This is a genomic window from Desulfogranum aggregans (genome assembly GCF_055398265.1).
The window spans coordinates 1,572,056-1,629,726 of the sequence record NZ_AP042447.1; the positions used below are offsets into that span (position 1 = coordinate 1,572,056).

At 52.3% G+C, this 57,671-nt stretch carries 51 protein-coding genes (1 of these 51 cut by a window edge); 17 read left to right on the top strand and 34 right to left on the bottom strand.

Annotation, left to right across the window (positions count from 1 at the left end):
- Nucleotides 1–341 precede the first annotated feature (341 nt).
- Nucleotides 342–1,364: a glycine betaine/L-proline ABC transporter substrate-binding protein ProX gene (proX, locus tag ACZ52Z_RS07150; RefSeq protein WP_464270065.1), complete on the top strand. Its 1,023-nt coding sequence runs from the start codon at nucleotides 342–344 to the stop codon at nucleotides 1,362–1,364.
- Between the two features lie 272 nt (nucleotides 1,365–1,636).
- On the opposite strand, the gene ACZ52Z_RS07155 is transcribed toward proX, so the two are convergent.
- Entirely contained in the window at nucleotides 1,637–1,867 is a 231-nt protein-coding gene (locus tag ACZ52Z_RS07155; protein ID WP_464270066.1) for an EF-hand domain-containing protein, read from the bottom strand.
- Nucleotides 1,868–2,493: 626 nt separating this feature from the next.
- Here ACZ52Z_RS07155 and ACZ52Z_RS07160 point away from each other — a divergent pair.
- A complete protein-coding gene (locus tag ACZ52Z_RS07160) occupies nucleotides 2,494–2,826 on the top strand; it encodes a hypothetical protein (protein WP_464270067.1) in 333 nt (110 codons plus the stop codon).
- Nucleotides 2,827–2,917: 91 nt separating this feature from the next.
- On the opposite strand, the gene ACZ52Z_RS07165 is transcribed toward ACZ52Z_RS07160, so the two are convergent.
- Nucleotides 2,918–4,141: a ribosomal protein L7/L12 gene (locus ACZ52Z_RS07165; protein WP_464270068.1), complete on the bottom strand. Its 1,224-nt coding sequence runs from the start codon at nucleotides 4,139–4,141 to the stop codon at nucleotides 2,918–2,920.
- Nucleotides 4,142–4,340: 199 nt separating this feature from the next.
- On the opposite strand from ACZ52Z_RS07165, the gene ACZ52Z_RS07170 reads away from it, so the two are divergent.
- Together ACZ52Z_RS07170 and ACZ52Z_RS07175 are read left to right on the top strand one after the other, a co-directional pair.
- A complete protein-coding gene (locus tag ACZ52Z_RS07170; RefSeq protein ID WP_464270069.1) occupies nucleotides 4,341–6,173 on the top strand; it encodes a RiPP maturation radical SAM C-methyltransferase in 1,833 nt (610 codons plus the stop codon).
- Nucleotides 6,174–6,435: 262 nt separating this feature from the next.
- Entirely contained in the window at nucleotides 6,436–8,646 is a 2,211-nt protein-coding gene (locus tag ACZ52Z_RS07175; protein ID WP_464270070.1) for a sensor domain-containing protein, read from the top strand.
- A 10-nt stretch (nucleotides 8,647–8,656) separates the two neighbouring features.
- Here the strand turns inward: ACZ52Z_RS07175 and ACZ52Z_RS07180 are convergent, their stop codons facing one another.
- From ACZ52Z_RS07180 to ACZ52Z_RS07200, 5 genes are all read right to left on the bottom strand, one after another.
- Nucleotides 8,657–9,283 carry a LysE family translocator gene (locus tag ACZ52Z_RS07180; protein ID WP_464270071.1) on the bottom strand — a complete coding sequence of 209 codons (627 nt, stop codon included), beginning with the start codon at nucleotides 9,281–9,283 and terminating at the stop codon, nucleotides 8,657–8,659.
- A gap of 137 nt (nucleotides 9,284–9,420) precedes the next feature.
- On the bottom strand, nucleotides 9,421–10,725 hold the full coding sequence (locus ACZ52Z_RS07185) for a glycosyltransferase family 2 protein (protein WP_464270072.1): 1,305 nt from the start codon (nucleotides 10,723–10,725) through the stop codon (nucleotides 9,421–9,423).
- Nucleotides 10,715–12,127: a TackOD1 domain-containing metal-binding protein gene (locus tag ACZ52Z_RS07190; protein ID WP_464270073.1), complete on the bottom strand. Its 1,413-nt coding sequence runs from the start codon at nucleotides 12,125–12,127 to the stop codon at nucleotides 10,715–10,717. The genes ACZ52Z_RS07185 and ACZ52Z_RS07190 overlap by 11 nt, the downstream gene beginning before the upstream one ends.
- Nucleotides 12,124–13,116 carry an HlyD family secretion protein gene (locus ACZ52Z_RS07195; RefSeq protein ID WP_464270074.1) on the bottom strand — a complete coding sequence of 331 codons (993 nt, stop codon included), beginning with the start codon at nucleotides 13,114–13,116 and terminating at the stop codon, nucleotides 12,124–12,126. Before ACZ52Z_RS07195 ends, ACZ52Z_RS07190 begins: the two co-directional genes overlap by 4 nt.
- Nucleotides 13,100–15,151, bottom strand: coding sequence for a hypothetical protein (locus tag ACZ52Z_RS07200; RefSeq protein ID WP_464270075.1), 2,052 nt, complete (start codon nucleotides 15,149–15,151; stop codon nucleotides 13,100–13,102). The genes ACZ52Z_RS07195 and ACZ52Z_RS07200 overlap by 17 nt, the downstream gene beginning before the upstream one ends.
- A gap of 808 nt (nucleotides 15,152–15,959) precedes the next feature.
- Here ACZ52Z_RS07200 and ACZ52Z_RS07205 point away from each other — a divergent pair.
- From ACZ52Z_RS07205 to ACZ52Z_RS07220, 4 genes are all read left to right on the top strand, one after another.
- Complete coding sequence (locus tag ACZ52Z_RS07205) at nucleotides 15,960–16,757, top strand: PEP-CTERM sorting domain-containing protein (RefSeq protein ID WP_464270076.1); 798 nt, start codon at nucleotides 15,960–15,962, stop codon at nucleotides 16,755–16,757.
- A 335-nt stretch (nucleotides 16,758–17,092) separates the two neighbouring features.
- The gene (locus ACZ52Z_RS07210; protein WP_464270077.1) at nucleotides 17,093–17,485 is read left to right on the top strand and encodes a hypothetical protein; all 393 of its coding nucleotides are present in this window, start codon (nucleotides 17,093–17,095) and stop codon (nucleotides 17,483–17,485) included.
- A 9-nt stretch (nucleotides 17,486–17,494) separates the two neighbouring features.
- A complete protein-coding gene (locus tag ACZ52Z_RS07215) occupies nucleotides 17,495–18,463 on the top strand; it encodes a Na+-dependent transporter (protein ID WP_464270078.1) in 969 nt (322 codons plus the stop codon).
- Between the two features lie 4 nt (nucleotides 18,464–18,467).
- Complete coding sequence (locus tag ACZ52Z_RS07220) at nucleotides 18,468–18,674, top strand: hypothetical protein (protein ID WP_464270079.1); 207 nt, start codon at nucleotides 18,468–18,470, stop codon at nucleotides 18,672–18,674.
- 18 nt (nucleotides 18,675–18,692) lie between these two features.
- Here the strand turns inward: ACZ52Z_RS07220 and ACZ52Z_RS07225 are convergent, their stop codons facing one another.
- The 3 genes from ACZ52Z_RS07225 to amaB form a co-directional block, all read right to left on the bottom strand.
- Nucleotides 18,693–20,045, bottom strand: coding sequence for a hypothetical protein (locus tag ACZ52Z_RS07225; protein ID WP_464270080.1), 1,353 nt, complete (start codon nucleotides 20,043–20,045; stop codon nucleotides 18,693–18,695).
- Nucleotides 20,046–20,118: 73 nt separating this feature from the next.
- Nucleotides 20,119–21,429: an L-lysine 6-transaminase gene (gene lat / locus ACZ52Z_RS07230; RefSeq protein WP_464270081.1), complete on the bottom strand. Its 1,311-nt coding sequence runs from the start codon at nucleotides 21,427–21,429 to the stop codon at nucleotides 20,119–20,121.
- 89 nt (nucleotides 21,430–21,518) lie between these two features.
- Entirely contained in the window at nucleotides 21,519–23,051 is a 1,533-nt protein-coding gene (amaB, locus tag ACZ52Z_RS07235) for an L-piperidine-6-carboxylate dehydrogenase (protein WP_464270082.1), read from the bottom strand.
- Between the two features lie 524 nt (nucleotides 23,052–23,575).
- Here amaB and ACZ52Z_RS07240 point away from each other — a divergent pair.
- From ACZ52Z_RS07240 to ACZ52Z_RS07260, 5 genes are all read left to right on the top strand, one after another.
- Complete coding sequence (locus tag ACZ52Z_RS07240; protein WP_464270083.1) at nucleotides 23,576–24,241, top strand: class I SAM-dependent methyltransferase; 666 nt, start codon at nucleotides 23,576–23,578, stop codon at nucleotides 24,239–24,241.
- A 173-nt stretch (nucleotides 24,242–24,414) separates the two neighbouring features.
- Complete coding sequence (locus ACZ52Z_RS07245) at nucleotides 24,415–24,696, top strand: putative signal transducing protein (RefSeq protein WP_464270084.1); 282 nt, start codon at nucleotides 24,415–24,417, stop codon at nucleotides 24,694–24,696.
- Nucleotides 24,697–25,432: 736 nt separating this feature from the next.
- On the top strand, nucleotides 25,433–26,638 hold the full coding sequence (locus ACZ52Z_RS07250; RefSeq protein ID WP_464270085.1) for an NRAMP family divalent metal transporter: 1,206 nt from the start codon (nucleotides 25,433–25,435) through the stop codon (nucleotides 26,636–26,638).
- Nucleotides 26,638–27,186, top strand: coding sequence for a hypothetical protein (locus ACZ52Z_RS07255; RefSeq protein ID WP_464270086.1), 549 nt, complete (start codon nucleotides 26,638–26,640; stop codon nucleotides 27,184–27,186). Before ACZ52Z_RS07250 ends, ACZ52Z_RS07255 begins: the two co-directional genes overlap by 1 nt.
- A gap of 274 nt (nucleotides 27,187–27,460) precedes the next feature.
- Nucleotides 27,461–29,755: an ATP-binding response regulator gene (locus ACZ52Z_RS07260; protein ID WP_464270087.1), complete on the top strand. Its 2,295-nt coding sequence runs from the start codon at nucleotides 27,461–27,463 to the stop codon at nucleotides 29,753–29,755.
- 176 nt (nucleotides 29,756–29,931) lie between these two features.
- Here the strand turns inward: ACZ52Z_RS07260 and ACZ52Z_RS07265 are convergent, their stop codons facing one another.
- Both ACZ52Z_RS07265 and ACZ52Z_RS07270 read right to left on the bottom strand, forming a co-directional pair.
- Nucleotides 29,932–30,636 (bottom strand): NAD(P)/FAD-dependent oxidoreductase, encoded by a 705-nt coding sequence (locus tag ACZ52Z_RS07265; RefSeq protein ID WP_464270088.1) that lies wholly within the window; start codon nucleotides 30,634–30,636, stop codon nucleotides 29,932–29,934.
- Between the two features lie 72 nt (nucleotides 30,637–30,708).
- Nucleotides 30,709–31,083, bottom strand: coding sequence for a desulfoferrodoxin (locus ACZ52Z_RS07270; RefSeq protein WP_464270089.1), 375 nt, complete (start codon nucleotides 31,081–31,083; stop codon nucleotides 30,709–30,711).
- Nucleotides 31,084–31,558: 475 nt separating this feature from the next.
- On the opposite strand from ACZ52Z_RS07270, the gene ACZ52Z_RS07275 reads away from it, so the two are divergent.
- The gene (locus ACZ52Z_RS07275) at nucleotides 31,559–31,918 is read left to right on the top strand and encodes a VOC family protein (RefSeq protein WP_464270090.1); all 360 of its coding nucleotides are present in this window, start codon (nucleotides 31,559–31,561) and stop codon (nucleotides 31,916–31,918) included.
- Nucleotides 31,919–32,083: 165 nt separating this feature from the next.
- Here ACZ52Z_RS07275 and ACZ52Z_RS07280 read toward each other — a convergent pair whose 3' ends face one another.
- From ACZ52Z_RS07280 to ACZ52Z_RS07295, 4 genes are all read right to left on the bottom strand, one after another.
- Entirely contained in the window at nucleotides 32,084–32,932 is an 849-nt protein-coding gene (locus ACZ52Z_RS07280) for an aldo/keto reductase family protein (protein WP_464270091.1), read from the bottom strand.
- A 32-nt stretch (nucleotides 32,933–32,964) separates the two neighbouring features.
- Complete coding sequence (locus ACZ52Z_RS07285; protein WP_464270092.1) at nucleotides 32,965–33,492, bottom strand: permease; 528 nt, start codon at nucleotides 33,490–33,492, stop codon at nucleotides 32,965–32,967.
- Nucleotides 33,489–33,950 carry a permease gene (locus tag ACZ52Z_RS07290; protein ID WP_464270093.1) on the bottom strand — a complete coding sequence of 154 codons (462 nt, stop codon included), beginning with the start codon at nucleotides 33,948–33,950 and terminating at the stop codon, nucleotides 33,489–33,491. Before ACZ52Z_RS07290 ends, ACZ52Z_RS07285 begins: the two co-directional genes overlap by 4 nt.
- 454 nt (nucleotides 33,951–34,404) lie before the next feature.
- Nucleotides 34,405–35,700: a glycerophosphodiester phosphodiesterase family protein gene (locus tag ACZ52Z_RS07295; RefSeq protein WP_464270094.1), complete on the bottom strand. Its 1,296-nt coding sequence runs from the start codon at nucleotides 35,698–35,700 to the stop codon at nucleotides 34,405–34,407.
- A gap of 455 nt (nucleotides 35,701–36,155) precedes the next feature.
- On the opposite strand from ACZ52Z_RS07295, the gene ACZ52Z_RS07300 reads away from it, so the two are divergent.
- The 3 genes from ACZ52Z_RS07300 (at nucleotide 36,156) to ACZ52Z_RS07310 (ending at nucleotide 40,544) form a co-directional block, all read left to right on the top strand.
- Nucleotides 36,156–37,433 (top strand): pyridoxal phosphate-dependent aminotransferase, encoded by a 1,278-nt coding sequence (locus ACZ52Z_RS07300; protein ID WP_464270095.1) that lies wholly within the window; start codon nucleotides 36,156–36,158, stop codon nucleotides 37,431–37,433.
- Between the two features lie 383 nt (nucleotides 37,434–37,816).
- Complete coding sequence (gene rlmKL / locus ACZ52Z_RS07305; RefSeq protein ID WP_464270096.1) at nucleotides 37,817–40,033, top strand: bifunctional 23S rRNA (guanine(2069)-N(7))-methyltransferase RlmK/23S rRNA (guanine(2445)-N(2))-methyltransferase RlmL; 2,217 nt, start codon at nucleotides 37,817–37,819, stop codon at nucleotides 40,031–40,033.
- Entirely contained in the window at nucleotides 40,014–40,544 is a 531-nt protein-coding gene (locus ACZ52Z_RS07310; RefSeq protein ID WP_464270097.1) for an NUDIX hydrolase, read from the top strand. The genes rlmKL and ACZ52Z_RS07310 overlap by 20 nt, the downstream gene beginning before the upstream one ends.
- A gap of 24 nt (nucleotides 40,545–40,568) precedes the next feature.
- On the opposite strand, the gene ACZ52Z_RS07315 is transcribed toward ACZ52Z_RS07310, so the two are convergent.
- From ACZ52Z_RS07315 to ACZ52Z_RS07400, 18 genes are all read right to left on the bottom strand, one after another.
- Entirely contained in the window at nucleotides 40,569–41,066 is a 498-nt protein-coding gene (locus ACZ52Z_RS07315; RefSeq protein WP_464270769.1) for a DUF2062 domain-containing protein, read from the bottom strand.
- A 118-nt stretch (nucleotides 41,067–41,184) separates the two neighbouring features.
- Nucleotides 41,185–41,895 carry a ribonuclease PH gene (gene rph / locus ACZ52Z_RS07320; RefSeq protein ID WP_464270098.1) on the bottom strand — a complete coding sequence of 237 codons (711 nt, stop codon included), beginning with the start codon at nucleotides 41,893–41,895 and terminating at the stop codon, nucleotides 41,185–41,187.
- Nucleotides 41,896–41,971: 76 nt separating this feature from the next.
- Nucleotides 41,972–42,415 carry a Smr/MutS family protein gene (locus ACZ52Z_RS07325; RefSeq protein WP_464270099.1) on the bottom strand — a complete coding sequence of 148 codons (444 nt, stop codon included), beginning with the start codon at nucleotides 42,413–42,415 and terminating at the stop codon, nucleotides 41,972–41,974.
- Nucleotides 42,416–42,446: 31 nt separating this feature from the next.
- A complete protein-coding gene (locus ACZ52Z_RS07330; protein WP_464270100.1) occupies nucleotides 42,447–44,609 on the bottom strand; it encodes a RelA/SpoT family protein in 2,163 nt (720 codons plus the stop codon).
- A 21-nt stretch (nucleotides 44,610–44,630) separates the two neighbouring features.
- Nucleotides 44,631–46,346: a proline--tRNA ligase gene (locus ACZ52Z_RS07335; protein WP_464270101.1), complete on the bottom strand. Its 1,716-nt coding sequence runs from the start codon at nucleotides 46,344–46,346 to the stop codon at nucleotides 44,631–44,633.
- Nucleotides 46,347–46,413: 67 nt separating this feature from the next.
- Nucleotides 46,414–47,502 (bottom strand): flavodoxin-dependent (E)-4-hydroxy-3-methylbut-2-enyl-diphosphate synthase, encoded by a 1,089-nt coding sequence (gene ispG / locus ACZ52Z_RS07340; protein ID WP_464270102.1) that lies wholly within the window; start codon nucleotides 47,500–47,502, stop codon nucleotides 46,414–46,416.
- 26 nt (nucleotides 47,503–47,528) lie between these two features.
- On the bottom strand, nucleotides 47,529–48,251 hold the full coding sequence (tsaB, locus tag ACZ52Z_RS07345) for a tRNA (adenosine(37)-N6)-threonylcarbamoyltransferase complex dimerization subunit type 1 TsaB (protein WP_464270103.1): 723 nt from the start codon (nucleotides 48,249–48,251) through the stop codon (nucleotides 47,529–47,531).
- A complete protein-coding gene (rseP, locus tag ACZ52Z_RS07350; protein ID WP_464270104.1) occupies nucleotides 48,236–49,321 on the bottom strand; it encodes an RIP metalloprotease RseP in 1,086 nt (361 codons plus the stop codon). Before rseP ends, tsaB begins: the two co-directional genes overlap by 16 nt.
- A gap of 30 nt (nucleotides 49,322–49,351) precedes the next feature.
- Nucleotides 49,352–50,518 carry a 1-deoxy-D-xylulose-5-phosphate reductoisomerase gene (locus ACZ52Z_RS07355; protein WP_464270105.1) on the bottom strand — a complete coding sequence of 389 codons (1,167 nt, stop codon included), beginning with the start codon at nucleotides 50,516–50,518 and terminating at the stop codon, nucleotides 49,352–49,354.
- A complete protein-coding gene (locus ACZ52Z_RS07360) occupies nucleotides 50,515–51,315 on the bottom strand; it encodes a phosphatidate cytidylyltransferase (protein WP_464270106.1) in 801 nt (266 codons plus the stop codon). The genes ACZ52Z_RS07355 and ACZ52Z_RS07360 overlap by 4 nt, the downstream gene beginning before the upstream one ends.
- Nucleotides 51,315–52,061, bottom strand: a complete 747-nt coding sequence (locus ACZ52Z_RS07365; RefSeq protein WP_464270107.1) for an isoprenyl transferase — start codon at nucleotides 52,059–52,061, stop codon at nucleotides 51,315–51,317. Before ACZ52Z_RS07365 ends, ACZ52Z_RS07360 begins: the two co-directional genes overlap by 1 nt.
- 18 nt (nucleotides 52,062–52,079) lie before the next feature.
- On the bottom strand, nucleotides 52,080–52,637 hold the full coding sequence (gene frr, locus ACZ52Z_RS07370) for a ribosome recycling factor (protein ID WP_464270108.1): 558 nt from the start codon (nucleotides 52,635–52,637) through the stop codon (nucleotides 52,080–52,082).
- A gap of 82 nt (nucleotides 52,638–52,719) precedes the next feature.
- On the bottom strand, nucleotides 52,720–53,430 hold the full coding sequence (pyrH, locus tag ACZ52Z_RS07375; protein ID WP_464270109.1) for a UMP kinase: 711 nt from the start codon (nucleotides 53,428–53,430) through the stop codon (nucleotides 52,720–52,722).
- Between the two features lie 178 nt (nucleotides 53,431–53,608).
- Nucleotides 53,609–54,202: a translation elongation factor Ts gene (gene tsf / locus ACZ52Z_RS07380; RefSeq protein WP_464270110.1), complete on the bottom strand. Its 594-nt coding sequence runs from the start codon at nucleotides 54,200–54,202 to the stop codon at nucleotides 53,609–53,611.
- A gap of 144 nt (nucleotides 54,203–54,346) precedes the next feature.
- Nucleotides 54,347–55,135, bottom strand: a complete 789-nt coding sequence (gene rpsB, locus ACZ52Z_RS07385) for a 30S ribosomal protein S2 (RefSeq protein WP_464270111.1) — start codon at nucleotides 55,133–55,135, stop codon at nucleotides 54,347–54,349.
- Nucleotides 55,136–55,354: 219 nt separating this feature from the next.
- Nucleotides 55,355–56,128, bottom strand: coding sequence for a YkgJ family cysteine cluster protein (locus ACZ52Z_RS07390; RefSeq protein WP_464270112.1), 774 nt, complete (start codon nucleotides 56,126–56,128; stop codon nucleotides 55,355–55,357).
- An 80-nt stretch (nucleotides 56,129–56,208) separates the two neighbouring features.
- Nucleotides 56,209–56,604 (bottom strand): 50S ribosomal protein L17, encoded by a 396-nt coding sequence (gene rplQ, locus ACZ52Z_RS07395; RefSeq protein WP_464270113.1) that lies wholly within the window; start codon nucleotides 56,602–56,604, stop codon nucleotides 56,209–56,211.
- A 54-nt stretch (nucleotides 56,605–56,658) separates the two neighbouring features.
- Nucleotides 56,659–57,671, bottom strand: the 3' portion of a protein-coding gene (locus tag ACZ52Z_RS07400) for a DNA-directed RNA polymerase subunit alpha (RefSeq protein WP_464270114.1). Its footprint extends 28 nt past the window's final position; the window shows 1,013 of its 1,041 coding nt (coding positions 29–1,041); its start codon lies off the right edge, out of view; its stop codon occupies nucleotides 56,659–56,661.

Sequence of the window (57,671 nt, forward strand, 5' to 3'; positions counted from 1 at the left end):
AGGCAACAGTCCGTTTGTACACACTCGACATAGGGCCACATGAGCCCCAAATCGGGCTATGTCGCCTTATATAGAGGTCATGATTACCCCACAAAACAACTAATTATACTGCAAAAAAAAGAAACGCTACGCAGAGGCACACCCACGAATTCATCACACAGCAGGACGACTCCCTGTCACAGAAAAGACAGGTAATGTCAGCGAGAATGAAAAGATCGGGTGGAAACAAATTGACTTCACCCACAATACTTTTTACCAAGTTTATTCAATTCAATTATTTTTCAGGAAAAGTACGACTGTTTCGCTGTACACACCTTTCATTAACCAACAAGGGGGGAAGAATGAAGCATCTATTGCGCACTGTTTTGGTAGTATTTTTGCTGGCTACACCTGCCATGGCAGCAGACATTCAGCCGGGTAAAGGGGTGAAGGTCTCTCCAGCGCGGGCTAACTGGACCACTGGGTATTTCCAGGAAGCAATCGTGCGAGCCGGTCTGACAGAGCTTGGCTACACCGTTGCCAAGCCTAAGGAGCTACAGAACGCCATGTTTTACCAGGCGGTTGCTTTAGGGGATGTGGACTATTGGGCCAATGGCTGGTTTCCGATGCACAATGGTCAGATGCCGAAGAATTTCTATGAAAAAGCCGACACCATCGGCTATGTGATGAAAAGCGGAGGACTGCAAGGATACCTTGTTTCGAAAAAAGCAGCTGACGAACTCAACATTACCTCGCTTGAGGACTTTAAACGCCCCGAGGTAAAAAAACAATTTGATGCAAATGGTGACGGTAAAGCCGATCTGATGGCCTGTGAACCTGGCTGGGCCTGCGCCAAAACCATTACGCATCACTTGAAGGTCTATAATCTGAAAAAACACATCAATCCGGTAACGGCAACTTACACCGCTAGTATGGCTGATGCCCTTGCTCGCTACAAATCGGGTAAACCGATTTTCTTTTATACCTGGGCACCAAACTGGACTATTTTCAAGCTCAAACCTGGTGAAGATGTGGTGTGGATCAATGTCCCGGAAATCATACCCCGCGACGTACAAAAAGATGCTACAGACCGCATGGTAGCCAGTGGGGTGACGGGTGCTGTCAGTGATCCGGTAAAACTCGGTTTTATTGCCGCCGATATCAGAATGGTTGCCAATAAGCAGTTCCTTGCCGCCAACCCGGCAGCAAAGCGTTTCTTCGAACTGTTTAGCATTCCGCTGGCCGATGTAAACGAGCAAAACACCAAGATGCACGAAGGGGAAAAATCCCAGAAGGATATCGAGCGACATGCCGAGGAGTGGATCAGCAAAAACCGTCAGCTGTGGGACGGATGGCTTGAGGAAGCACGCAAGGCAGCAATGTGATTGGCGCAGCGCGTGACACGCTGTTGATGACCTTGTGCAGGGGGGTCATTGTTCCGGAGCACGTCAAAGATGGTGGCTAAGGCTCGGATATGGTAGAGCCCGTGCTCCACTTACTCTTAGGGGGCAGCCCTCAATGAACTCCCAAGAGGCAATGAAGGGATTTTTTTCAGCCATGGCTTGAACGGGAGCTCCCAAATGATGGGCTCTACAGGAGAAGGTTGAGGGGAGGACAGCCCTGAAGCACGAGAGCTGTCCTCCTCTATGAGGAGTCCTTAACCTTTCAATGCGGCAAGTTCCTTGATGTCCAGCTTACCGTCCTTGTTGGTATCAAGAGTGGCAAAGGCCTCTGCCACCTCCGGCAGTGCTTCTGCCTCCTCAAGAGAAACAAAGCCGTCCTGGTTTGTATCAAGCCCCATCAACGGATGGGTATCAGCCGCCACAACATTTCCAGCTACCATACAGGCAAACACGGCACAGAGTGTACATACGGTTTTTTTGATCATGGTCGTTTTCTCCTTCATATGTTGAGTCATTCATGGGAAACAGTTCCCATTCCATGCCCCCAATAAGCAAGCCATGTGCCACAACATGAAAAAACTATTAATTCAACAGGTTATACAGACTCACCCTTTTTTGATCGCCAGCATAGGTTTGCAATCGTAGGCCGCAGACGACACTTCCACGAACCAACACCTGAACTCACCAATATACCGACCAAGACAATGTGCACAAACAACGACACCATTACCCTCCTCTGCCAGCGTCTCTATTGAATAACCGACCAGATCAACTGATCTTTTTCACGTTACAACAGTGCCTCTGTCCACTGGTGATCGAGCACCGGTTCTCAAAGGATAAAAAGGCGACATCAACCTTCCCTTTGCCAATTCTGTCACCTCGAGCACGAGTTGTCGGCAATCTCCATGGTTCCTGTGCTGCTGACGCACTACCACTACTTTATTTTTCCTTCTCTTTTAACTCAGCCCCTTCCCCAATCCCACTGGCGTGCTTATTGAAAAAAATAAAACCAGGATTTATTTTAGATTATTTTATTTCGCCAACTGTGTTGGAAAAAGATGCATCACCCTTTTCCAGCCACAATCCTCCACCCTCAACCAAAGGGTAAGCAATGTACAAAAAACTGATTTTCTCTCTAGCGATTATTGCTGCCGTGTTCACCATTTACGCAAATGCCCACAGTATGGATTACTCTGCCATGACCACTGAAGAGCTCAGTACTCTCCGCGGTACCCTCTCCAATGCCAGCGAAGCGGAGAGGAATGCCTTTCGCAGTGAATGGCAAAAGCGGGTAAATCAAATGACGCCAGAAGAGCTTGAACAGTACACCGGCCCCCCTGCCGGTAAGGGGAGCGGCAAAGGCTATGGGAAAGGAAAAGGCGGCTATGGCAAGGGAAAAGGGACCGGCATGGGCACCGGTTCTGGGCAGGCCGGCAACAACTGAACCCTGACCGGCCGTCTGCTCCCTTCCCTTGAGCGTATGGAACAAACGGCCGGCTGGTGTCTTTGCCAACTACTTGACAGGAGAAACGGTGCTACCTGAAGCTAAAGTGAACATTGTGCGGACCATTTCCCTGACAGACAACCGTTTGCTCACGAGGAAATGCTCCCACTGCCGTATCTGCTCGGGTATCGACCGTTAACCGGTATCGGCCCTCCGGCAGCCTATCGAAGCGATAGCGTCCGTCATGTCCAAACCTTTGGGTCTGCCGATACAGGTCGAGGCGATCGGGACCAAAAAGATTGACAAAAAAGACTGGTGCCGTATCTGCTCGCGGACCGATAGCCCTACCGGCAATGGTGCAGGCTCCGGAGTGGGGAACGGCAGCGATGGACAACCTGTTTTCTGATCCGTAAGTCTCTCCACCATCCTTGCTCCGGGCAGAAACCCGCCACACAAGGATGCCGGCGGGATAAGGTCCGCCGCTGTACTCGCACTTATCCCCTGGACAGGTGCGCACAGCGGCACCACCAACATGCAGGGTAATGTCATGCACACCGCTGGAGTGCCTGGCATGAGCTACAAACCGTACCCGGTCACGGGTGGTGGGGGTAAAAGGATCGGTACGGATGGTAAGCGAGGGGCCGGGTTTTGAGGTCGGATGGACCATAAATTCCAGTGAAGCGGAAACGCCCTGATTGCCGGCCCGATCACTGGCCACGGCATGATAACTGCGGGGCCCCGGCGCACGCACCTCCTCTCCATACCAGCATTCCCATGCTCTGCAGGTTTTTACCGCTCTCCCTTGGGCATAAACGGTGATGGAGGCTACCTTGTCGTTGTCCTCGGCAACTGCGCGAACAACGATTCGATCCCCCACGGTTTTGACCAAAATGGTATCCGTTTCAACCGCTACCTGCGGCGGTACCGAATCCCGGGGCGTTGGAGGATCAGGCAAAGGAGGTGGACTCGGGAGCACGCTATCGCCGGTACTGCATTCTAGCCGCACCCCCGCCCCGGCCTCATCCAGCCGTGTTTCCCACTGGAGTGCTTCGGCCTTTGACAGGTCCTTTCTCAACGCCACCGGCACAGACTCAACCAGGTTTTTTGAGTCACGCAGGCCCAGGCCGGTCAATTCCCGCACCGCCTTGATGGTTTGCACCTTAGAGCTGCCGATCCTGGTCAGGATAACGGTATATCCCTCGCATGGTGCGGCCAGGGTAGGATTGGGCAGGAAAGCAACCATGCAAAAAGCAATCACGCAACAGCATCCTCCACTGTACAGCAGATACAGATACTTCCGGATCATCATTTTCATATACGCCTCCTTTGCTTGGATGGTAATCACCAGTGCCGTAAAGTTCCTTCCTCCTGTTTTTTCAGCTGAAAACCGTTTTTTCTTTTTCCATACCGTATTATACCATACCCATGACCATCTCCTCTCTGTTGTACTGAAAAAAACGCCTGGTGCTGATGCATGCTGTACACCGGAATTATTCCTCTAACCGCTTCTACCCATGAATCTTCAACCTCCTCTCCCGCAACGAATCGCCCTCATCTCCATGCCGTGGGCGATCTTCAATCGTCCCTCCATCCAGCTTGGCGCCCTGAAGAGCTACCTGGAGCAAAAAACCGATTGCCGGGTAGACACCTTCCACCCGTATCTCCATGCCGCCAAAGCCCTGGGCACCGATCAATATTCCCAACTTGCCCTCTCCGGCTGGGGAGGGGAGGCGCTTTTCAGCCCGCTCCTTTTTGCTGAACAGCAAGGACCGGCCGCACAACTGTTTCAGGAAAGCATGGCCGGCAAAATCTCGCATAAACCCTCCTTTGTGCAGATGTCAGAGACCGTTGCTGACCTTTATGAACAATGGCTGACTACCCATGATATGTCCCAATACAGGCTGATAGGTTTCAGCGTCTGCTTCAGCCAGTTGCTTCCCTCCCTGTTCCTGGCCAGGCGGATCAAAGCCCGCTATGGAAAAATACCTGTTGTTTTCGGGGGTTCCTCCTGTTCCGGCCCACTGGCCGCATCGCTCATCGATCATTTTCCAGAAATCGACTACGTGATTGACGGCGAAGGGGAAGAAGCCCTTATCTGCCTGTATCGATCAATTGATGATGCTACCCTGCCCCTGCCGGGAGTCATCCATCACCGGCACAAAAGACCGAAGGAGACGCATGCCATTGCGCCGGTTCGCCTCGATGAACTGCCCTTTCCCGACTACACCCCCTATTTTAAGGAAATGCAGGAGCTGTTTCCGGGTCAGCCCTTTATTCCAATATTGCCCGTGGAGTTCTCCCGCGGCTGCTGGTGGAACCGTTGCACCTTCTGCAATCTCAACCTGCAATGGCACGACTACCGCTACAAGCACAGCAACAGAATGCTCAGGGAAATAGCGCACCTCTCCGCTGTTCACGAATCCCTGCACTTTACCTTTACCGACAATGCGCTTCCGCCCCGGGAAGCTGAACCCTTTTTTCGTGACATCGCCCAATCCGGAAGGGATTTTGACTTTTTTGCTGAGATCCGGGCCCGAACAGCTCCGCAACAACTCCAGGCCTTCAGCAGAGGCGGCCTGCGAACCGTCCAGGTGGGGATAGAATCCCTCTCCACCGCCCTGCTCCGTAAAATGGATAAGGGCACCACTGTTATCGACAACATTACGGTGATGAAACTTTGCACCCAGTACGGGATACGGATGACCGGTAACCTGATCACAGAGTTCCCAGGGACCACTACAGAGGAGATTGCTGAAACCCTGGAAAACCTCGATTTCGTCTTCCCCTTCGTTCCACTGGAAGCGGCGACCTTTTTTCTTGGTTTGGGATCCCCCATTTACGCCCACCCTGAAAACTACTCCATCCAGGCGATACTACCCCACGCGAAAATCCGTAGGCTTTTTCCTCAGCGTTGTGTTGCCACCCTGTCCATGTTGATCAACAGTTACCGCGGCGACCGCACCCATCAACATGCAGCCTGGAAACCTGTAAAGGCAAAAATAGCGGCCTGGCATACGTTTCATCAGAATCGACCTGACAGCCACCAGCCTCCGCTCCACTATCGTGACGGCGGGACGTTTCTCATCATTCGTCAGGAAAGCCCCGGCGGCAAACCGCTTCTTCACCGCCTGCGTGGCCTGTCCAGGAAAATTTACCTCCATTGCACTCTGCCGGTTACCGTAAACGACCTTCTTGCCGCCTTTCCCTCCATCAAGGAAACCGCACTCCGCCAATTCATCTCGGATATGTGTCGCAAGCGACTGATGTTCCAGGAAAAAGAAAGAATACTATCTTTGGCGGTTCGCTACGTCGGCAGGTCATCCGCACCGGCAGCGGCTTCAGAGTGATCCCACACAAATCAGCGCCTGGAGGTATCTCTCACTCTTCACCTCGGTCGAGACAAGGTGGAAGATCTGCCGGATTGTATTACATGTATAGTTGTGATTACTTGAACCTAATCGTGCAGACCACCAACAGGCGGAAACACAAGGGACAACACTCGGAGCAACCTTCTCTCTTTCCTGGTAAACCTGTCAACCACCCGAGTGATCACTCATCCTTTCCCGCCGCATCTTCACATGGTGTGCTTGCTGGAACGTGGGAGGAACTTTGAAAAATATAAGTAAAATGGATGAAATCGGCGCAATGGGCAAAACGCTTCTCTCCCAGATCGTGGAAAATTTTCCGGTAGCAACCTTCGTCATTGATCAGCAGCACCGCATTCTCCATTGGAATCGGGCCTGTGAAATCATCACCGGTATGTCGGCAGAGCAAATGATCGGCAGCACCAGCGCATGGGAGGCATTTTACCCTGAGGAACGCCCGGTGATGGCCGACCTGATTGTCGATGGCAAACTCGACCAGATAGAGCGTTACTATGCGGGCAAATATTCACCATCGCCCATTTTGGAGAATGCATGGGAAGCGGAAAGTTTCTTTCCCCACTTCCCTGATGGAGGAAAGTGGCTGGCCTTTACTGCGGCGGCCCTGACCGACGACAATGGTCGTCTTATAGGCGCCATTGAGACCCTTCGCGATATCACCGCCGAAAAAAGGTCCGAGCAGGCGCTGCGTGATCACCAGCACCTGCTCAAGGAAATCATCGATGGATCGCCGGTTCCCATGTTCGTGCTCGACGAACAGCACACGGTCACCCAGTGGAATAGAGCCTGCGCAGCACTCAACGGGGTTTCCGCAGAAGAAGTTATCGGCACCAGTGACCAGTGGAAGGCCTTTTACCCGGCCAAACGCCCGGTGATGGCCGACCTCATCGTTGACGGCAAGGGCGACGAGGTGCCTGAATATTATCAGGGCATCTGCAGACGTTCCCCCCTGGTGAAAGGTGCCTGGGAAGCCACTGCCTATTTCCCCCATTTTCAGTCCGGTCCCAAATGGCTGTACTTCACCGCTGTACCACTCCACGGGCTCGACGGTAAAATCATCGGCGCAGTGGAAACCCTCCAGGATGTCACCGAACGAAAACAGTATGAGCAGCAATTAGAGACCAAAGCCAACTACGATACCATGACCGGCCTGGCAAATCGCAACCTGCTCGACAACCGCCTTCAGCAAGCCATCATTATGGCCAAACGTGACAACCACGATTTGGCATTGTTGTTTCTTGACCTGGACAATTTCAAACAGATTAACGACACCCTTGGTCACTCTGTCGGCGATGAGGTCCTGGCTGCGCTCGGCAAACGGATCTTGTCTTGCGTACGCGAGGTGGATACGGTCGCCAGAATCGGGGGCGACGAATACGTGGTGCTTCTCTACGCACCGGAGAGTGAGCATCAGGTAACCAACGTGGTACGCAGGCTTCTGGAAAAGGTCAGTCAGAAGCTCCCCATGGGGGAGCGTCATCTTTACGTGGGCTGCAGCATCGGCATCGCCATGTATCCCAAAGACGGAGAAGACCCCGAAACCCTGATGATGCATGCGGACACCGCCATGTACCGGGCCAAGGCCAATGATAAGGGATGGTTTCGTTATTATTCTGAAGGGTTGACCGAAGAGGCGGCCAGGTGGATAGAACTCAAGCAGGACCTCCACAATGCCATGAAGGAAAACCAGCTTGAGCTCTATTACCAGCCACAGTACGATCTCAAGGCGCAAAAAATCGTCGGCGCCGAGGCACTGGTTCGCTGGAACCATCCCACCATGGGGGTGTTGCCGCCTGACAGCTTTATTCCTATTGCCGAGGAAACCGGCCTGATCCTTCCGCTGGGCGAATGGGTTGCGCAGACAGCGGTTCGGGAAGCCTGTATCTGGGAGGAAGCAACCGGCTGCAGGCTTCGTATTTCGGTCAATGTCTCAGCTCGGCAGTTTCGCTACCAGGAGTTGGTGGATATGCTCGACGCCATCCTTGAGGAAACTGGTTTTCGTCCGATCAACCTGGAGCTTGAGCTTACCGAAAGCCTGGTTATGAGCAATCCGCGTCGAGCTGCAGAACGCCTTGATTGCCTGAAGAAAAAAGGGTTTTCCCTGGCCATGGATGATTTTGGCACCGGGTATTCCAGCCTGGCCTATATCCATCGTTTTCCCTTTGATATGATCAAGATCGATAAGTCTTTCATCCATGACCTGGAGGAAAACAAAGAGGTTGAGGCCATTGTCAGCGCCATGCTCGAGCTTGGCAGGGCCCTTGGCCTGCGGATGGTCGCCGAGGGAGTGGAAACAGAGATGCAGAAAGCCTTCCTCGAACAACGGGGATGCGACGAGATCCAGGGGTTTCTCTTCAGCCGTCCACTTCGGTCCCAGGCCTTCCTTCGACTCCTGCAGACCCATGGAACAGCCAATCACCGTAAAGAGGCAAGCTAGGAACCACCTCTTACCTATGGGTGGTTGCCAGTTTCAGCGCAAGACCGAGGAACACCGCTCCTGCGACCTTATTAAGCACGGTCTGCACCCGAGCGGAACGTTTGAGCACCACGCCGAGTGAACCGGCAAGCAGAGCGATTGCACCGAATATCAAAATGGTGGCAACAATAAAAAGACCGCCAAGCAGGAGCATCTGCACCGCAAGCGGTCCCCGTTGTGGATCGGCGAACTGTGGCAGAAAGGCGAGAAAGAAGATTGAAACCTTGGGGTTGGTAATGTTCATGACGATGCCACGTCGGTAGAGCTTACCGTATGGAACCTTACCATTGCGACCGCTCACGATGGTGCTCGCCGGGGCGCGGAAGGCCTGCCAAGCCAAGTAGACCAGATAGGCCGCTCCGATATATTTGAGCACCGAGAAAGCTACCACCGAGGTTTGAAAAATGACCGCCACCCCAAAAGCCACTGCACAGCTGTGGCCGACGAGCCCGGTACAGAGGCCCAGCATGACGGCAATTCCCGCTGACCGGCCATGAACAGCTGACTGGGTAAGCACAAAAATGTTGTCTGGCCCCGGCGCCAGGGCAAGGACAATGGAAGCGGTAAAAAAGGTCAATTGAACATTCAGCGGCAGCATTTTCCCCTCCGGTCTTGGTCGTGGTACCGACCACAGTTTTGCCTTTTTCAGAGGCAGATCAGGCGGAACCGGCGCAGAACACAATCCAGACCCGAAAGGAAGAACATTTCGGATGGTTCAAGATGACCTTCTCCCACCTACTCGTTTTCCTTTGCCACCTTTGATACCTTCCACGGATTCCATTTATCAGCAAAAGACAACTTGAACAACCATTCCATCAGATAGGCAAGGGTGCGGACCGAGCGAAGATAAAGCCCCGTATACAGAGGGACAAGAGGGAGAAAAAGGAAAAGCATTCGCTCTCGTAGGCTCATTGACCGGCCAAGAAAAATGCAAACCACACTAAACTCTGCCACATTGGCTGCTCCGTACAGCAGAAGATTTATGATCAGCACCACCTCCAGATGTCCCCCTCCCATGAGCAGTATCTGTATGATATAGATCCACCATTTAAGGTCAAGCACCAGATTAAAAAAGATATTGTCAAAGGAGGCGATAAAACTGCTCAACCGAAAGTTTTTCGAGGGCAATAAAATATCGAGATGCTTCCTGACCCGAAAACGAATCAGCGATCTATCCCACCTGAAACGTTGCCTGGCTAGCTTGCCGAAGGTCTGCGGCACATTGGTGTAGCAGACGGCAAAAGGCTCATGTACGATTGTATACCCGAGTTTTCGGAATTTGAGCGTGATGTCTCCGTCCAAGCCAGGACCAACATCCCATCCATATATCCTGTCCAGGATATCTCTTCTAAAGGCACCGAACGCGCCGCCGATTATCCTTAGAATATCGAATTCTGACGCAATCGTTCTCCCAACGGATATCGTTTTGAAATATTCAATCGCCTGTAACCGGGTTGCCAGGCTGTCATGAGCGTTGGCTACACGTATATCCCCGCCGACGGCACCTACATTTTCCTGCATATAGAAAGGAAGGAGAATAGTTTCAATAGCATCTGCCGACAGATGACTGTCTGCATCGATATGCACCACGTATTTGCCAAGAGCATAGCGAAGCGCAGTATTGGCAGCCGAAGCCTTGCCTCCCCTGATCTCGTTTCTGATAAACTTGGTAATTTTTCCTTCCCGCTGCAGGCGACGACCGATAAGAGGAGTATCGTCATCGGAACCATCATCAACAATGATCGATTCTATATGGGGATATGTCTGCTGTGCAAGGGTTCGAGACAGTTCAGGGATATGCCTTCCTTCATTTTTCCCTGGAACAATCACCGAAACCAGGGGTCGCTCGCGAAATAAACGCCTCCTGGCAATGCGGTGGATTGCCTGTTGCTGATACCTTTTGCGGATATAGCGGGGGATGACGAAAAAATCGAGCACCAGGTACCTTGACATATCGACCAGAAAAAACGGCCAGAAATACGCCAGGGCCTTAAGCAGCGTGAGATTGGCAAAAAAATCTACAAAGGAATCAAGAATCATGCATCTGCAACAATTTTTCTACGCAAAGGTCTACGTCCAGTCCAGCTTCAACCGGATGAATGGTTCTTTTAGCGCTGCATTCCATGTCAAGGTTTGCCTGCAAGAGTGATGCAACACGTTCCTCAAGCCGCTCTACTGCCTTCAACGCTCTTTGATCTTCGGTTTCAGTAAATAGGATGAGAAAAATGTTCTCATCCTTTACGCAAAAGACGTCGGAACTGCGGAGTTGCTCCAGCAAAGCCGTTCGCAATTCTTTAAAGAGTTCGGAAGAACGCTGTCCCATTCGGGTATAAATTTCATCAATCCCCTCAAAACGCATAAGCACCAGCGTACTGGAGCTGATCTTGTAACGATCTATCCGCTCAGATTCGATGGTGCAATACTTCTTGAAAGCCCCAAAAGGGACTGCCTCGGAGGCCGACTCAAGAATAGTCTGCAGAAGAGAATCCATACCATATCGTGCAGCATTCCGGCCCACTGAAGTGATAGTGTAAGTTTTCAACTCACGAACCACCTGATTTTCAGGTTCCATTTCTCGCAGGCAATTGTAACAGGCGGTCATTACCTTTGGTTCCTGAAATACATTACGACAGCTGTTACAGGTATGGACGACAGAGGCTTTATCATAATCAACACCCAAATGTTTCAATCGGGTATCGCACTTGGGACACACCAGGCCTTCAGCCTGAGCATAGTCTGAAAATTCGCCAACATAGGCACACTTGAAGTGGTGAATCAACTCTTCCGTCCTGAGGTCATTGGAATTGCAGTCTGGACAAGTCTCAAAGAAGTTAAGGAAGGCGCACCCACAATGGGTGCAAAAATAGGCACGTTTGAAAAATGTTCCGTCTACCAGTCGCTGACTTTCCAAATAGGCCAGCGTTTCGAAGAGACCGTTATCTTCATTTCCAAAAAATACTTGTAATTTTGGATATATATAGCCAATTTTATGCTGTGCCGACGCCAACGGCGTACACCGTTGATTTCTCGTTTCAAGGAAACGAAGAACCCTGAAGGCAATATTTGCCCCCCTGGTCGCGGTTATACGTTTAAGCTTTTCAATTCGTGCATTGACCGGCTCAAGCTTTGCCGACCAGCTCTCAACGACTCCGTGGTTGCCGGCCTCCGCCTCTCCCAAAACACCGTCCACGGCTGCCTCAACTATCCGGCTGACGCCCTCGCTGCCGACTAAAAAGAGAACTGGCTTCAGGTACATTTCCTGGTCCAGGAGATTTCGGACAATACGTAGGGTATTCATTGCCTCCTGTTGGTCGAAACAGTCAATAAGCAGAAAAGAAATTTTCGCAGGGGGTACAGATTCTAGCTTATCGACAGCAATAGTTTCAAATCCGGCATCAACGATTGCGGTCCTCTTTCCGGCAACCAACAATGGCGTTCTCATTTTTTTTCCCCTTTAACCCGGACATCCAATCTGTCATAGGACAACCACAATTCCTTATCCTCTTCTGATGCTGGTTTGAGCACCACCCGAAGCCCGGCCTTTACCGGCACATATGCCTCGGTCTGACGGTCTACGGCAGTTCGGCCGGAGGACTCACGAGCCATGACAATACCAGTGCTAACGTGCTTGTCCGGGAACCTAATTTCAAGAGCCTCGCCTGGGTTGATGTACCTGAGCATGCCCCCATCAAGATAGGCCTCAACGATGACCTCCGGCTCCTCTTTTTTGACCACAAAAAGCGGTTCTCCTCTGTTGATGTATTCTGAAGTCTTGCGTGTTATGTGTTCAATTGTCCCGGAGAAGGTCGCTTCCATCACCTCATATTCACAGGTCGTTTCTTCAGCAGCTGCTAATTCCCGCTCAAGAAGTTCAAGCTCCTCCTTTTGCACGCGTATGTCAGCTGCCAGCAATTCGGCCTTTTCCCGCAATCGCCGGATATCATCCACAACCTGCTCATTTTTTCTCCTGGAGAGTGCATCACCTATCTCCAGAGCCCGGTGCAGGACATCCTCCTCATAGCCGGCGGCATCAAGTAGAGAGATTCGATCGATAAAGTACTCATATCTCCCCTCTTTTTGCTTTACCGCATACTCCAGCCTGGTAAGCCGAATATCCGGGTCAAGTTCCTCACAAGGGTGTTCCAATCGAATCTGGCCAAGGATATCTCCAGTATTAAAGTGGTCCCCGGGTTGCTTGTTGATGGTTTGCACCACCCCCCCGGAGAGAGGGCTTATCCGCACACGCTGCACTTCAACCTGCCCTCGACCGGTAAAAAAAAGGACTTTACTGACCAGGATATAGGCAATGGCCCCGACGATGGCAATGAGCAAGAGGTAATAGCAAAATCTGAACAGCCTAGGCAGTATTCTTTTTGGCGGCTTGCCTTCAGGAAGATTCTGAAAATGGGATTTCTTAGTTCTCAAATTCATCCTGGTCACCAAATTGTTGTATATAGCTGCCTAGATCATGGATGCAGAACCGCATAAGTGCTGTTTCGTCGACGATTCGTTCTATCATTTTTTCCATTGCCCATTCATCCTTGAAGTCGCTTGTCCGCAACGAGATCACTATTTTGTCCGGTGATACACCACTGATGATCGGCTGCAGCCGACGGAGCAGCACCTCCGGCTCGGAGGTGCCATAGGCCATGACATAGAGAGCATCCGCAACCCCGCCCAATTCACGGTACGTTTTCTCCGGCCAGTGAAACGGAATAGAGATGCTGAGTTTTCTATCAAACAGACGTTCTTTCACCTTGGTAATCAGCGTGGTATACAGCCCTATGTATTCCTCTCGCCGTGCCGTATATTCCGGCATGGCTTGCGGCTCTATGTCGTAGTGCAGGTGACCGGTCTGCTCAGCAGCGAAAATGCTCCGTTCACTCACCCTCGAAAATTTCTCCGGAAAAATCCAACTGTTGTCACCGATCATCAATCCAACATCAATGCCTGCTCCTTGCATCTCTGTAAGAAATGTTTCAAGCTTGTCCATATTCGTTTTTTTTCCCGCCGACAAGATGACCGTTGAAATCGACTTGGCATGGAACAAGGCGGACAACACCTTGTTGTCCAAGGTATTGAAGTCGTGCGACCACACATACAATGCACGATTTCCATAACGCGCTCTGTTTTGCTCCGGCACGAGCGAAACCCTGCGGATTAAATCCGGCCGAAAGGGCACGCGCGCAGCCAAAAACATCTCATTTACACGCCGGTAGAGTTCTTCCAAGGCGCGCACGAATTCCAACTGGGCCTCTATGGCGGTTCGCATTCTGGTTATGGCCGCGGTAATCAGTTCATCTTCACCGCTATTCACCATACGTAATGTTCGATCTGCCCGTTCCATGGCTCTGGCATGTCTATAATATTGACGCATTGTTCGGCGAAGTTGCTCCTGCAGCTCGGTATACCTGAGGCGCGTCTGATTGATACGATCATTAAAAAGGTTCCTTTTTCTTTGCTCAACCTGGCGCAGCTGCAAATCCAACACATCACTATCGCGAAAATGGAGTGGAACACGAAACCGCAGACCGGCGATAAAATCATCCTCGCTCTCCCCACCTCTGTCGACATCGAATTCCTGACGGAGATACACCCGGAGCGAATCATGAACCACGGCCCGCTCACGCGCCTCCAGCCACCCCTTTTCCGCTTCAAACAGTTTGGCAAAGCTATCATCGGCTCGTATGGAGGAAAGCAGTCCAGCAAGATGCACATCAATAATTGGCGGAAATTCACCATATTGGGGACTGGCATCAAAATAAGGATCGACAAGCAGGGAATTGAGTTCGTGGCGGGCAAGGACGAGATCCTCTTGTGAAACCATGTAGTCGTCAAGAAAACTCCACCGTTTAAAATAGGCGCGCCGCTCAACCTCGTGGACGGGCGTCATAAAATTAATTTTGATGTTAAGCAGTTGGATTAATCGTTCGAAAAAATTCTTTTTGATCTGGTAGCGCCTGCACAGGTATTCGTCGGTCAATGCATCTAACTCATGGACAATCTCAGCTTTTTGTGCTTCAAGCTCCAGTGCATCGGCCTTTCTTGACTGGTGCAGCAGCCCATGCTTCAACAATTCCCATGACAACTCCAGGTTGGCTCGACCCTGCTCGAAACTGTCCTCGCCCTCATCAGTATCGCTGAGATCGCCAGTTGAATAGGCTCCTCGCAGCTCCAGCCCGGAAACCCTCACCTCCTGACGGCTTTTTTCTCGCAGGATCTCTCCGTTGGATAGACCCGCGACACCGCTTTCGCAGGTGGACGTCAGTATTTCGACGGACAGTTGCTTGTCTTCGGCAACTTGCACGCTCTCAATCTGCTGATATGTTTCTTGCAGCAGCCTCTTGAACATTGCCTGTTCGGTTCCTATGGTGGAAGCAAATACTGAACCTGCCCAACACATCAGAAGCATACTGACCAAAAGTATGCGTTGATACGGAGCATACTCCACATGTTTCACCTTCATTAATCGCATTTTCCTCTACACACCCTGATACTTTGTCCCGAAGACCGTACTCTCTCAGATACCCAGCCAGACAGGCTACCAGAGAGAGTATATAACAAAAAAGAGTGAAAAGTATAGTTATGATTAGCATATAGACCTGAAACCAATAACTTTGCACCTCTCCTTCTGTCTCAAGCAAGGTTCCCAGATGAGTGTCGCCCCTCACTTTTGATCAGCCGATTGAACGCCACATAAACTACCACGTTGTTGTCACGTTGCCGACTGGAGACACTCAAGAAAACTACGGCATAAAAAAACGAAAAAAGGGCCGAGCCGCATATCCTCTCAGATAAACATGCTAAACAGCAATTCTACAAGATGGCATGGGTTACTTTTCCTTTACGATCTTGCACCAAAACAATGTGGAATAGAAGGAAAAAACCTCTCCATGCATTCTTTTTCATGTACTATTGACGGTCATCAAGATGGCAGATACGTCTCTCATTGTGAGTTGGGTGAGTTTGCCTGTCTCTGACAACACAAAGCGCCAACCATAGAACTGATAACTATTTAATATAGTATCAAAAAAAAGAAGACTTCGTAAAACCGATTAAAAAATTAGATTTTTCCGAAAAATTGAATACAATATAAGGACACTGGTTAGTCATAAGGGCATCCTACGCATAGAGCGCACCGTGCCGGCACGATCTTTCCGGTATACCAAAAAAACACCAATGGAGATGCATACCCTCAATTGGAGCGGGGTAAATGATCCCAGTAAAATATACCCATACACAACGACTCAAAAAGGAAAAGTATTATGAGGATTATGAAGAAGTCAGCGTTTTGTTCCCTGATGGTTATCGGCAGTCTCGCCTTGCCAGCCACGGGATACTCGCTTTCTCTCCAGTACGACAACACTGGCCCATTTTTCTTCACTCAAGGGATTTCGAGCGTCAGCACAAGTGGGGCGCATATGGCAGGCATGACTGCCACTGCAGTACTTGCAAACGGTACGACCGAACACCTGACGTGGGTGGAAGACCCCACAATCTCCGGACTTTTTGGGTTCTGGGGGACTGGCTGGAGCCTGTCTATTGATAACGGTAAAACCTATTACCAGGACGGAACAAGTAAGACCCCTAGAGAGAGCACGTTCAGACCCTGGGAATTGGACACAGCGGCTGATGCCACTCTCACGAGTGTGCTCATCGACGCCGGTAGCGGAAACGCTGTGTTTGACGGCATAAAAAGCATGCAAAGCACCCCCTCTCCCGCCAGCACCACAGGTTCGGAAAGCGGATACCCTCTGCAGGAAGTTCAGCTGGATACCAGCGACCCACAAGCAGTGGGGCCAATTTATGCACTGTTAAGCTCATCAGGTATCAATGCAGCTGTTACCTACAGCGGCCCTGTCGCGCTCAATGGTCAGCCACCGGTGTATGATCTGTACAGGTACATGACCATAGACTTCGGTTCAACCGGTTTTTCGAACGACACTTTCCTCTTCAGCGCTGATACCGATACGCTCACATCCCCTCTTGTTGTCCCCGAACCCTCGACGCTGCTCCTCTTTGGTGCAGGCCTCGCTTCCCTTGCCGCAGCGACAAGGAAAAAGCGCAACTAATTTCAACAGTTGCCGCAACACAGGGTGATCGCTTCAGGCCGATCACCCTCTTTCCTTTCTAATGCCAGATGCTCCCTGCTCAGAGGGGAAAAAACCAGATGCTCTGCTTCCAGATCGTCTATCGGGTAAGGGGTATGCCTTTGCAAAGGTTGCCCTCCGCTGTCCGTACAAAAGGAGAACATGGCCCATAGCCGGTTCCAGGGCTCCAATTCTGAATTCCGTATAGCAAGGTGCATCTTTTCCCCTTGGAAGCTGCTCTGAACCTTGCATCCTGTGTAAATTTCGCATACAACCAGACAGTCAAAAAAAGCATTCATTTATCTGAGGAGTATCCCATGCATATCAGCTATGACTTTGTTGTCCCGAGCGCCGAGGAGTATGTGAAGGCACTGAAGAAAATAAAAAAATCCATCAGTGACAGCCAGAAAACCATGCTGGAGCGTCATTTCAAGACCCTAAAACACACCATCTCCTTTGCCGCACTTGCCGAAGCAGTGGGCAGCGATGACCACCTGGCGGTTATCGACGACTATAATGCCCTGGGACGCCTGTTGGGCGACACCCTCAACATGGGCTACCTGGAAAGCGTTGCCAACCCGGGCGAACCGTTCTACTGCAGTTCCATCGGCGGCGGCAATCCCTACCGGGCGGAAAACGAAAGCTATCAGCTCGTCATGCACCGGGAACTGGTTGAAGCCTTGTTTAAGGTGAAGTGGTTTAAGGAGTAGGCAGCACTCATGGGACAGCTTTGGGCAGCGCTGTCCTGGCTGGGCAGTCAAGGAACCGGGGCCGTTGCCCTGGCGCTGCTGCTGGGCACAGCAGTACCCGATCCCATCGGCAGGGCCCTCAAACCATGGCTCACCGAAGCAGTAGTGCTCCTGCTGGCCATAGCCTTTGTGCGTATGGATACCACTGCCCTTAAGGACTACGGTCGTCGCCCGCTTCCCGTGCTTGCCGCGCTCTGCTGGACCTCTCTGGCAGTGCCCTGCACCATCGGCATTATCGGGCTGGTCTTCGGCCTTGCCGATAGGTGGCCCTCGCTATTTCTTGGCTTACTGCTCCAGGCTGTTGCCTCACCGCTGATGTCGGCTCCGGCCTTGGCCGCGCTCATAGGGTTGGAGACAACACTGGTGCTGGCAACCATGGTCACCAGCACCTTGTTTGTGCCGCTCACCGCACCGCTTTTTGCCCATCTTTTCGCCGAGCCGTCCCTGTTGATCTCCCCTTTTATCCTGGCCCGCAAACTCGCCCTGCTCCTCCTGGGGACCGGTTGTGTCGCCTTGCTCCTCCGGCATACCGTCGGCCTGCAGACCATTCAACGCTACCGGCTCCAACTCGACGGACTCAATATTCTGGTCCTGTTTGTTTTTGCCGCGGCGCTCATGGTGGATGTTTCCGATCAGCTGGTTACTGTTCCCCGGACACTCTTTATCGTAGCTGGGATAAGCCTGTCGGTTTTTTCGGCGATCTTGCTGCTCACTATTGCGGTTTTTCTTCCCATGGGAAAAAATCGGGCCCTCACCTTGGGATTCATGACCTCCAACCGCAACATGGCGCTGATGCTTGCCGCCACCGGGGAAACAATACCTGAAATAACCTGGATGTATCTGGCCATGTCGCAGCTTCCAATCTTCCTGACCCCTCACCTGCTCAAATACGCGTCAAAATCCTTTCAGCAAAACCGAAAAAAGTGTAAACAAAGGTAGACTCATGGAAAAACCACTTACAGACATCTACCGGGGATGGTCGATCTCGGTGGAGGCGGGGCATCAACTCTGCGCCAAATTCAGCTTTACCGTCACCAGCCCGAGCGGATACAGCCAACATGTGGCCATAGGCGGCGAAAACAGGGAACGGGCGGTGGAACGGGCCCGCGAGCTGATCGATATGGAGATCGCTTTGACAGAAGAAGAGTAGCGCCGACCTCCCAGCTGGCTAGCGGCGGGGATCGGTCTCCTTGATAATGACATTGACATTCTTCTTGTTAAACCCCTTATACCCTTCGCGGCGTTGAATGTCCTCCAAGTGACTGCCGATCGCACCATCAAGGAGAAACCGCTCTGCTTTTTCCGTGGTGATCAGGCCCTGATCGAGCAACTTCTCAACCCGGGATGGAGCCACGGCCCAGGTCTCTCCCTTACTAAACGACTGCTTGAGGTAGGGAAAATCACTGAACGGAGCCATAAACTCGATCCCCGACCGGTCAAGATCTTCCACCAGATCAGTAAAGAGAGCATTGATCGCCAGGTGGTGCATACCCGCACCAAGAATGGAATCGCCGTGCAGGGCGCACCATAATCCCACGGTCCCCAGCTCCTTGCGCTCTGCCAGTGGTTCGGCGGTAAAATCCACGGCCACCTCCTCCGGAGCCAGATCCACGTCCAGAAACAGGGTCAGCCCGGCAGCAGGGTTCTCCATCACCTGCGCACCCCACCCTGCTTCACGACCGGCATAAAAGCGCTCGCGCCGTTTGAACCCCAGCCGAACAAACAGCTTCACCAATCGGGCAAAAAAATGGCGTGAACTGCGAAAGGTGTGGTGATCATGATTAGCCCACCCCAGCCCAAGCACGTCTTGGCGCATTTGCTGTACCCGGGCGGCATGATTGCGGGAAAGCCAGTAGCGGCGCTCGGCCAGGCATACAATATGAGCGGCCAAATCAGTGCCAAAACGATGGATCAGTCGCTCCGCAGCCTCAAACAGGGCACCAAAGGCCTCCTCTTCCTCGTCCACACCCCGAGGCAATGTCTGCCACCGCTCAATAGCTTCCAGATAATGCTGCTGATGGTCCGGTGCGGTCCCGATCGGACTCATCTGACGGGTCCCCCGGCGCTCCACCGCATACAGGCCGCTACCTCCTTCCACGGAAACACAACAACGCCGAAATGGTGCCAGCACCGTGCCCTCAATCTCTGCACAGTGACCATTGCACTGGAGAAAATCGGCGATGCTCTCTACCCGTACGGCTACTCCGGGACGGAGGTCGACCCCCCGCCGGGCGGTGAGCAGCACTGAGGGCAGCCTCGCCCCATGAAAAGTATAGCAGCCTTCCAATTCACCCACCCCGGGAACAAAGCCCAGCGTCTCCAGCCGGTCCCGATTAGCTGCACTGTCCTTCATCAGCAGATGATCAATCCAGTCAAAAAGACGGGTACTGGTTAATCGTCTCATTCGCGTTTCCAGCGCTGCTATATCGTGATTTGCAGTGCGATGCTGTTCAAGCAGGTCCTGCAGCAACTGCTCCGCTTCAGGATATTGCTGCCAATGAAAGTCCTGTGTATTTTCCATTCCACTCTCCTGCTGCATCCCTCACGGGGAAGGAGCAGTATTGGCTAAAAAGGGCCGCCAAGGACCATGTTGGTTACCATCCGCGCAGGATGCTGCGGATGATGCCGACTACTTCTTCAATCTCATATCGATGAACAATCAGGTGTGGGCGAAACCTGATCGACCGCTCTCCGCAGGCCAACAATAGTACTCTGCGGCGGAACAATTCGGTTAACAGTTTGTTGCGGGTCTGTTCATCGGGGAGGTCAAAAGCACACATCAGCCCTCTGCCGCGGGGATTGGTCACCCGATGAGGGAACTCCGCACCAAGCCGCTGCAACTCGGCCAGCAACAACTGCCCCTGACGCCGACTGTTGTCTACCAGGTTTTCTTTGTGGATGATCTCCAGTATCTTGCTGCACCGGACCATATCCACCAGATTGCCGCCAAAGGTGGAGTTGATGCGGCTCGACTCCTGAAACACATTGTTCTCCACCTCGTCAATCCTGGTGGAGGCCAGGATGCCACACACCTGCGTCTTTTTACCGAAGCAGAGGATATCCGGTGAGAAATCGAAATGCTGGTAGGCCCAGAATCGACCGGTCAGCCCCACACCGGTCTGGACCTCGTCAAGAATATAGAGGATATCGTGTCGGTCGCAAAGACGGCGAAGCGCACGGAGGAATTCCCCGCGAAAATGGTTATCCCCCCCTTCCCCCTGGATGGGTTCGATGATCAACCCGGCAATATCATCCCCCTCTTGCCCCATCACCGCCTCTATCTGCCTGAGCGCCTGACGTTCCCGTTCGATCACCTGCTCCAGGTTCTCCCCTTCCAGCGGGAAGATGATCTTCGGATTGACAATACGAGGCCAGTCCATCGTCGGGAAGTACTTGGTCTTGCGCCGGTCAAAGGTATTGGTCAGGGAAAGGGTATAGCCGGAACGACCGTGGAAAGCTTGTTGAAAATGAATAATTTTCCCACCCTTTTCCCTGGTCGCTCCCTTGGCAAAATTCTTTCGCACCTTCCAGTCAAAGGCAGCCTTAAGGGCATTTTCCACCGCCAGCGCACCGCCCTCGATGAAAAAGGCATGGGGCAGGCCTGCAGGGATGGCTAGTTCGCTAAAGGCTGCCACAAATTCGGCAAAGGTCTCAGTATAGACATCCGAGCACGAAGGTTTTTGTACCGCCATTCGGCCGAGTTGATCCTTCACTGCCAATAACCTGGGATGATTGTAGCCTACGGCCATCGAGGCGTACATGGAAAAAAAATCCAGAAAGCGATCCCCGGTAAGCTTGTCAACCAGGTAGGAGCCGCTGGATTTTTCCAGATCCATTACCAGCTCAAGGCCGTCGGCCAGAATATGCTGCCCCAGCACCTGTACTACCTGTTTCGGCTCCACCATCGCTTGCCTCCTCAATTTTCCCATAATTCTCCCTGACAATTGACGAAATCATCTGAACGGATCAACCGTTCCGGTTGGACCTGGGAAAGTTACAGTTGAAAGGTGATCCCCTGGGCCAGTGGCATACCTGTCCCATAGTTCACAGTCACGGTCTGGCGGCGCATATAGGCCTTCCAGGCATCAGAGCCGGATTCACGACCGCCGCCTGTCTCTTTTTCCCCGCCAAAAGCTCCACCGATCTCCGCACCGGAGGTCCCGATATTGACGTTGGCCAGACCGCAATCCGATCCCTCGCTGGAGAGAAAGGTCTCGGCCTCGCGCAGACTGGTGGTGAAGATAGCGGACGACAATCCCTGCCTGACCCCGTTCTGTTGGGCGATACCATTTTTCACCCCGCCTTTGTAACGGAGCAGATAAAGGATGGGGGCAAAGGTCTCCTGGCCGACCACCGGCATGGTGCTGTCCGCCTCTACCAGAGTGGGCATCACGTAGCAGCCCGACCCGTACTCCCTGCCGGTCAGGGGATGACCACCAAAGAGGATCTTGCCGCCTTGCTCACGGATAACCTGGATGGCCTCCACATAGGCCTTGACAGCCGCCTGATTGGCCAGCGGGCCGACATGGTTGGCGGAATCAAGGGGGTTGCCGATCTTCAGGCTACCGTAGGCCTTGATCAGAGCCCGCTTAACCTGTTTATAAATCGACTGGTGGATAATCAGTCGCCTGGTGGTGGTGCATCGCTGACCGGCAGTCCCCACAGCGCCGAACACCACCGCCGGCACCGCCAGCTCCAAGTCGGCTTCAGGAGTAAGGATGATGGCATTATTGCCGCCCAACTCAAGGATCGACTTGCCGAGCCGTTCGGCCACAACCTGAGCAGCATGGCGACCGGTGGCCACCGAACCGGTAAAGGAAATCAACGGCAGACGGGTATCTGCGAGCATACTTTCTCCGATGGAGCTTCCACTGCCGACCAACAGGGAAAAGATTCCCTCAGGCAGCTGATTGTGTTTCACCACACGACCGATGATCCGCTGGAGGGCAATAGCGGTCAACGGCACCAGAGAAGAGGGCTTCCACACCGTAACATTACCGCATACTGCAGCGATCATGGCGTTCCATGACCAAACGGCCACCGGGAAGTTAAAAGCGGTCAGGATACCGACCGGACCCAAGGGATGATACTGCTCATAAAGGCGGTGCTGTGGCCGTTCGGAGTGCATGGAGAGCCCGTAGAGCATGCGCGACTGGCCCACGGCAAAATCGCAGACATCAATCATCTCCTGTACTTCACCATATCCCTCTTCCAGCGATTTACCCATCTCAAGCGACACCAACCGGCCGAGAAGCTCCTTGTGCCTCCGCATCTCGAGCCCGATCTGGCGCACAATCTCCCCCCGTTGAGGCGCGGGAACAGTTCTCCAGTGGTTGAACCCTTTGATCGCTCGGGCAACAACCCGTTCATACTCTTTCGTGCCGGCCCGATTGACCGAAGCAATCTTTTTACCGTCTATGGGGGAGTGCACTTCCAGCCGATTTTCATCATCAGAGGCAATCCAGCTGGCACCCGTTGCTGCGCCCTTGTTTTGTTTTTTGATGCCGAGTTCGCGAACAACATCCATGCCCTCTCCTCCTTATACTCACAGGGGGGTGTAACGGTGATGATTGACTTTTTTGATCCGAATTGCCCAGCGTAAAAAAAGGTGCGCACGCCCTGTTCGAGCTGGTGGTCCTCTGTCCTCCCTCGGCAACACCTCAGGGAGGTGTAGCCCTCTCCGCTCGGTACTGCCGAAGATAATTGGGAGGGCAGAGCGCGCGGCACAACAGGACGTGCATTTAATCCTTGTTAAGAATATGTGCATCCTCAGCCAGTGAGTCAACGCATCCACCCCACCCACACCCGGCTGCAACGCTACGGGAAAACCGCTTGTCAACCTCTTTGCACAACGTTATACAATATACCTATCTCATATTTTCAATCATTTTAAATGAGTAACAAGCATCTTCAAAAACACATCAAGATGAACTGCTGCAAGCATAAATTGCTCTCTGCGACTATACGGGTAAGCAGCACACTTCAACGAGTACAACAACAAAAAAACGTCAAATACCCCTTCACATTTTCACATAAATTTTTCAACTCCCTATGAAAGAGCATAGTAGACAAAAAATATTCGACAAAATACTCGAGCATGTGGAACTAAAAAATAAAAAGACTCTTGAAATCGGTTGTGGTCGCGGAAGAATCTCCTCTTTATTATCTACGGAAACACACACACTCATCGCTATTGACCCGGACGAAACGGCAATAGAATATGCCAGAGCGACTATTCCACAAGTTGATTTTCGAGTAGGGTCCGGAGAAAAACTGGATTTCCCTTCCAATTGTTTTGACCTGGTCCTCTTTACGCTTTCGTTACATCATCTCAATTGCCCAAAAGCCATTATAGAGGCGACAAGAGTGAGCAAACCATGTGGTAAAATCCTCATAATAGAACCTGTAATTGATGGAGAGATCGAAATAATTTTTTCCTTTCTCCATAACGAAAACAATGAAAAAAAATTCGCTCAACAATCAATTGTTAACAGCGGGTTAACAGTGGAGAAGTCCGAGGTGTTCTCAGCGGAATGGTTTTTTGACAACCAGGCTGATCTGCTCAAATCGGTTTTCGAATATTACAATATGCCATCCGATCCTCATGGTGCGGAGGCAATTTCCAACTATTTGGGTGAAAAAATCAAATTATCCCCAATAGTTTGCCAAGATAAAATGATGTTTCAAATGCTCAACGTGTCAACCGAACAGTCGTAGTCGTCAGCTCCATCGAACGTCCCCCTTGCCTCAGCAACCTCCTGACGACAGGAGTGATGAGGCATCCAGCAAGTCGACCAGGCACCCCTCCTTGTAGAAACAATCCGGAGAACTTATCTTTAAGATAAGGCTTTTGAATACACGCAAAGCTGCCGTGCGCACATAGACTGTTCATGCCTATGAAAAACGACTTTACTGACTATGTAATGATCCTGGAAACCCACAATGCCGGAGATCGGGTATTTATCAAATCTCTCTTTGATGCAGAGGGCATTGTGTATTTCATCCAAGGGGAAAATGTAGCTCCCTATCTTTTCAATGCCCTACCTATGCGGGTTATGGTCAAAAAGGATCAGGCGGAGAAGGCCAGAGAAATAGTAAGGGATGTCAAGTTATCCTATTCCTATAACTGGAGAGGGAGCGCTGAACATTCCAGCAAAAAAAAAGATGCGTGAAGGGCGACTCCCCAATCTTGGGCGAACCACCCTTCGGCAGGCTCAGGGTGAATGGCAGGCTGGTTAAAAGGATTCCTTTTTAAGGGTTTAGGGTAAGTGGATGAGGAAAAATCTTTGGATGATTGCTGTTAATCTGCTGTCGAGGTAGGCAACTACAACAAGAAAAAGCCCTGCTGCTCCATACCGGCCAGACCAGTCTCAGCATAAGAAAAAACTGAAGCAGTCCTCTTCTGTCCGACCAACAGATGGAACGTAACTCAGGCGTGCGCTTATGCAGGGATATAGAGTTATCCCCGACTACCTGACCGCTCACCTGTACTTCTTTTATATGCCATGCAGCACTTCACCCTGAGGAAAATTTTTTTTCCTCGCCCGCGTATTTTCGGCTTGCCCATCTCTTCCGGTCGCGCAGTCACATCCGTGTAGCCCTTGTTCGTAATCTTCCTCAACTCCTGTCGATCCGGAAATAATAAAATGTTTCCGCTGGTTGATGAGGCAAGCATATGCATCACCAGGCGTGAGGAGCCCAAAAAAGAAGACGCAGACAGGCACCTGGACTTTTCCCAAACCAGAAGCCCTTTCCTGCTCTTTCCTTTCGTTGCAAAGAGAGAAAACTCGTTGTAAAGAATACCCTTACACAATGGATCTATTCTCTACAGGGTGAATACCTGCCCACCCGTGCCCTCTAGCATATCGGCTTGAGGGCCGGCAAATCGTGATTGAAGGGCCAGATAAAATGAGAAAATCATACCTTGAACACCTCAAGGCCATGGGACCGGCCTGGGTGATCAGTGCCGTGGCCTGCGGTCCGGCAACCCTGGCCAGTGTGGCCATTGCCGGTGCCACCTATGGCTACAAGATGCTGTGGGTGGTGCTGTGCAGTGCACTCTTCGGCAGTACGGCCCAGTATCTGGCAGCCAGAGTCGGCATCCTTGAAGGGAAAGGTATTATTGCGGCAACCGAACAGCATCTGGGGAAAATCTGGGCATGGGTGCTCACCGTCGACGCCCTGCTGGCAACCTGGCTGGCTGCAGTGGTCCTGATGAATGCCCTGAGTGGTGTCACCTCCCTGGTCACCGGCATCACGACCCCTTTCTGGGGGATCGGCTATGGACTGTTAATCGGCTTCTTTCTGGTGCGCAAAGGATATCCGGGATTCGAGACCGCGTGTAAGCTGCTTGTGGTCTTTGTTGTCGCCTGCTTTGTAGCGACGCTCTTCATGGCCGACCTCTCAGCGGGCGGTATTGCCGGGGGACTGATCCCAAATCTTCCCGGCGGTATGGATGCGGCCCTGATGATGGCGGCGATCATGGGCGGGGCAGTGCATATAACCATTATCGGCATGCATACCTACAATACCAACGCCCGCAACTGGAAGCCAAAGGACTTGCAACTGGCCTGGTTCGATACCATATCCTCCATGGGGATTGCCTTTGGGCTCTATAGCGCAGCCATTTTTCTGGTTGCCGCCGCTGTTCTTCACCCGCATGGAATTACGATTACACGGGCAACCGATGCCGCTCTTGCCCTGCAGCCGCTGCTGGGGGACAACGCCATGCGTATCTTTCTGGTCGGTCTCTGGGCAGCAACCCTTTCCACTCTCTCTCCCACCTTTATGGCAGGCGCCTATTTTATTGCCGACAAGATGGGATGGGAAAAAAACGTGCAGGACAATCGCTTTGCCCTAGCCGTATTTGCAGGATGTCTGGTGAGCATGCTGGGCCCGTTTGTCAAAGGCAGCTTTTTCCTCCTGCTTCCGCTCATGCTGGCCCTGGGCCTTACCGGTACTCCGCTGATCATCGGGATCATTCTCTACCTGCTAAACCGGAAAGACCTTACCTCCAAAAACTCCGTCCTCCTCAACTTTTTGGGAGCACTTACCTTTCTGGTCACCTCTTTCCTGGCCGTACGCTTTCTTCTCACCAAACTGGTGATCCTCTGATGAGCGACCATGATCTTCACCCATACCTCAACCGACAAACGGTGATAGCCGGTGATGTCAACTCCGGCAAGACCACCCGGACTACTGCCATTCTTGAACTGTTTCTCCAGGCTGGATACGGTCCGCAAATCGCGATTCTGGACCTGGCCCCGGATCAGGTGCAAGGCATCGGCGGCAAACTGCCGCTTCCCGGTGACACGCCGATCCTTCATTTGACCGATACCATCAGCGCACCACGGCTCATGGGCAAAGATGCAGCGCACACGCTAGAACTCGCCGAAGAAAACCGTTGCAGGATCGAGCGCCTGTTTTCCATCTTTACCAAGCAGCCAAAAAATATCCTCTTTGTCAACGATGCGACCCTCTATCTCCAGGCAGGAAGCCTCCCTCTCCTGTTACAGACGCTGGAGGTTGCCTCAACGCGCATCATTAATATGTACTACGGAAACACCTTCCAGGACTCCGCCATGACCCGGAGAGAACGACGTCTCTCCGAAGGCCTGCTCGCCGCCAGCGACGAGGTGCTCTATCTTTCCCAACTATCCTGAACGCCTCCCTCAATCAGCAACCTCCAGGACTTTTTTCTGCCTTCAGATCAGGACCAAGGATTTGTGCTGCAAATATTTTTTTTGTTCACAGCCATGAAAAACTCTTTGGCGACTACCAGCGGAGGATATATACTTCCGACAAGGTGAAAGGCTGTAGCCTCCTTCTTGAAAAATGTAACAAGTGAGGCGCGCCCCACACAGAAGGTCCTGAAACGGGCCGTTTCCTCTGACCCAATGCACACAGGCTTTTTTTGCCTCTTCATCACTCGACTACATGCCACTTGCCCATAAAAAACGATTAGTTACCATATTCTTCTTCATTCTTACTTTTTGCATTCTCGTTTTTTTTATTTATCAGGGATGCAGACAACTGTCCATCAGGGAGGCGGAAGCTAACCTGACCAATTTTCTGCTCAAACACAGAGCAATACATACCTTTGTCGCCAAGGTGCAGCGCCCCGAGGTTTTTCGTTTGCAGGATGAGGGTACCCTCGATTCGGACTATTTTTCCCCAACCCTTTTTTCCAGGACCTTTATCGCCAGAAGTATCATGGAATTTCTCAACGAGGAACGCCGTCAGGCCGGCCTGGATACTGTTGCTTTTCGGCTTGCGGCCAAAAACCCTCGCAACCCCAGTAACGCGGGAGACACCTTTGAGCTTGAGCTGCTTCAACAATTCAACGCCGGTACCTTGCAGGAGTATAAGCAGGAACTCTCTTCAGATGAGGGAAAAATGCTCTATTATGCCCTTCCCGTCGCCGCTAACAGACCATCCTGCATGCGCTGCCACGGCAACCCGAAGGATGCGCCAGCCGCCATGGTTGCCCTGTATGGTGACCAGGCCGGTTTTTTTGAAGAGGTCGGAGATATCAGAGCACTCATATCCGTCAAGGTGCCTCTGCACGGCCTTCTTCTGCGAGCACAAAAAACCACGCTTCTGCTTTCTGGAATCACCTTTATCCTTTTATCTCTTTTTTTAGCTGCAATTCTGAGCTTTTTCAAAAAAATTGACCAGCAGGCCGCAGCCTCGGAAACAACAGGTTACTACCTTGACTCCATTCTCCACTCATCAAAAAACACTGCCATTATCGGCACCGACAACCAGGATATGGTCGTTTATGCCAACGAAGAGTCGGAACGGCTCCTGGAGGTTCCTGTTGCCACACTCCTCGGCAAAAATCTCCAGCAAATCCACACTTTTTTCAATGCCCAGTCGACCGAGCGGTTTGCATCAAAACTGGAAACCATCAAAAAGGTCGGCACCTATCGCTTCAGTGTCAACCGCAGCAACAGAGTACTGGATGTACGAATATCCTCCATCACCGACAAGCATGGTAAGTACAGGGGGCTGCTGTTCATAGGCCATGACATCACTAAGCAGGTAACTATCGAAAAAGACCAGGAGATCATGGCCAAACGGTTACATAAACTCGAAAAAATGGAATCAATCGGTCTGATGGCCTCGGGCGTTGCCCATGACCTGAACAACATTCTCGCAGGCATTACCAGCTATCCCGAACTGATTCTCCTCAGCCTGCCCGAGGACAGTAAACTTCGCCGGCCATTGCAACTTATTGAGGAGTCCGGCAAACAAGCCGCAGCGGTGGTCGATGATCTGTTGACCGTTGCTCGGGGGGCGGCCATTGTAAAGGAAGTGAAAAACCTCAACGAACTCATTCATGAATACCTCCGCTCTCCGGAACACGGTAAGCTTACCTATGTCTCTCCGGGTATCGACTGGCAGATCATCTATGACAACAACTTGAAAAATGTGCATTGCGCCCCTATCCATTTTAAAAAATGCCTCATGAACCTGTTGCGAAATGGCGTGGAAGCCATGGGTGGCAAAGGACGCTGCACACTCACGACCAGCAGTCAAACAGTGGATGAGGCCATGAGCATCCAAACAGGACTCACGCCAGGAGAATACAGTGTCGTGTCCATACAGGATACGGGACCGGGGATTGCTCAGCAGGATATCGACCATATCTTCGAGCCGTTTTATACGAAAAAAACAATGGGGGTCAGTGGGACTGGCCTTGGGCTGGCCGTTGTTTGGAGTACCATGCAAGATCACAACGGCACTGTCACCGCCCACTCGACCCAAGGAGAAGGAACCCGTTTTGACCTGTACTTCCCGGTATCCAATGATTCGATGCGCATCCAGCAGCAGACCGAATCGATCGAATCCCTCCAGGGAAACAATGAACTGATTCTGGTAGTGGACGACGAAAGCAAACTTTTGGATATTGCGACCCAGAAACTGATCGCCCTGGGCTACCAGGTCGAGTTGGTGAACAGCGGTGAGCAAGCGGTTGCTTTCCTTCGCGACAATGACGTCGATCTGGTTCTCCTTGATATGATCATGGAGCCGGGAATCAGCGGATATGAAACCTTCAAACAAATTACAACATTCAAGCCAGACCAGAAGGCGCTGATTGTCAGCGGATATGCAAACAGCGATGCGGTGGAAAAGTTGAAGAAGCTGGGCGTGAGCGGCTTTCTGAAAAAACCCTACACCCTCATTCAGCTCGGGACCGCCTTGCAGAAAGGGCTGCAAAAGGAGTAATCCGAGACCATGCCTACCCATGGCTAGGCAGGTAGCCAGGCAACCGGAACGCCCCTCCCCCTTCCGGTTCCCACCGACTGTAGAGCGCAACCCTGTCCCCTGCCATTTTAGGCGAGAGAGAGAAGAACAGAGATAATGGGAAAAGGCAACTGCTCCTGTCTGGTATTACCGCCCTATCAAGGCCCTGCGAGAAAGGTGCGCAGCTCTTCCAGCGGGGTCCGACGCATCACCCGAGCGGTCCGCTCAAACTTTCGCGCCCGTTCACTGTAAAATGCCAGACATTTGGTTGCCAGGGACACGACCTGTTCATCGTCAAGCCCCTCTTCGATAACGTCGCCGATACGGGGTACACCGCCGCCGTTGCCGCCGAAAACAAGGGTCCATCCTTTCCTGAGTCCAAAGATACCGATGTCGCGAATATAGGATTCACAGCAGTTCATGGCACATCCGGAGATGCCGACCTTGGTTTTCGCCGGCAGTGGTATATCGAGCATGGTCGCCTCGATCTTTTTCCCCAAGGCAAGGGAGTCCTTTCGTCCATACTTGCACCAATGTATCCCTGGACACGCCTGAATATAATGAATCCCTGCAGGTTTCGCCGGTCCACTCTCCTGCCCCATATCGCGCCAGATTTGCTCAACCATTGGCTGCGGATGACCTGCAATGGCGACCCGCTGTGCGCCGGTCAGTTTGAGAAAGGGTATCTCATATGTCCTGGCAACCCTGGCGACCTGCTCAAGGTACTCGGGTGTCACCAGTCCCATCTTGGGACCCGGAAGAATATTGTAGGTTTTTTCCTGCTTTTTCAACTCGGTACTTTTCTCGGTATCGTCCTTTTTATCCACCGTGGTGACTCCACAACCTTGTGATTCAGAGAGCATAAAAACGCTCCATGCCCTGTAGTACTGGGGATGGAGCGTTAAAAGGTGTACAGCGTATATACTTACTGCATATTACGCCTTCCACAACCCATGCAGGTTGCAATACTCCCGAGCTGCAACATCTGTTGCATCAATGCAGAAAACGGCTTCCGGAGTGTCCCCAGGCTGTAAAAACTGAAAGTAGCTCTTACCGTCGGCAATGAGTTCTATCCATTCGATATAGTGTTTTTCCTCCATCGGGTGAGGGACACTGCCAACCGATACCTTGAACCCGTTCTCAACCTTTTCAATTACCGGAACATGCTTTTCGGTAGCGGCATCAACCGTGTTTTCGTTAAGAAGCACCATATTCTCTCCACAGCAGACCAAATCGCCGTCGCCTCCATGAAGAACTAATACGATATTCCCGCATGCTTCACATTTGTACACTTCAGCTTTCTTCGCCATTTTATTCCTCCTTGTTGTTTTTCACCTACAGCATCTGACCTCGCCAACATCTGCCCCATGGAGCAATTCCGGTTGATTCAACACCCAAAAAAAACGACATTGCCCATGCAGCCATCAACAACCTTGGTGCCTGCTTATGTCTGAACGTACGAATACCCCCATCTCTTCCCCCTGCTGTATCCCGAGCAGCATGCTTTGCACAGGTGTATAAAATGATTACCCTTTGCATGTGGGTGCAACTGGATTGTTTCTCTGTCTTATCTTTTTCTACCGGAATTTTCAACATGTCCATCTGCCTCCCCCCTCTCGGAAGGGAAAACGGTTACAATCAAGGCGCATCAAACCAGGTGGCTGCGTATGTATTGGAGTCCGTTTCCCTGTCTTGGAGGTAAAGGCTTGCGTTCCCCTTGGGCGCACAGCCAGCAGTATTCGTACCAACCGCCATCATCACCAAGAAACTTAAGGAGGAACAGGAATGAACACCCATGAAAAATTGAATTATGTAGAATTCCCCGCCAGCGACCTGGAAGCAACCAAAAGGTTCTTTCAAGGGGTATTTGGCTGGATATTTGTTGACTATGGTCCCGATTACACCGCCTTCGCCAACCAAGGGCTTGATGGAGGTTTCTACAGAAGCGAGCTACGCTCACGCACGGCCGATGGCGGGGCACTGCTGGTCTTTTACAGCAAAGATCTTGAACATACCCAGGGGAAGGTCTCCCAATGGGGCGGAACAATTATCAGACCAATATTCAATTTCCCCGGCGGTCGCCGATTCCATTTTACCGAGCCAAGCGGCAACGAGTTTGCGGTTTGGTCAGACTCTGCCACCTGATCCCCTGGGGTTTTCGGTACAGCCACATCGTCTCCATCTAATCCCCGGCCGACCCTGCCTGGTGCGCATGAATTTTAGCAGGCAGTTGGATGAAGCGAGGAAAAAACAGCGCCCGGCTCATTTCCTGTGCGGGGTAAATGCTTGACCTGTAGCACCATCTTCGACCTAATTCAACAGAAAGCTGATCAGGTCCACCTCTTCACCGCTCAGTTGAAAATCAAAGATACAGAGGTCCTCTTCCATATGCTGCTCTGAGGTTGTACCGGTGAGCGGTACAATACCGCACTGGTGGAGGTAACGAAAAAACACCTGACAGACGGTTTTTCCATATTTATAGGCCATGGTCTGCATGACCCCGTTGGTTAAAACATGGGTATTGGCTGTCAGCGTCCAGAAACTCTGGTAGATGACGCCATGATCGGTGCACCACCGGCGCAGATCCAGGTCATAGCCGGTTTCACGATAAAATCGATTCTGGATGATAGACGGTTTGACCTCGGCCTCCGCATAAAGCGCTTTCAACAGGTCAAGTTCGTAGCAGTTGCTTATACCCAGTTCCAAGGCGCCACCGGATCGATGGATTGTCTCCATCGCTCTCCACACGGTCATCAGGTTGGTGAAGGGGGTAACAGGTGAATGCAGCAGGAATGAATCAATATAGGTTGTCTGCAGGTTAGTGATTGAAGAGGCAAATGACTGCACGACCTGCCGGTCGAAGTCTGCATGCTGGTCGTAAGGTATAGTGTGAGGATCATGTCCGGGAAGTGGAGTGTATTTAGTCTGCACAAAAAGGGTCTCACGCGCAATGCCCCTCTGACTGAGCCGAACGAGCGCCTCTCCCACAAGCTGTTCGTTATAGTGCTTTGGCTGGCAGGCGGTGTCAATTCCCTGGAAACCTTTGCTGATTGCCTGTTCAACAAGGTCGGCGGTTCGCTCCTTTTTCCAGGCCGTCCCATAGATAATTGGCGGTATACGCGTCCCCGCCGGGGTTGTCAACCATTGCTGTTTTGTCACTCCGCGTCCCCTCCTGTTTTGTATGAACAACCTTACTGCTCGTCAATCCCCCTTTTACTCCCTCCGCAATACTGAAAAATAACTCCCTGCAAAACCGCACAGCCAAGAATATAAACGGAAAACACGCAGGTAAACACCATACCGAAATAATCGACCATCAATGGCAGAAGCGGCAACTTGACCGCCCTGGCATAAAAAAAAGCCACCAGTAGCCTGTCTTGAAGCCCTTGCCTGCGCATATCCTCCAGAAGTGGATACCACGCATACATCGGGCCATGGGATACGATACCGGCCCCCAGTGCCACTCCCCACCCCTTGAATCCACTATTTTCGCCTAGATGCCTGACAATCTGCTGGGGCCGCAGCAGGTAATTGATGCAGGCGGTCAAGACAATAACAACGGCAAACACCGGCACAATCCTGATGACGATTCGACCAGCCCTGGAGAGTCCAGTCACCGCTGCCGATGGATCAACCAGCAGAAGAATACAGTAAACTATACTAACAAAGAAAACGAAATATTTCCCCCGAAAGATTAAGGAGTTGTCTTTTTCCTTCATGTCAGCACCTGTACAGTGAAAGCGGTTGCCAATGCAACCAGGACGGTTCCGAGAAAGGTAAGAATATTCCGATAGACCGTAAATCGCAGCCCGAGCGCCTCCGCCTCGACAGGAAGGTGAACAAACCCCAAGGTCACCCAGGAAAGGAGAAAAGCGGTTACCGCATAGAGCGAAATACCCTGCTCCAACAGCTCGCCACCCAGAACATAGCTGACCATTGGATTACCTGAAGCCGCAGCCGCTGTCAGGGTACCGACAAGGGTATCTGTTATGGGATTGCCGGAAAAAACGCTCGCAAGCATTGAGGGAGTGATATACACCTGCAGTATCCCTACCAGACCGACTACTCCCAAGAGCATTGGTCCTATGGAGACAAACATCCGGCAGCTCTTTTTCAGTGCCTGAAAAAAGGTTGGGGGCACCTGCCCTTTCCCTTGGTGCGCTGTTGTATTGCTCATGCATCTCTCCTCGTATGCTGTCAACCGATTCTATGCAGATCCCATCGGGGCACAAGCCCTCATGCTCTGTGCCGAATATACCCTCTTCCCAGAATACCAAATGCTCCACCCAGTTTCATCTCAAAGCAACCACGGCAGGAAGAAAGAAAACAAATCTCAATGAAAGGAATACGATCAGTGTTTTTTCGGGCAAGAGGAACAATACCCTGTACCGGCTGTTCCAGCGACCTGCCGGTGCACGGTGAGGAGGCACTGCCACACCTGTCATTTGCGCTAGTAGCGCTATGGCACAGGCGACCGATCGGTTAAGGAACCTCTTGAACAAAAGGTAGAGAAAGCAGAGAGAGCGGTCACTCTTTGCAACAGGTGACGATGGGAAACACGCGGCACTCCCTCAAATGATGCCGGAACAAGAGTGTCCACAGAGGGAGTGCCAAAGGGTGATGAGCGGGACTTACAGCCCCTTGCAGTTCGCATAATAGGTAACGGTTGCCGGCCAATCAGAAAAAATGCCGAGTACCCCGACATTCTGCGCCAGCACATCCAGGACGGTCATCATATCACCATCACGATCAATGGCCCCCTCCAGTGACTGATAGTACCAGCCGCCGCCATGCGCCAACAGTCCTGAGCGCTCAAGGGTCCAGGTGATGATGTCAAGTCCGGCTGCCCTTGCCTGCGTGGCGTATGCAGAGGGGAGAATTTCCCCAGCGGCATCCACCGTGAGCAGCATCCACATGGGCGGTGCGATAATTCGCACCCCATCAGCCACCAGTTCTTCCATGGAGGGAGACCAGGTTGCCGCATCCATGGGGTCGAACCGTTCATCATCATAGCGGTCGTCCAGGTAGACAGCCTGCCTGCCGAAATGCGGCTCCTGCTCGATCCAGTAGCGCACATCGTCCAGGTTAAACGATTGGGCATAGACATCTTGGGGCCGCACCCCGGCCTGCCGATACTCATCAATCATCTGCTGGGCATACTGCTGCTGGGTGTAGGTCCCCTTAAACGGCATATCCACACTGGGTGATTTGAGTTCAGGTGTCATTTTGACTCCCAGTTGCCGAAAGAGAGCAATACTTTCCTTGTGGGTCATGACTGTCCCACAGGTTGCGTACAGATCGGTTCGCCAGTTCGCTGTTCCACCCAAGTACTCTTGCGCATTCGTGGCGGTCGGGTCGCTGGCATCCATCTTTCCACACAGGGTCTTGAACTCTTCCAGGGTGAAATCACTGGTGCAGCATTTGGCGGCAGCTGGTTTCACCAACTCCCCGGTCGCCGGATCGTACTCTGCAGGACTAAACGGCTCGGAGCATTTGGCTGCCAGCTCGGGGATGGCCAGGACATTGGTGGTTGTATGCAGGTCACACTGGGAGTGACGACAGACCAGTTCTTTATCACTGGTAAAGGTCACATCACATTCAAGAATACCGGCTCCCATACGGGCGGCAGCCATATAGGATTCCCTGGTGTGCTCAGGAAACTGCATGGCAGCGCCGCGGTGACCAATAGAAAAATCAGTACGGTAAAAGGGGCCGTTTACACACTGCTGCAACTCCTCTTTTAACAATCCCGGCTCCATGTCGTTGACAAGAAAAAAAGGGCGTGGCCCAAGCTGGGCCTGCTGATTGGTCTTTTTCTTATACTGGTTCATTCCGGATTTCCCTATCATCTCCTTTCCAGCGTGGACACAACCGGTCATGGCGATAAAAAGTGCTGCTGCGATACATATTGCGTTTCTGCCTTTCATCTACATTTCCTCCTTTTTAGGTGTGTTTGCCCCCTTCAACAGCTCATGCTGTTGAAGGGGAGCCAATCTACAGCATGTAAATGTTCACATATTGAAAAACAGCCTCTTCCGATAACGCGCAGCAACTCTCTACATTGCTAATGTTACCTTCAGGTTAGATTCCCATTGTAAGGCGGTAAAGGATGCTGTAGAAGCAACATACTGACGCGTTTCCTGCAAAGCTGCCTCTGCAGCTGCAGAATGGACACTCGCGATTAATAAGCACTCTTCGTCCGCGATCATCTCACACAGACTCGATCAGGGGGGAAGTGAGCAAGAAAAACATATACGTTTTGCCCGGGCTCCCTGCAGTCATCAACATCAACGCTGCCTGACGCATGCCTTGCATGTATAGAGCCTTTGCATGCAGCCTGCATCTGCTCAGTTCCAGGACCATCACAGACAGAGGAAACACCATGCGTCCCGCACTCAATCCGCTGGTACTCAGCCTGAAGGAATCAGCCACCCTTGCCATCAACCGAAAAGCGCTGGAGATGCGTAGGAAAGGGGAAGACATTGTCCACTTCGGCTTTGGCCAATCGCCATTCCCGGTGCCCCAGGTCATCCAACAGGCCCTTCAGGCCAATGCCGACAAGAAAGACTACCTCCCTACCCAAGGGCTGCCATTATTATGCGAAGCCGTGGCGGAATTTTACCGCAACGAATTCGGCTATAGTTATACGGCCGAAGAGGTCTGCATCGGACCGGGAAGCAAGGAACTGATCTTTCAGATCATCTACCTCATGGAAGGCCCCCTGCTGGTACCGGTACCGAGCTGGGTGAGTTACGGCCCGCAGGCCGCCCTGCGGGGCAAGGAAATCATCCCCATCCAGACAGACCGGGAAAACCACTACCGCATCACCCCGGAACTCCTTGATCGGGCCTGTTACAGTGCTGGTCAGGCGCAGAAAATCCTGATATTCAACAATCCCAACAACCCCACCGGAGCCCTGTATCATGAGAGTGAAATACGGGAGCTTGCGGAAATCTGTCGTTCGTACCAGGTGATCGTCATCTCCGATGAAATTTATGCCATGATCGATTTCGATCGATGGCCCATGAGCAGCCTGGCCACGCATTACCCGGAGGGCACCATCCTCTCCGGAGGATTGTCCAAGGCCTTTGCTGCCGGGGGGTATCGCCTGGGTGTTGTCCTGATCCCCAGTGCCCTGGATCCGGTGATGCCGGCGCTGAAGTCAGTGGTTAGTGAGACTTTCAGCGCTGTCAGTGCGCCAATACAGTATGCCGCACTGGAGGCCTATCGCAACATTGAAGAAGTCCGGCCATACATCCGTAAAACATGTGAAATCTATCGGTTTGTTCTCGACTACCTCCATACCTGCTTTATCGAAACAGGCCTGAACTGCCCCCGGCCGGCAGGAGCCTTCTACCTTTTTCCCGATTTTGAACAATTCAGGGAGCCACTCCATGCCCGGGGAATCATCACCTCCAGTCAACTTGCCGGCACACTGCTGCAAGAGGCCCGGGTGGCTGTCCTGCCCGGCTCTGATTTTTATATGCCCGCCACAAGCCTGAGCTGCCGAGTAGCCGGCGTGGATTTTGACGGCGGCCAGGTGCTCCACACCTGGCCGGGTGCAGAAAAAGTCACTACCGAGTACCTTCAGGACAACCTTCCCAGGATAATTGAAGGCTGTCGCTACCTGGAGGATTTTGTCCGCCGTCTCGACCGCTGACCGACAGTGCTGTTCATCCGGGAGGGCGTTGTCCTTTTTGTTTGTATGGGCCTTTGGGCAGCCGATATGGAGGGGTACCTGCCCGGCGAAGAAACCTGCGTTACCTCGTCCTTTTCTGTTGTACTGTGGCGGCAAATCCTTTATGGTGGCTCTTCGATAATTCCTTGACACAGGCCACTGCGAGCAAAGGCCCCCTCAGGGTACCAAACAGATGCCTGTGGTAGATTGCTGCCGAGGTTTAATCCTGATCAGGTCAGCTCATTTGCTCAGGCCACCTGCAGCCCGACAGTACATAGTGTTCCTAAACGGGTACCGACCGGTCACCCACGCCTGCTTGTATCGGCTTTTTTTTCATTACCATCCAGCACCATTGCCCGAAATCCATGGCTATCGTTAGAAAGAAAAAAAAATCCCGAAAGTCCCCTCTCCAGTTTGTCGCCACCTGTGGCTCTGGTCTTGAACAGGTCGTCCAGGAGGAAATAATAGCCTTTGGGGGCCTCGAGGTAACAACTGCTCCCGGCGCGGTCTCGTGGACCGGGGCTCTGGAATCGGCATACCGGGCCTGCCTCTGGTCGAGGTTTTCTTCACGCATTCTTCTCCAGTTGGCCAGATTCGACGCACCGGATACAGACACCCTGTATGCTCAGGCTGGCAAGATCCTATGGGACGAACACTTTGATCAGCGCACAACCTTTGCCGTGTTCACCACCTTGGTCAATGCGCGGATAACCCATAGCCAGTATGCCTCCCTGCGGGTTAAAGATGCGATCGTGGACCAATTTCGTCGACGTTTTGGCCGTCGCCCGGACGTCGACAGTTACCAACCGGGAATACGTTTTCACCTCCACATTAACGGCGTGCACGCTTCCCTCTCACTGGATCTTTCCGGGGACAGTCTCCACCGTCGCGGCTACCGAAGCAGCGTCGTTGAAGCGCCCCTCAAAGAGACCCTAGCCGCAGCACTGGTACGACTATCCGGCTGCCTGGAAGACCTGGATTCATCGGCTTGCCTGCTCGACCCGATGTGTGGCAGCGGAACACTCCTGATTGAAGCGGCTCTGATGCTGAGCAATACAGCCCCAGGGCTCCTGCGCAAACGTTTTGGCTTCCATTCCTGGCACAAGCATGACGACCGCCTGTGGGAGCGGTTGACTGCCGAAGCGCTGGAGCAGGAGGACGAAGGCGCCGAACGGCAAATGCCGCAAATCATCGGTTATGATGCCGATCCTCGGGCGATTGCAGCCGCCCGTCAGAACGTCATCGCCGCTGGAATGCGGGATATGATTACCATTCGTCATCGTCAGCTGGCTGATCTCCACAGTCCAGGCTCCCAGGGGGTTATCATCACCAATCCTCCCTATGGTGACCGCCTCTCAGAGAAACTGGCGGTCAAGTACCTGTACCGTTTTCTTGGCAGGCGGTTTCGCCGGGAATTCGCCGGTTGGCGGCTGGCCTTTTTCACCGGTAACCCAGACCTTGCAGAAATGACGACCATCGCCTGGCAGCAGCGCCACAAGCTGTATAATGGTCCCATCAGATGCCAACTGCTGGTAGGCGAACACCAACCGGACAGCGAACGCCCTCCGCATCAATGGGAGTTGCCAGCCCCTGATGCAGACTATCCGGCACCGGACCTGGCCAACCGTCTACGCAAAAACTGCCAGAGCCTATTTGCCTGGGCAGAACAGGAACACATCAGCTGTTTTCGCCTCTATGATCGAGATATCCCCGAGTACAATCTGGCAATCGATGTCTATGAACAGTGGGTGCAGGTACAGGAGTATGCGGCACCATCCACGGTTGACCAGGAAAAAGCAGAGCAACGGTTGACCGATGCCCTGCAGACCATCCGTATGGTACTGGACATTCCCCACAGCCGATTGTTCATCAAGACCAGGAAAAAACAAAAAGGAAAAGAGCAATATCAGAAAAAGGGTCAGCTGAAAAAGAAAGCAATGACCTTTCAGGAGGTACGAGAAAGCGGTTGCCGCTTCCTGGTAAACTTTACCGACTACTTGGATACCGGCCTTTTTCTTGACCACCGAAACACCAGGCGCATACTGGCAGACAAGGCACAGGGAAAACATTTTCTCAACCTTTTCGGCTACACAGGTTCAGCCACTGTGCTCGCTGCCCATGGCGGGGCGGCCTCAACCACCACCGTGGATACCTCTGCAGCCTACCTTGATCGGGTACAGGCCAACCTCTCGCTTAACGGCTACGGGTCCATACTCCATCAGACCATCGAAGCCGACTGCATAGAGTGGCTGAAAAAGGAAAGCAAGCGCTACGGGCTCATTTTTGTCGATCCGCCGACCTTTTCCAACGCGCGTCATCGCCAGCAGGTCTTTGATGTACAGAAAGATCATGAAGCCTTGCTGCGTCTGGCCATGGCACGTCTCTCACGCTCGGGCACCATGCTTTTTTCAACCAATTACAAAAAATTCAGCCTTGCCCCTGCATTGACCGAGAGTTTCCTGGTAGCGGAAATTACCGACCAGACCCTACCGCCGGACTTCGCCCGTAAACCACCCATCCATCGATGCTGGACGTTTGCCCATCCGCAGGAGGAAGACGACGGTGCGCACTCAGACAGCTGATTTCCCCCTGGAACGGGTGCAGATCGTTGATCGCCTCGACAGACCGCTCACCGGTGCTCCCCGCAGGGAAATGCGCAAGCTGAATCTCGTTCACCGAGCTGCCTATATCCTGGTTCTGGATACCCAAGGGCACCTGTTCATCCACAAGCGAACCATGAACAAGGACGTTTATCCCGGCTACTGGGATATGACGGTCGGAGGGGTGGTGCTGGAGGGAGAAAGTTACGAGGAGGCGGCGCTACGCGAACTCCACGAGGAACTGGGAATAAGGGATATACCGTTGCGCGCCCTTTTTGCCCAGTACTACGAGGACGCTTTCACCCGTACCTGGGGGCGGGTGTTTGCCTGTCGCAATAATGGACCGTTTGCACTTCAGGCTGAGGAAATCGATGAGGGACGCTTTGTTGCCTTTGAGGCCATCGATGCCCTGCGCCAAGAACATCCCTTTACGCCGGACTGCGTTCCCCTGCTCAAGCGCCTGCTCCGACTACGACGACAAGGCGAGCTGTAAATCGATCACCGAGTTGCCCTGCCTTCATTTCTCGAAGGGAGTGGCATTGGGTCTTTTCCGTTTTCGGCGATTTTGAAATGCCTGCAGGAGCTGATAGGTAACAAAATATACCAGAGTACCAAACACAGTTCCTGCCAGGACACTGCCGATGGTCAGGGGCACAATGATCTCCTTGCCCAAATGCATAAAAGTCATGATCTGGGCAGGAATTTCAAAAACATCAAAGCTGGCCATTTTGCGGGTGATCTCCAGTAACTTCTTGGAGACTTCGGCCACGGGCGGGCCCTCCCAGAAAAGGCAGCCCAGCCAGTAATTAAAGGTATACAAGGGTGCCATGGTGACCGGATTGGTAATCCATACCGGAATCACTGCCGCTGGCCGATTAACGTTGATCAACGTTGCCACAAACAACGCCAGCACCACCTGCAAACCGATGGTGGGAGTAAAGGCTATAAAGGTGCCAAGAGCAAAACCGCCGGCAATGGCGCCTGTTGATCCGCGTAGCCTGATAATCCATCGCATCACCGGCCGCAACCTAAACAGCAGATTTCTTTTTGCTCGTGGCGACGTGTTTCCGTTCCCTGTCCCCATTGCACCCCTTCCCTCCACCTCGCAGGTGTAGGCCTCTGACTTGCTTTGTTTAACGACTGTTGATATCCCTTTCCCAGAGGGAAAACAACTCCGTGATGCCACGGGTGGCGTAGGCTGCCATCTGCGGAAACAGCTCAGGTGCAAACGGCTGCCCTTCAGCGGTTGACTGGATATCGATCCATCGACCATCGCCACTCATGACAAAGTTGGCATCTACATCGGCGGAAGAATCAAGCCGGTAATCCAGGTCAAGCATTACCTCCCCCTGGACCACGCCCACACTCACAGCAGCAACCGGCAGGATATCCGGCAGCCTCTTTACCATCCCTTGCTCCACCATCCACCCAAAGGCTTGGCGAAGTGCCAGTGCCCCGCCGGTAATGGAAGCACAACGGGTGCCGCCGTCGGCATTTATCACATCACAATCTACCCTTAAGGTATATTCACCAAGGCCGTGGAGATCAACCATCATACGCAATGACCGGCCAATCAAACGCTGTATCTCATAGGTCCTCCCGGATCGCCCGCTGATCGCCTCTCGTCTGCCGCGTGTATGCGTGGCTCCCGGCAGCATCCCATACTCAGCGGTAATCCATCCTGAACCGGTACCGGCCAGAAAAGAGGGAACCCGTTCCTCAACAGATACAGCGCACAGGACATGGGTTTGCCCCATCTGCATCAGCACGGAACCTGCAGCCTGGGGCTGGATGCCATATTCAATGGAAAACGGTCGTAAAGCATCTGCTGGACGTTGCGACATAACCTACCTCCACGGTGGGAATTGAAAAAAGGTGCTGTAATCGTTTGTAATGGATCGCTCGATCACCCAGCGAGCGTCAGAGGACAACCAGGGTGATGCCGGGGTTTGCGCGGTTGAGATCGCGATGATCGGCAAGAACGGGAAAGCGCCGCACCAGCTGTCGGCCATGGCCGGACTTTCGGGAAAATTCCTCACCGGGTAGAATATCATTTATCAGGCGCTGGTGCTGCATATATCGAAGATGACGACGTACTTCCCGGCGAATGCTGCCCCCTTTGCCGGACGAACCATACCCATGGATCAGGGTGATCACCCTCACTCCCTGGCGACGACAGACATAGAGCTCTTTGCGGAGCCGCTCAAGAGCCTGTTCCACCAGAGGCATCCCCTTCTCTAGGTTCAGGGTTCGATGAAGGATCTCACCTCGGGAAACAGCAGGCTGAGTGCATGGCGACTGGCAAAAGGGGCAGACAGTTGCCGTTGACTCGATACGGTTGCCGCAGACCTCACAGATCACCACCGTGGTTCCCTCCTGCTGTCGACCGGGCGGATTACGCCCTGCGCACCTCAATGACTTCCGGCATCTGCTGCAGGTGCTGTATCAATACTTGCAACTGATTCAGGTCTGTCACTTCCACAACCACCCTGATAACCGCAATATTCTCCACATTGGTACGGGCGGTCAACTCAACAATATCGGCGTCATCGGCACTGATGATACTGCTGATTTCAGCGAGGATGGACTTACGGTTCTCCGTTTTGATATGCAGCGCTGACCGATGGGTGGTCTTGATCGATCCGGACCAGCTGACTTCGACCCATCGGGTCGGGTCGGATGCGCGCAGGTTGGGGCAGTCGGCCCGGTGGATGGAAATACCCGAACCCATGGTAATGAACCCCATAATGCTGTCACCTGGAACAGGACGGCAGCACTGGCTGATTTTTACAAGCATGTCATCCACTCCATCAATATCAATGGATTCCCGTGAAGACGGATCCGCCCGATTCTCCTCGGCGCGGCGTGCTCGTTCAAGCAGTTCAGCTTCCCGCCGTTTTTCCTCGGCTTCTTTGAACTCCTCCGGTTGCAGCGCTCGAATCAGCTGGGGAACGGTTATCACCCCTGAGCCGACCTTGATCAGCAAATCATCAAGCGAAACGCATCGCAGATCCTTGAGCAACAGCCGCAGATGCCCGCCCTTGACCAATCCGCGAATGGAAACCTTGTATTTCCGCAGTTCCTTTTCACAGATTTCCCGGCCAAGCTTCAGGGACCGCTCCCGCTCTTCCCTTCGCAACCATTGGCGAATTCTCGTCCTGGCCCGGGAGGTTTTCACAAACTGCAGCCATGCACGTTTGGGATGCTGCTCCTTCTTGGTCAGGATCTCGACGATATCTCCGCTTTGCAGTTCCTGCTTGAGCTGCACCATCTGCCCATTGACCTTGGCGCCGACACAGGTGTCGCCAACAGCGGTGTGTATTGCGTAGGCAAAATCAATGGGCGTGGAGCCACGAGGTAATTCGCGGACCTCGCCGGTGGGCGTCAGGGCGTAAACATCGGGCTCGAACAGTTCCCCACGCACCGTTTCCATAAATTCACCCGGGTCCTCGACATCTTGCAGGGCCTGGACCAGTTTCTTCAGGTCCTGGAACAGGCGGGCATCGTTACTGGATATTCTCTGTCCCTCCTTGTAGGCCCAGTGCGCCGCCACTCCTTCTTGGGCGACCTTGTCCATCTCCTCGGTGCGAATCTGGATTTCAATAAAATGCCCACGGGGTCCGGCAACAGTGGTATGGAGGGACTGATAGTTATTGGACTTAGGCGCACTGACAAAATCCTTAATCCTGCCCGGCACCGGCGTCCACTCTCCATGAACAGTTCCGAGTGCCTCGTAGCACTCTTTAACCGTACGAACGATGATGCGGAAAGCTACCTTGTCATACACCCGCTCGAGGGGGATTTTCTGCACCACCAGTTTTTTATAGATGGAATATATATGTTTGGGGCGGCCAATAATCCTGACCGGATAGACATGGTTGTTTTTCAGCTTGGCATAGAGCACGTCAATGACTTCGTTGACATAGGCCTGTCGCTCTTCCAGGGTGCTTTCAAGATGGGTAATGAGGTCTTCGTACTCATTGGGAAACAGATACTTGAATGCCAGGTCCTCCAGTTCCCGTTTGAGCCAATCTATTCCCAAACGGCTGGCAAGGGGGGCATAAAGGTCCATGGTTTCCCTTGCCTTATGACGGCGAAGCTCCTCCTCCACTGCATCCAATACCAGCATATCCTGAAGCCGGTCGGCAAGTTTGACCAGCAGTACCCGAATATCTGCGCCAATGGCAAGCAGCAGCTTACGGATATTTTCCGCCTGGTGGGAAAGCTGCGAGTTGTAGCGAACATGGGTGATACGAGTGGCACCGTCAACAATATGGGCCACATCATGACCAAACTGCTCCTCCAGCTCTTCCAGGGTGGCGACCTCCTCTTTCAGTACCCCGTGGAGCAAGCCGGCCACGATGGTATCCAGGTCGAGCTTCATCGCCGCCAAACTGGCCGCCACCTCCAGCAGGTGTTCCCTGTAGGGCTCGCCAGAGGGATGCTTCATATTGCCGTGACGTTCGCAAACAAAGGCATAGGCCTTTTTCAGCGGTGAAAGGTCAACATCGTGTAGATAACCGGCAGCCAGTGAAAGTAAATTCTGTATATCAGCCATGCTTCCCTCCTGAGGATTATCTCAGGCCAGCGCCTCGCTGATAAGATTTCCTATGAAAGCGGCGGTTTCCGGATAAGGAATATTCTCAGAGGTACCATCCTTTCGCACACGAAGTTCAACCTCTCCGCTCTTTTCATACGTCTTGCCGAAAGTCACCCGGAAGGGAATTCCCAACAGGTCAGCGTCCTTGAACTTAGAGCCCGGTCGCTCATCCCGATCATCATAGAGGACATCAACCCCCTGTTTTTTGAGTTCCGCATAGAGGGCTTCCGCTGCCTCGCAGGTTGCCTCGTTCTTCAGGCTGAGGTTGAGAATAATGACCTGAAACGGAGCCATGGGCACGGGGAATATAATACCGTTGCGGTCATGGTTCTGCTCGATGGCGGCGGCGACCACCCTGCTCACCCCGATTCCGTAGCACCCCATGACAAAATGGCGCTCATTCCCCTCCTGGTCCTGGTAGGTGGCGTTCATGGCCTCGGAGTAGCCGGTCCCCAGTTTGAAGATATGCCCCACTTCAATCCCTTCGGTCAGGCGAAGAGTGCCTGCGCACAGGGGACACGGATCATCAACGGTCACCTGCCGTAAATCGCCGACAATCGTTGGCGTAAAATCCCGCCCAGGGACAACACCCTTGAGGTGGTACCCTTTTTCGTTGGCACCGGTTACGCAGCTTTCCATGATCATGACTTCCTGGTCTGCGACAATTTGCATCTCCAGGTCAACCGGTCCGAGGTAACCGGCAGGCAATTTGGTTCGGGGCCAGACTTCTTCCTCGGCAAGCGGTTCTACATCATCGACGCCAAGCAGATTTTTCAGTTTCACTCCCTGGACATCACGATCACCCCGAACCAGGGCGGCTACCACCTCCCCGTCTGCAAGGTAGAACATGGTCTTCACCACCTCAGCGGCCGTAACCTGCAGCAGCTCGGCAACCCGATCGACCTTTTTTGTGCCTGGAGTTTCGACTTTTTCCATGGGCGGGAGACCTTCGAACATGGACCGGGGTTCACCGGCTGCTGCGATTGCCGCCTTCTCCACATTTGCCGCATAGCTGCACTGTTCACAGGTAACCAGGGTGTCTTCCCCGGTGTCAGCCAAAACCATGAACTCATGCGAGAAGGAGCCACCGATAGCTCCGCTGTCGGCCTCGACAGCCCGAAACTCCAGCCCGCACCGTTCAAAAACACGGTAGTAGGCATCGCGCATGATCTCGTAGCTTGTACTGGCAGCCGCATCGTCCACATCAAAGGAATAGGCATCTTTCATCACAAACTCACGGCCGCGCATCAGGCCGAAACGGGGCCTGATTTCATCCCTGAATTTGGTTTGGATCTGATAAAGGTTCACCGGCAATTGACGGTAGGAATGGAGTTCACGGCGGGCGATATCGGTTACCACCTCCTCGTGGGTCGGTCCAAGGCAGTAATCCCGGTCATGACGATCCTGAAAGCGAAGGAGCTCAGGACCATACTTCTTCCAGCGACCTGATTCTCGCCACAGATCGCCAGGCTGCACCATTGGCATCAGAATCTCCTGAGCACCGGCTCTGTTCATTTCCTCGCGAACGATTTCCGTTACCTTCTGCAGGACCGTCAGGCCCAGCGGAAGATAGGTATACATTCCAGAAGTCAGTTTCCGTATGAAGCCGCCGCGCAGCAGCAACTGATGGCTAATCACCTCAGCTTCAGCAGGTGTTTCCTTTGTGGTAGGCAACAAGAGATGCGAGTAGCGCATGAACAACACTCCCAATAAGTATGGCTGCAAGCAGCAACCGGTTAATGAACATCCGGGCTGAAGCGATTCACCCTTGTTCTTTTCGTTTTTCCTCTTCCATGAGGTCGAGTTCGGCCAGAAAAACGTCCAGCAATTCGTTTTCCGGAACCTTTTTGTACAGTTGGCCTTTTTTAAAGATGATCCCTACACCTTTCCCCCCGGCAATGCCGATATCCGCCTCGCGAGCTTCACCTGGGCCATTGACCACACACCCCATAACCGCAACCTTGAGGTTGCTTTTCATGGTTTGCAGATGCTGCTCCACCTGCTCAGCCAGACCAAACAAATCGATGCGGGTGCGGCCGCAGGTGGGGCAGGAGATCATTTCCGGTCCCCGCTCACGGATACGCAGTGAACGAAGCAGCTCATACCCGACCCGCACCTCTTCTACCGGATCACGGGTCAACGACACCCGAAAGGTATCGCCGATGCCCTCATACAAGAGGATCCCCAGGGCAACGCTTGATTTCACTGTACCGGGAATCAGCCCGCCGGCTTCGGTCACACCAATATGAAGAGGATAATCGGTAACTGATGACAGCTGGCGGTAGGCAGCTATGGTCGTTAAGGTATCGGACGATTTGATCGAGATTTTCATCTCGGTAAACCCTTCTTTTTCCAGGAGGGTAACATTTCTCAGCGCGCTCTTGATCAAGGCATCCGGATTTTCCGGGGTGGGATAACCGTAGCGTTCCAGCAGATCCTTTTCTATGGAACCGGAGTTCACCCCCACCCGAATTGATACCCCATGGTTTTTGGCGGCATCAACAACGGTGGTGAGTTTTACCTTACCGCCCAGGTTTCCCGGGTTTATGCGGATGGCCTGGGCACCGTACTCCAGGGCGGCCACGGCCAGGCGTGCATCGAAATGAATATCGGCAATGAGGGGAATGGTAATCTGTCCACGGATATCGGCGATAGCGCGAGCTGCATCCATATCGGGAACAGCGACCCGAATCAAGTCGCACCCAACGGCCTCCAGCCTATGAATCTGTTCAACGGTTGCGACAACATCCGCGGTATCAGTATTGGTCATTGACTGCACACTGATCGGCGCATCGCCACCGACGAATAGCGGACCGATTGCAATCTGACGGGTCTTTTTCCGCTGAATCATGACATTTCCTGTTCCAGGTGGGTTGGTCACCGGCCAGTGTGTTTAGGCCGGTCGGCATTGATTTCGGCTTCAGAAGCACGGACGTAGAAAGGCGTCAACTGTTCCGGGGGCGATATATCACCCCGAACCAACTGTTTGGCACCCAGGAAGCCGACGAACCCGGCTCGTGGCTGGATCAGAGGATCGGGGAGAATATCCAGCAATTTCTGCGATTGGAAATATTCCAGGTAGGGACGGCAGCCGGGACCGGCAAGACAGGTAGGCTGGGTTATTCGCCGGACAAGCGCTTGCGGGGTAAACGACTCGACCGGGCCTTGCCGCTCCATGTACTGTTGCTCCGGGTTATACTGATACAAAGCGCCATATACCTGACCTTTGCGGGCATCCAGTATACAACAGACCGGACGCTCTACGCCCAGGCAATGAAGTGACAGTCCGTCCAGCGAGACCACCCCGAGCAGGGGAAGGTCAGCAGCCATAGCTATTCCCTTGGCGGCCGCCATCCCGATGCGCAGCCCGGTAAACGAACCCGGCCCCATACTTACCGCCACACCGTCAAGGTCTTTCCAGTCAACCTCAGCCATCGCGAGCAATTGCCTGATGCTGCCGAGCAGCCGTCTGGAATGGGTGACGTCCGGACGATGGGTAATCTCAGCGATCAACCTGCCCGTTGTCGATGTCCCGGAAGTCAGGGCAACGCTGCCACAGCCCGTGGATGTTTCAATAGAAAGGATCAGGACGCCAGCCACCGTTGTACAATCCTCAGGATATCGTTGTAAAAGACAAATACCATCAGCGTACCCAGCAGGGCAATACCGATTTTCTGACTGATCTCCATGGTACGGTCGTCCAACGGTTTGCGCCGAATCCCCTCAAGGGTCAGAAAAACCAGGTGCCCGCCATCGAGCACCGGAATGGGCAGCAAGTTCAATATACCGAGATTTACACTGAGCAATCCCATGAAATACATGAGATTCACCCACCCCGCCTCCAGCTGCTGGCCGGCGATCTCTGCGATCCGAATAGGGCCGCCCAGTTCGCTTGCGGGTATGACCCGCTGGATCATTTTCACGATCCCCATGACTGTCAGGTAAGATAAATTCCATGTCTGCACCAGTGCAGCCTTCCCTGACTCAACCACCGATACATCGGTGTACTGCAGAGCATCATCGCGGACGATGCCGAGCATGTAACGTTCACCGACCGCTTCTCCGAAGAGATTTTTTATACTCTGCATGGTCGGTTGAGCGTTGATCTGCAGACGTTCTCCATCTCGATCCACCACAAGCTCAACAGAATCACCACCACTGTTCTTTATGGCTTCCGATACATCGTTCCAGGAAAAGGTGTCCTGCCCATCAATAGCGAGGATTGCATCACCGGCCTGCAAACCCGCTCGCTCGGCTGCGGAATCGACGGAGACCTCGCCAATAACCGTTGTATCGACCGGTTCCGGCAGACCGAGAATGTTAAACATCATAAAAAAGAGGAAAACCGCAAACAGCAGATTAAACAACGGGCCACCGAACACGATACAAAAACGCTGCCATACCGGTTTGTGGGCAAACGAACGATGAAGCTCTCCGGTACTGACCTCTTCGCTACTGTGTTCACCGTACATTTTGACATACCCGCCAAGCGGGAAGGCACTGATCAGGTATTCGGTTTCACCCCACTGCCGGCTGACGACCTTGGAACCAAAACCAAGAGAAAATTTCAGGACCTTGACGCCAAAAGCCTTGGCAATGAGAAAATGGCCGAGTTCATGAACAAAGATCAAAATGCCGAGGACAATAACAAAGGAAAGCAGAGAATTCATAGGAAAGACGCGGTGTAAAAGAGTGTCGAATTAGCGAGGTTGCAGGCGCTGCACCTCTTCAGTGGCTGTTTGGCGAGCTTCGCGGTCTGCGGCAAGAATTGCTTCCAGGGCGGTATCATCCCCAACAGAGCTGTGAGCAAGTGCAGCGGCAACAACGGCAGTGATCGAAGTAAAGCCTATGCTGCCGTTCAGGAACGCATCAACAGCCACTTCATTGGCAGCATTGAGGACAGCAGGTTGTACGCCGCCGGCAGCCAGAGCGTCATAGGCCATCTGCAACGCCGGAAAACGTTCGGTATCCGGCGCTTCAAAGGTCAGGTTGGCGCACTGGACCAAATCAAGTCGGGAGAGCTGAAGATCCAACCGCTCAGGATAGGAGAGCGCGTAAGCTATGGGAATCTGCATGTCGGGAATGCCCAGTTGGGCAACCACTGAGCCGTCTACATATTCAACCAGGGAGTGGACCACCGACTGGGGATGAACCACTACCTCTATCTGCTCCGGTTCCACATCAAACAGCCACCGGGCTTCGATAACCTCCAGCCCTTTGTTCATCAACGTAGCTGAATCAATGGATATCTTTCTTCCCATATCCCAGTTGGGATGAGACAGCGCCTGGGCTGGAGTAACCTCCTGCAACGCCTGCGCATCCAGCTGACGAAAGGGTCCGCCGGAAGCGGTGAGAAGAATTTTACGGACATCCTCGCGCCGTCCGGCTTCCAGGGCCTGGAATATGGCGCTATGCTCGGAGTCGATGGGAAAAATGCGTACACCAGCGGATTTGGCCTCTTCCATGACCAGGCGTCCTGCCATGACCAAGGTTTCTTTATTGGCAAGCCCGATATCCTTCCCTGCTCTGATGGCAGCCATGGCGGGAAGGAGCCCCACACTGCCGACCACGGCCGAGACGACCATATTCACCGTATCGAGCGCTGCAGCAGCGCAGTTGCCATCGTTGCCGGTCACAATTCGTGATCGATATTCTGCCGGCAGCTGGTGAGCAAGCTCATCTGCCCGATCCGCATCGCCGATGCTGACCAAATCGGGTTCAAATTCACGTACCTGTTCGGCCAGCAGCTGGGTATTGCTGCCGGCGCTGATAGCTGCGATACGATAGCTGCCAGGATAGCGGCGAACCACCTCAAGCACGTTTTTTCCGATGGAACCGGTGGAGCCGAGCAGAGCGAGCTGTTTCATTGCAGCACTCCCCACCAGATGAAATAAAAGAGTACTGGTCCGGCAAAAAGAAGACTATCAATGCGATCAAGTAATCCTCCGTGACCGGCCAGGATGGTACTCGAATCCTTGACATGAAAAGAGCGTTTAATTGCCGACTCAGCCAAATCACCAATCATGCCGATAATCACCAGTACCACTGCGGCAGGAAAGAGGCGGACAGAATTGAATGGCTGTGGCAGGAAAAAAAAATTCACCAGTAAGGCGGCACCTGTTCCGCATACTATTCCGCCGATTGCACCGGCAACGGTTTTTTTCGGACTTACCGCTGGCAACAGTTTTTTATGGCCAAAGGTTTTACCAATATAATACGCACCTGTATCCGAACCAGCGGTAACTGCAAGCAGCAGCAGGAGAAAAAAGGCACCGTGTTCGACTCCTGCGAGCATGGACATGTGAGCAAGCGAGGTGGACACATACACGATGCCAAACAACATGCTGCTCATGTAAGCGTATACGTTCTCCAGGGTTGAATAGTGCTTGAGCACCAGGAAAACGGTGAGCAACATGCTGATCACTATACCGGCCAACACCATCTCCATGGCCCCGCCGACCGCGCAAACTGCGGGGACAAGCGCGATCAAAACCGAAACAATCAATTCCTGCCGGGGAAGCGACGGCAAGCTCATATGGAAAAATTCCCATAGGCTGCCGGCAGCGACCAGGGCAATAAACAGGGAGATAAGCAAAGGCGTCCCCCAGACGAGGAGAGCGACACAGCAGGCTGCCATCGCCACACCGGGGACGACACGGCTCATTACTGCTGCTCCCCGCTCAGCTGGGCGCCGGTTTTGCCGAACCTTCTTTGCCGCTGGTTGAACACCTCGATTGCCTCAAGCAGTTCTGGTCGTCTGAATTCCGGCCATTTCAGCTCGGTAAAGTAAAGCTCTGCATAAGACGCCTGCCAGAGGAGAAAATTGGAGAGCCTGCATTCGCCACCGGTTCGGATAAGGAGGTCAGGGTCCTCCTGACCCGCGGTATAGAGGGCGTTGGAAAAGACATCCTCGGTAATTTCTTCAGGCAGACGTTTGCCGGCTACGCATTGGTCGGCTAGCTTGCGCACAGCTGAAATAATTTCACTCCTCCCCCCGTAGCTGAGGGCGAGATTCAGATGCATGGAGCTGCAGGCAGCTGTAAGCTCAATGGCATGGTCCAGTACCCTGCGCACTTCCCGGGGCAATCGTTCACTCTGCCCAAGGCAGTGAAGACGGATGTCATTGGAAAGCATATTCTGCAGCTCGCCGGCCAGATAGGTCTTCAGTAACACCATCAGACCAGAAACCTCACCCTGCGGGCGTTTCCAATTCTCAGTGGAAAAGGCATAGAGTGTCAGGTGCTGGACCCCTATCTCACGGCAGGTTTCAACAACATCCCGTACTGAGTCAACCCCGGCTTTATGGCCAAAAAGACGAGGTCGATTACGCTGTTCCGCCCACCTTCCGTTGCCATCCATGATTATGGCGATGTGTCGGGGCACTATACTGTTCAATGGAATGGTTCCCATTTTGGTGGAGAGAGGGAATTAAACTTCCATTACTTCTTTTTCCTTACCGCTGACGATCTCATCAACCTGCTTAATGAATTCATCGGTGGCTTTCTGGGCCTCATCCTGGAGCCGGAACATGTCGTCTTCAGATATTTCCTTATCCTTTTTCTGCTTTTTCAGGGTGTCATTGGCCTCTCTCCGTACATTTCGGATAGCGACCTTGAACTCTTCACCAATCTTTTTCACCTGCTTTACCAGTTCCTTACGTCGCTCTTCGGTAAGTGGCGGGATGGAAAGCCGGATAACATTGCCGTCATTGGCAGGTGTCAGACCAAGGTCTGAAGCAAGGATGGCCTTCTCTATGGCGGGTAGCATCTGCGGGTCCCATGGTTTAATGGCAATCATGCTGGGCTCAGGAATAGTCATGGTCCCCACCTGCTCCATGGGCATCTGGGCACCATAGGCGTCAACCATTACCCCATCAAGCAGAGAAAGCGAGGCCCTACCGGTACGTATTTTAATGAGTTCCCTTTTAAAGGCCTCTATACTCGCATCCATCTTCCCTTTCAGTTGTTCTATAATATCATTTGCCATGAATATTACTCCTCAGCAGAAATAATCAACGATCCTCAATCGATGGACAGCCTCGATTGGTTCCAAAGCGTATCATACAGCATCATGCCGTGATCAGGCTACCAATTCCTTCCTCTCCAAGAGCGGCTTTGGCAATATTCCCCTCTTTCTTCATGTTGAAGACAAGAATAGGCAGGTTGTTGTCCCGTGCCAGAGAGATGCCGGCAGCATCAAGCACTTTCAAGTCATCTCGCAGTACAGTGTTGTAGGTAAGAGTGGTATACCGCTTTGCATCATCGCACTTCTCAGGATCTTTGTCATATACCCCATCAACCCTGGTGGCCTTCATAACGACATCAGCCTTGATTTCCAGCGCACGTAAGACGGCTGCTGTGTCGGTCGTAAAATATGGATTACCTGTGCCGGCAGCAAAAATGACCACCCGGTTGTTCACTAAATGGTCAAGTGCTTTGACCCGCTCATAAGGTTCGCACACGTTGAGCATGGTGATGGCCGACATCACTTTACATGGAATCCCGACGTTTTCCAGACCATCCTGCACGGCAAGGGAATTAATCACCGTTCCGAGCATACCCATGTTGTCGGCAGACCCACGATCCATCCCTTTAGCGGCTCCAGCAACACCTCTGAAGATATTGCCGGCTCCAATCACCATGGCAATCTGGGTTCCATGATCGTGCACGCTTTTTATCTCCGAAGACAAAAACCGGATCACCTCTGTACTGATACCGTACGCGTTGGCGCCCATAAGCGCTTCCCCGCTGATTTTCAGGAGAATTCTCTTAAATGTCATTGTAACGACCTGTTTAAAAGTTGGAGGGTAGAAATACCATCACCTGTGCAGTACGGAAAGCAGAGGATAGGCAACGGCAGAAATGGAGCCACAGCCTCCTGGGCTGTTTGGAAGCTTCGAAAAACCAGCGTACCTGGTTTTTCGAAGCATTGGGATTTACTGGTGCAACAAAAAGAAACTATTGGCCGATCTGAAAACGAGCGATATTCTTGATGGAAATATTCTCTCCCATTTTTGCGATCAATTCGTTGAGCTTATCCTGAACGGTAAGGTCAGGATCCTTGACGAACTTCTGTTCGAGCAGGCAAATTTCAGCGATGTATTTTTCAATTTTACCGGTAACGATTTTTTCAACAATATTTTCAGGCTTACCGGATTCAAGGGCCTGCTTGGTATAAATTTCTTTTTCCCTTTCCACCATTTCCGCCGGTACTTCTTCTCGGCTGATTGCAACCGGGTTAACTGCCGCAACATGCATGGCGACGTCTTTGGCAAATGCCTTGAAATCATCAGTTTTTGCAACGAAGTCGGTTTCACAGCCAAGCTCGACCATGACGCCCAGTTTTCCACCACCATGGATATACGCTTCTACAACTCCTTCACTGGTGGCACGATCAGCACGCTTGGCAGCGACCGCAAGCCCCTTCTGCCTGAGCAGGTCAACGGCTTGCTCCAGGTTACCGTCGGTTTCAGTCAATGCCTTTTTACAGTCCATCATTCCTGCGTTGGTCTTATCCCGTAACTCCTTGACCATCTGACTTGTAATTTTCACGCTACGTTCTCCTTCTCACTCTCTGGTTTGCTCCGCATCACACTCTTCTCAGCGGCATGTATCTATGCATTACACGAAGAAGGGCCCTTTTCAGGCCCTTAATCAACGTACTATCTGTTCAGGGAATTTCCCTGGAAATCGTAATTATTCGGCAGGTGCCGCATCGGCGGCAGGGGTTTCCTCAGGCTGCTCTGCGGTTGCGGTCATCGCAGCTTCAAGTTCCTCGTTGCCGGCTGGAGTTTCTTCTCCACGCCGTTCCTTGCCTTCCTGTATGGCATGGGCAACAGCAGAGGTAATCAACTTGATGGCACGGATAGCATCGTCATTTCCTGGAATCACGTAATTTATACCATCAGGGTCGCAGTTGGTATCGGTAAGAGCAACCACAGGTATGCCGAGTTTCTGCGCCTCGCTTACAGCAATATCTTCTTTGTTAGGATCGATAACAAACAGTACGTCCGGCAACGAACGCATGTTTTTAATTCCACCGATATTACGATCGAGTTTTACCCTTTCCTTTTCCATCTGAAGGATTTCCTTTTTGGGAAATCTATTGATGGTGCCGTCTTCCTGCATGGCTTCAATTTTTTTCAGACGATCCACAGAATTCTTAATGGTCTGAAAGTTGGTCATCATACCGCCTAGCCAACGATGGTTGACAAAGTACATACCGCAACGCTGTGCTTCTTCACTGATTATGGACTGTCCCTGGCGCTTGGTGCAGACAAAGAGCACCGATCCGCCGTCTGCAACTAAACCTGCTATATAATCGCAGGCCTTACGAAACAGCTTCATGGTAACATCAAGATTGATGATATAAATACCGTTTCGTGGGGCGTAAATGTAGGGTTTCATTTTCGGGTTCCAGCGCCGCGTCTGGTGACCAAAATGCAACCCGGCTTCGAGCATCTGTCTCATTGTAACTTGTGCCATTGTACCTCTCCTGATTTTATGGTTATTCCTCCATTCCTGGGCCCGATCTCTGATCAAAGAGACACCATGGGGCGAGCGGAATGTGTGTAATAGTTCAGCCCATTTCGAGCTGGTTCAAACAAAAATTTTTATGTTACCACGAATAAAATATTAATTCAAGACGCCATTGCCAGAGTTACGCGGATATACAGTCTGTGGTGACGTCGATGACACCAACGCTTATCGATGGGCCAAAGAGGATTGACCACCTAAAATGCTCAAAAGCCATTGAAATCCAAACTGCAGCAATGCTGTGTCATCACCCAGAATTCGCTTACGTTCATTTTTATTAAGCTTAAAGTGCTTGAGCAGGTCGTGCTCAAGCACATATTCTCGGTAGTCATCAATATTATAGCAGACCATAAAAGCCAATTGCTGCAAGGGACCCGCCTTCCCCTCTCCCTGCCAGGGATTGGATGCGAAAAAGGCATCTACCTCTGCCCAGAGTTCGTTATACACATTGAAATTATGCAGGCCCTGTTCGCGTTCCCATTGCTTGAGGGTATATTGCTTCTCTTCAAAATGCCCTTTACAGTAGTGGTGGTGGGTCATGAAATAGTGAATTTTCAAACGACGACTGGCGCCAATTTGTTCCACGGCCCGTTCCAATGGATAGGTTCGGCAGGCAGAGGGACGATCGGGATAAACACTGCACCCCTCCTCTGCCAGAAAAGGACAGGGATAATTTTTAGCCTGGGACATATTCAACAAAACACCTGGAAAATACGAATGACTCCCCTCGCCAATCCGCGTATACTCACGAATGAATTGAGCGGAGGAAATTTTCAGGTGCTGTTTTAGACGAATGATATCGTAGGGAAACAGCAGGATTTCTGCAGAATGGCAACAGTGAAGAAAACAGCTGACGCCAGGGTGACAATGAAATGTGAAAGGATTTTTACCAACAAGTGTTCGGCCCTCAGGAACCAATCCGTGCCGAGTAGTCTCATTCATGTTCATCACTCACTCTTTCAACAAAAAAAAAGCTGGTATGCCTCTGCATACCAGCTTATCAAATTGGTGCCCAGCGATAATTAATCGTCTGCCAATTCGCTCTCGTCTTCATAACTTTCCTGAAAATCTACCAGTTCAATAATCGCCATGGGCGCAGCATCGCCATATCTATTCCCGGTACGGATAATACGGGTATATCCGCCTTGTCTATCTGCGTACTGTTCAGAAAGTTCGTTGAACAGTTTGTTCACCACGTCCTTGGAACGGATATAGGAAAGTGCCTGACGCCGGGCGTGGAGATCCCCTCTTTTACCAAGGGTAATCATTTTATCGGCTAGACGACGGGCTTCTTTTGCCTTAGGTACAGTCGTCACGATCCGCTCATGCTCTAACAGGGAAGTGACCATATTTCTGAGCATGGCTTTGCGATGTGCGGTAGTACGGCCAAGTTTACGACCTGCTTTTCTGTGTCTCATTGTCCTGTCCTTCTAGGTGTATAAGGCTGTAAACAATTCGTGGATTGCCGTCGGTTACTGGTCGACGTTATCTTCACGCTGATCAGGTGAAACCCACCCTTCATGTTTCATGCCAAGCGTTAAGTCGTGCTCAGCAAGTAACGCCTTAATCTCGTTAAGTGACTTGCGTCCGAAGTTTTTGGTTTTCAGCATCTCAGCATCGGTTTTCTGTACCAACTGGCCGATGTACTGAATCTGTGCGTTCTTCAAGCAATTTGCTGATCTAACAGATAGCTCAAGATCCTCGACATTCTTATCCAGGAATGGTGGGTAACTGCTATCTTCCTTATCACTATCCGGTTTGTCGGGTGCCTTGGCCTGTTCTTCATTAAAATTGATGAAGATGGTCATCTGCTCTTTAAGGATTTTGGCAGCGTAGGCCAGTGCATCCTCGGGATAGACACTGCCATCGGTTTCAATCTCCATGGTCAGGCGGTCATAATCAGTTTTCTGACCAACGCGGGCCTGACTGACGACGTACTGCACCTGAACGATGGGAGAAAACATGGAGTCAATGGGGATGACACCGATGGCCTGATCTTCTTTCTTATTTTGCTCGGCCGGTACGTACCCTTTACCCCATTTTACTTCAAGTTCAGCACGGAAAGAAGTATCCGAGGTAATCGTACAGATAACCTGCTCAGGATTCATCACGTCGACATAGGGTGCGCCATTAATATCGGCAGCGGTGACCGTTCCAGGGCCCTGCTTTTCGACAATAACGGTTTTTCCTTCAGGTACATTGAGCTTCAGGCGCACCTGTTTGAGATTGAGGATTATTTCAGCTACATCCTCATGAATACCATCTATACTGGTAAACTCATGGAGTGCGTTATCGATCTTAACCGAGGTGATTGCGGCGCCACGAATGGAGCTGAGCATGATCCGCCGCAATGAGTTCCCTATAGTAGTGGCAAAGCCTCGCTCAAAAGGCTGACAGATGAATTTGCCATACTGTTCAGAGTGCGTACCCTCGTTAACTTCAAGACGCTCAGGAGTGATAAGGTTGTGCCAGTTTTTATAAAAGG

Coding starts and splice junctions, on each gene's coding strand:
- ACZ52Z_RS07210 (WP_464270077.1), top strand. CDS start 17,093: ATGCATATCAGCTATGACTTTGTTGTCCCGAGCGCCGAGGAGTATGTG.
- ACZ52Z_RS07180 (WP_464270071.1), bottom strand. CDS start 9,283: ATGCTGCCGCTGAATGTTCAATTGACCTTTTTTACCGCTTCCATTGTC.
- ACZ52Z_RS07215 (WP_464270078.1), top strand. CDS start 17,495: ATGGGACAGCTTTGGGCAGCGCTGTCCTGGCTGGGCAGTCAAGGAACC.
- ispG (WP_464270102.1), bottom strand. CDS start 47,502: ATGATTCAGCGGAAAAAGACCCGTCAGATTGCAATCGGTCCGCTATTC.
- rlmKL (WP_464270096.1), top strand. CDS start 37,817: ATGGCTATCGTTAGAAAGAAAAAAAAATCCCGAAAGTCCCCTCTCCAG.
- ACZ52Z_RS07250 (WP_464270085.1), top strand. CDS start 25,433: ATGAGAAAATCATACCTTGAACACCTCAAGGCCATGGGACCGGCCTGG.
- frr (WP_464270108.1), bottom strand. CDS start 52,637: ATGGCAAATGATATTATAGAACAACTGAAAGGGAAGATGGATGCGAGT.
- amaB (WP_464270082.1), bottom strand. CDS start 23,051: ATGGATGTTGTTCGCGAACTCGGCATCAAAAAACAAAACAAGGGCGCA.
- ACZ52Z_RS07240 (WP_464270083.1), top strand. CDS start 23,576: ATGAAAGAGCATAGTAGACAAAAAATATTCGACAAAATACTCGAGCAT.
- ACZ52Z_RS07170 (WP_464270069.1), top strand. CDS start 4,341: ATGAATCTTCAACCTCCTCTCCCGCAACGAATCGCCCTCATCTCCATG.
- ACZ52Z_RS07285 (WP_464270092.1), bottom strand. CDS start 33,492: ATGAAGGAAAAAGACAACTCCTTAATCTTTCGGGGGAAATATTTCGTT.
- pyrH (WP_464270109.1), bottom strand. CDS start 53,430: ATGACATTTAAGAGAATTCTCCTGAAAATCAGCGGGGAAGCGCTTATG.
- ACZ52Z_RS07255 (WP_464270086.1), top strand. CDS start 26,638: ATGAGCGACCATGATCTTCACCCATACCTCAACCGACAAACGGTGATA.
- ACZ52Z_RS07300 (WP_464270095.1), top strand. CDS start 36,156: ATGCGTCCCGCACTCAATCCGCTGGTACTCAGCCTGAAGGAATCAGCC.
- ACZ52Z_RS07265 (WP_464270088.1), bottom strand. CDS start 30,636: ATGCTCTCTGAATCACAAGGTTGTGGAGTCACCACGGTGGATAAAAAG.
- ACZ52Z_RS07200 (WP_464270075.1), bottom strand. CDS start 15,151: ATGAAGGTGAAACATGTGGAGTATGCTCCGTATCAACGCATACTTTTG.
- rph (WP_464270098.1), bottom strand. CDS start 41,895: ATGTCGCAACGTCCAGCAGATGCTTTACGACCGTTTTCCATTGAATAT.
- ACZ52Z_RS07330 (WP_464270100.1), bottom strand. CDS start 44,609: ATGGCTGATATACAGAATTTACTTTCACTGGCTGCCGGTTATCTACAC.
- ACZ52Z_RS07155 (WP_464270066.1), bottom strand. CDS start 1,867: ATGATCAAAAAAACCGTATGTACACTCTGTGCCGTGTTTGCCTGTATG.
- ACZ52Z_RS07355 (WP_464270105.1), bottom strand. CDS start 50,518: ATGAAACAGCTCGCTCTGCTCGGCTCCACCGGTTCCATCGGAAAAAAC.
- ACZ52Z_RS07245 (WP_464270084.1), top strand. CDS start 24,415: ATGCCTATGAAAAACGACTTTACTGACTATGTAATGATCCTGGAAACC.
- ACZ52Z_RS07190 (WP_464270073.1), bottom strand. CDS start 12,127: ATGAGAACGCCATTGTTGGTTGCCGGAAAGAGGACCGCAATCGTTGAT.
- ACZ52Z_RS07270 (WP_464270089.1), bottom strand. CDS start 31,083: ATGGCGAAGAAAGCTGAAGTGTACAAATGTGAAGCATGCGGGAATATC.
- proX (WP_464270065.1), top strand. CDS start 342: ATGAAGCATCTATTGCGCACTGTTTTGGTAGTATTTTTGCTGGCTACA.
- ACZ52Z_RS07390 (WP_464270112.1), bottom strand. CDS start 56,128: ATGAATGAGACTACTCGGCACGGATTGGTTCCTGAGGGCCGAACACTT.
- ACZ52Z_RS07335 (WP_464270101.1), bottom strand. CDS start 46,346: ATGCGCTACTCGCATCTCTTGTTGCCTACCACAAAGGAAACACCTGCT.
- ACZ52Z_RS07360 (WP_464270106.1), bottom strand. CDS start 51,315: ATGAGCCGTGTCGTCCCCGGTGTGGCGATGGCAGCCTGCTGTGTCGCT.
- rplQ (WP_464270113.1), bottom strand. CDS start 56,604: ATGAGACACAGAAAAGCAGGTCGTAAACTTGGCCGTACTACCGCACAT.
- ACZ52Z_RS07205 (WP_464270076.1), top strand. CDS start 15,960: ATGAAGAAGTCAGCGTTTTGTTCCCTGATGGTTATCGGCAGTCTCGCC.
- ACZ52Z_RS07165 (WP_464270068.1), bottom strand. CDS start 4,141: ATGAAAATGATGATCCGGAAGTATCTGTATCTGCTGTACAGTGGAGGA.
- ACZ52Z_RS07160 (WP_464270067.1), top strand. CDS start 2,494: ATGTACAAAAAACTGATTTTCTCTCTAGCGATTATTGCTGCCGTGTTC.
- ACZ52Z_RS07225 (WP_464270080.1), bottom strand. CDS start 20,045: ATGGAAAATACACAGGACTTTCATTGGCAGCAATATCCTGAAGCGGAG.
- rseP (WP_464270104.1), bottom strand. CDS start 49,321: ATGAATTCTCTGCTTTCCTTTGTTATTGTCCTCGGCATTTTGATCTTT.
- ACZ52Z_RS07260 (WP_464270087.1), top strand. CDS start 27,461: ATGCCACTTGCCCATAAAAAACGATTAGTTACCATATTCTTCTTCATT.
- ACZ52Z_RS07290 (WP_464270093.1), bottom strand. CDS start 33,950: ATGAGCAATACAACAGCGCACCAAGGGAAAGGGCAGGTGCCCCCAACC.
- ACZ52Z_RS07195 (WP_464270074.1), bottom strand. CDS start 13,116: ATGAATTTGAGAACTAAGAAATCCCATTTTCAGAATCTTCCTGAAGGC.
- ACZ52Z_RS07295 (WP_464270094.1), bottom strand. CDS start 35,700: ATGAAAGGCAGAAACGCAATATGTATCGCAGCAGCACTTTTTATCGCC.
- rpsB (WP_464270111.1), bottom strand. CDS start 55,135: ATGGCACAAGTTACAATGAGACAGATGCTCGAAGCCGGGTTGCATTTT.
- ACZ52Z_RS07365 (WP_464270107.1), bottom strand. CDS start 52,061: ATGGGAACCATTCCATTGAACAGTATAGTGCCCCGACACATCGCCATA.
- ACZ52Z_RS07315 (WP_464270769.1), bottom strand. CDS start 41,066: ATGCGATGGATTATCAGGCTACGCGGATCAACAGGCGCCATTGCCGGC.
- ACZ52Z_RS07275 (WP_464270090.1), top strand. CDS start 31,559: ATGAACACCCATGAAAAATTGAATTATGTAGAATTCCCCGCCAGCGAC.
- ACZ52Z_RS07185 (WP_464270072.1), bottom strand. CDS start 10,725: ATGATTCTTGATTCCTTTGTAGATTTTTTTGCCAATCTCACGCTGCTT.
- lat (WP_464270081.1), bottom strand. CDS start 21,429: ATGGTGGAGCCGAAACAGGTAGTACAGGTGCTGGGGCAGCATATTCTG.
- ACZ52Z_RS07220 (WP_464270079.1), top strand. CDS start 18,468: ATGGAAAAACCACTTACAGACATCTACCGGGGATGGTCGATCTCGGTG.